Source organism: Streptomyces sp. NPDC048185 (assembly GCF_043202495.1).
Lineage (GTDB): Bacteria > Actinomycetota > Actinomycetes > Streptomycetales > Streptomycetaceae > Streptomyces.
Window position 1 is genome coordinate 1,011,229 of sequence record NZ_JBIDAN010000002.1, and the last position, 40,586, is coordinate 1,051,814.

The window sequence follows — 40,586 nt, forward strand, 5'->3', positions numbered from 1 at the left end:
GCCGGGCCACCGGCACGCCCCGGCCGCGGGTGACGGCCGGGGCGCGGGACCACCGCGGGAGCACGCGGTCAGGCGGTCTCCCCCGAGAGCAGCGCCACCACCCGCCGGGCCGTGGCCGCGTCGCGGGCCGCGGTGAACGGCAGGTCGTTGTCGCCGGTGATGCGGAAGGGCTCGCCGGTGCGGGTCAGGTGGGTGCCGCCCGCCTCCTCGACCAGGAGGAGCCCCGCCGCGTGGTCCCACGCCGCCTCCCAGGAGAACGCCGTGGCGTCGGACTCGCCGCGCGCGACGGCGAGGTACTCGAGCCCCGCGGAGCCGCAGGGACGGGGTGCCACGCCCGGGGTGCGCAGGCCGAGCAGGGCGCGCTTCTGCTCGTCCGTCGTGTAGTCCGGGTGGGAGGTGGCGACCCGCAGGTCGTGCCCGGGCTCGGGCGGCCCGGCGTGGAGCCGCTCGCCGTCCAGGAAGGCGCCCCGGCGCCGGACGGCGGTGGCGAGCTGGTCGTCGACGGGCGCGTAGGTCCAGGAGGCCTGCACCACTCCGCGGTGGGCCAGGGCGACCAGGGTGCAGAAGCCGGAGTCGCCGTGCACGAACTGCCGTGTCCCGTCGACGGGGTCGACGATCCACACCGGCGCCTCGCCCCTGATCGCCTCGTACGAGGCGGGGTTGGCGTGCACCGCCTCCTCGCCGACCACGACGGAGCCGGGCAGCAGGGCGGCCAGCACCTCGGTCAGGTACCGCTCGGCCCTGCGGTCGGCGTCCGTCACCAGGTCGTGCGGGCCGGACTTCTGGTCGACCTCGTGGGCCGCGAGCCGGCGCCAGCGGGGCGTGATCTCCTGGGCGGCCGCCTTGCGGACGGCCTCCGCCACGTCGTCGGCGTGCCGGGCGAGAAACTCGTCGATGGTTTCGTTGTTCTCGATCATGGCTCCATGAGAGCACGCGCCGCTGACAATCCTCACCCGGGTGGTGTACCGCGGGTGGAATCGGCGTGAACACGTGGGCGGCCTCAGCGTCCCACCGCGTACCCCTGCGCGCCGCGCGGGTTCGCCGCCGCGGACAGCACCCCGGTCAGCGGGTCCCGGGCGACGGCGCACAGGCGCCCCTCCGACCAGGGCTCGCCGACGGTGACGTCGTGCCCGCGGCGCCGCAGCCCCTCGACGGCCTCCTCGGGCATCCGGGACTCCACGGTGAGGCTCCCCGCCCGCATGCCGCGCGGGTAGAAGGAGCCGGGGAAGCTGTCGTTGTGCCAGTTCGGGGCGTCGATGGCGCCCTGGAGGTCGAGGCCGCCGCGCACCGGTGCCCGCAGGGCGACCGCCAGGAAGAAGTGCAGCTGCCACTGGTCCTGCTGGTCCCCGCCGGGCGTGCCGAACGCCATGACGGGCACGCCGTCGCGCAGGGCGATGGACGGGGTGAGGGTGGTGCGCGGCCGGCGGCCCGGGGTCAGCGAGTTCGGCAGGCCCTCCTCCAGCCAGGTCATCTGCAGGCGGGTGCCGAGCGGGAAGCCGAGTTCGGGCACGACCGGGTTGGACTGGAGCCAGCCGCCGCTGGGCGTGGCCGAGACCATGTTGCCCCAGCGGTCCACGACGTCGAGGTGACAGGTGTCGCCGCGGGTGCCGCCGTCGGTGTCGACGGCGGGCTCGCCCGGCACCGGGGAGGCCGGGCCCTTGGCGACGGTCGGCTCGCCAACTCCGAGGGCGTCGAGGCCCTCGCCCTCGACGGCCGCCACGCGCGCGTGGGCGCTGAGCCGCGGGGTGCGCCCGCCGGGGCCGCCGGGCCGCAGCTCGTAGGAGGCCTTGTCCCCCACCAGCTCGCGCCGGGCCGCGTTGTACGACGGCGACAGCAGGTCGGCGAGCGGCACGCCGGCCGCGCCGTCGGCGTCCCCGTACCAGGCCTCACGGTCGGCCATGGCGAGCTTGCAGCCCTCGACCAGCAGGTGGACGTAGTCGGCGGAGCCGTACCGGGGCAGCTCGGGCGGGAGCAGCGCCAGCTGCTGGAGCAGGACGGGGCCCTGGCTCCAGGGGCCTGCCTTGCAGACGGTCCAGCCGTTCCAGTCGTACGTCACGGGCGCCTCGTAGGACGCGGACCAGCCGGCGAGGTCGGCGGCAGTGAGGGTGCCGGTGTGGCGCCGGCCGCTGGTGTCCATGGTGGGGCGGGCGGCCTGCCGTACGAACGCCTCGGCGACGAACCCGGTGCGCCAGACCTCACGGGCCGCGTCGATCTCGGCCTTCCGCCCACCCGCCCCGGCGACCTCGCCCAGCAGCCGCTTCCACGTGGCGGCGAGGGCGGGGTTGCGGAACGGCTCGCCGGGGCGGGGCGGCCGTCCGCCGGGCAGGTAGACCTCAGCCGAGGACGTCCACTCCGTCGCGAACAGCTCGCGGACGGTCTCGACGGTCTCCGTGAAGCGCTCCACGGGCGGGTGCCCGTCCTCGGCGTAGCCGATGGCGTACGTGAGGACGTCGGCGAGGTGCTTGGTGCCGTGGTCGCGCAGCAGGATCATCCAGGCGTCGAACGCGCCGGGCACGGCGGCCGCGAGCGGGCCGGTGCCGGGCACGAGGTCCAGGCCCAGCCCCCGGTAGTGGGCGACCGTCGCACCGGCCGGGGCGACGCCCTGGCCGCACAGCACCCGGACCTCACCGCCCGCCGGCGCGAGGAGTATCGGCACCTCTCCGGCGGGCCCGTTGAGGTGGGGTTCGACGACGTGCAGGACGAACGCGCCGGCCACGGCGGCGTCGTAGGCGTTGCCGCCGTCCTCCAGTACCGCCATCGCCGACTGGGACGCCAGCCAGTGGGTGGAGGCCACCATGCCGAAGGTTCCCTGGAGGGTGGGACGAGTGGTGAACATGGGGACCTCTCACCTCGCGGTCGGGCAGCGTAGGGCCAGCAGGCTACCGATCGCCCCGTGTCCCGTCCGCCGCGCCCCTCGCCGTTTCCCACCGCCCCGCTCCCCGCGGCTCACGCGAGCGGGTACGGGGAAGGCGTCTGCTCCGACCAGATGACCTTTCCGGTCTCGGTGTAGCGCGTGCCCCAGCGGTCGGCGAGCTGAGCGACCAGGAACAGGCCGCGGCCTCCCTCGTCGGTGGTGGCCGCGTAGCGCAGGTGCGGCGCGGTGCTGCTGCCGTCGGAGACCTCGCAGATCAGGGTCCGGTCGAACAGCAGCCGCACCCGGACGGGGTCGGTGCCGTAGCGGACCGCGTTGGTGAGCAGTTCGCTGAGGATCAGTTCCGTGACGAAGGCCTCCTCGTCCAGGCCCCACGCGGAGAGCCGGTCGGTGACCTCGCGGCGGACGCGGGAGACGACGGCCGGATCGCGGTCCACGTCCCAGACGGCCACCCGGTCCGGGTCCAGGAGGCGGGTACCGGCCACGAGGAGCGCGACGTCGTCCTCCGGCGGGCGGGCCGGCACCTCCGCCAGGACCCGGGCGCAGGTCTCCTCGGGCGTGTGCCCGGCCCGGGCCAGGCTGAGCCGCAGCATGTCCAGGCCGTCGTCGATGTCCCGGCCACGGGCCTCCACCAGGCCGTCGGTGTACAGCACGAGCCGGCTGCCCTCGGGCACGCGGATCTCGACCGCCTCGAAGGGCAGACCGCTGCCGACGCCGAGCGGCAGACCCACGGGACAGTCCGGGAAGCGCACGGTTCCGTCGGGCAGCACCAGCGCGGGGCCGGGGTGTCCCGCCCGGCTCAGGGAGAAGCTGCCGGCCACCGGATCGTAGATCGCGTAGAGGCAGGTCGCCCCGGCGATCTCGGACCTGTCCGGGGCGCCCTCCTGGTCGAGCCGGGAGACCAGTTCGTCGAGGCGCGCGAGGAGTTCGTCGGCCGGCAGGTCGAGGGCGGCGAAGTTGTGGACGGCGGTGCGCAGCCGTCCCATGGTGGCGGAGGCGTGCAGGCCGTGCCCGACGACGTCGCCGACCACCAGGGCGACCCGGGCCCCCGGCAGCGGGATGACGTCGAACCAGTCCCCGCCCACCCCGGCCTCCGCCGCCAGGTACCGGTAGGCGACGTCCAGGGCGTTCTGCTCGGGGACCTGCCTCGGCAGGAGACTGCGCTGCAGGGCCACGGCCGTCTCGTGCTCCCGGGTGTAACGGCGGGCGTTGTCGATGCTCATCGCCGCCCTGGCCGCCAGTTCCCGGGCGAACGCCTCGTCGTCCTCGTCGAACGGGGCGGGGTTCTGCGAACGCCAGAAGTTGACCGTGCCGAGCACCACGCCCCGTGCGTGCAGGGGGATGCCGAGGACGCTGTGGAAGCCGTAGTCGAGGAGGCGCCGGGCGTGCTCGGGGTCCCTCTCGTACCGGGCGAGCGCGGTCTCCACGTCCGCGTCGGGAAGGGAGTGGCGCTCGCTGCCGCTCAGGGAGCCGGTGCTGGTGGGCACGACGCCGGTCGCCCGGCCCAGGGGACGCAGGGGGTGGTCGTCGCGCAGGCCGGCGACCGCGGCCCGCCGCATCCGTGCGTGCGTGCCGTCGGCCTCGCCCGGCTCGTCCCCCCGGAAGACCGCCTCGGCCAGGTCCACCGTGGCGAAGTCCGAGAACCGCGGGATGACCACCCGGGTCAGTTCCTGCGCGGTCGTGGTCACGTCGAGGGTGGTGCCGATCCGGGTGCCGGCCTCGTAGAGGAGCAGGAGGCGCTCCCGCACGGCCTCGGCCCGCCCGATCACCGCTCGCAGTTCGGTGGTGTCGCGGACGGTGGCGACGACGCCCGGCGGGCCGCCGTTGTCGGCGGTGGTGCGCAGGTTGACCACGAGCAGCCGGTCCGCCACCGGCACCACCTCGTCGGTGACCGGCCCGCCGGACTCGAGGAGGTCGGCGATCCGCGGGGGGAGCGCGGCCTCGGCGACCGGCCGTCCCTCCGCCTCGGGCCGGAGGCCGAGCAGTCTGCGCGCCTCGTCGTTGGCCAGCGACAGCTTTCCGTCCCCGTCGGCGATGAGTACGCCCTCCCGCACCGAGTGGAGCACCGCGTCGTGATGCTCGTACATGCGCGTCATCTCGGCGGGGCCGAGGCCGCGGGTCTGCCGGGACAGCCGCCGGTTCACCAGCGCCGCGCCGCCCAGGGCCAGGAAGAGGGCACCGGCGGCGCTGCCGAGGATGACGGGCAGCTGGCGGGCGGCGGACTGGTCGACGTCGCTGAGCGTGATCTCGACGCCGACGATCCCGGCGATCGAGCCGTCGCTGCGGAAGACGGGCACGGTCGAGTCGACGGCCGGGCCGACGCTGGCGGTGAGTTCCATGGTCACGGGAATGCCGTCCAGCGCCTTCGCGTAGGGGCCGAGGATGTGTTTCCCGATGAGGTTCGGATCGGGGTGCGTGTAGCGGATCCCCTGGGTGTTCGAGACGACGACGAAGGCCACGTCCGCCGCCTTGCGGACGGCCTCGGCCCGGGGCTGGAGCACGGCCGTCGGGTCGGGGCCGTCCAGCGCCTCGGCGGTCCCGGGGGCGTTGGCGAAGGTCTGCGCGACCGACAGGGTCCGTTCCCGGGCCGCCTGGGTGCTGTCCCGCTGGACCTGGAGCACCAGAGCCACCACCGCGGCGACCGCGAGCAGCACGACCAGGACCACCTGCAGCAGGAACACCTGGCCGGCGACGGTCCGGACCTTCGGCCCGCGTCTGGGGGGACCCGGCCGTGTCTTCGGCGCCCGGGGCCCGTGGAAGAGCCCGGAGGCCCACTCTCGCATGACGCGAATTCCGGACATAGACCCATTATGGTCGCGGCACGGCGGCCGTTGACTCCGCGACACCGGCCGCCCGGCGGGCCCACGGGCGGCCCCGCCTCACGCAGGGCGGAGACGGCCGGATCGACGGCAGCCGCCGGACCACCGTCCGGCGGGGGGAACACCGCCGTCCCGCCCACTGTTGCCCCCATGTGCGGAAACGGAGGCATGACGGTGCACGGTGAGTACAAGATCCCCGGCGGCAAGCTGGTCGTGGTGGACGTGGAGGCCGCGGGCGGTGTACTGCGGGGCGTGCGCGTGGCGGGCGACTTCTTCCTCGAGCCGGACGAGGCGCTCGACGCCGTGAACCGTGCGCTGGAGGGCGCCCCGGCCGACACCGACGCCGCCGGACTGGCCGCGCGGATCGACGCGGCCCTGCCGGAGGGCACCGTGATGTACGGGCTGACCTCGGAGGGCGTCGGCATCGCCGTGCGCCGGGCCCTCGCCCACGCCACGGACTGGACGGACTACGACTGGCAGCTGATCCACGAGGCCCCGCAGTCCCCCGCCCTGCACATGGCCCTGGACGAGGTGCTGACCGCCGAGGTCGCGGCGGGCCGGCGTCCGCCGACGCTGCGGGTGTGGGAGTGGGGCTCCCCCGCGGTGATCATCGGCAGCTTCCAGTCGCTGCGCAACGAGGTCGACGCCGAGGCCGCCGAGCGCCACGGCGTCGAGGTGGTGCGCCGGATCTCCGGCGGCGGCGCCATGTTCGTGGAGCCCGGCAACACGATCACCTACTCGCTGTCCGTGCCGGAGGCGCTGGTGCAGGGCCTGTCCTTCCAGGACAGCTACGCGTATCTCGACGACTGGGTGCTCGGCGCCCTCGGCGACCTGGGCATCCGCGCCTGGTACCAGCCGCTGAACGACATCGCCACCGACCAGGGCAAGATCGCGGGCGCCGCGCAGAAGCGGCTCGTGGGGCACGGCGGCGGCCCCGGCGCGGTGCTGCACCACGTGACCATGTCGTACGACATCGACGCCGACAAGATGCTCGAGGTGCTGCGCATCGGCCGGGAGAAGCTCAGCGACAAGGGCATCAAGAGCGCGAAGAAGCGGGTGGACCCGCTGCGCCGGCAGACCGGCCTGACCCGCGAGGCCGTGATCGACCGCATGATCACGTCCTTCGGCGCCCGCTACGGCCTCACCCGGGGCAAGGTCGGCGACGAGGAACTGGCCCGCGCCGGGGAACTGGCCCGTACGAAGTTCTCCTCACCGGCGTGGACGGCCCGGGTGCCGTGAGCGTCCGCGGGCGGGGCTCCGGCCGGGCCGGCTCGCGTCAGACGAAGGCGTCCTCGTCGTCGCCGTCCGCGAGGACCGCGCGCTCGCTCGCCTCGACCTCGTACCGCGCGTCCGGGTCGCCGCCCCGGGCGCGCACGGCGCCGCGGACCAGGGCGAGGTAGAAGAGGGCGGGCGCGCAGGGTGTCCACGCCTCCTCCGGCTGGTCACGCACGAAGCGCAGGACGCTCTCCGGGTCCGCGTCCACGAAGGCGTGGCCGTCGTGCTCCCACTTGTCCTCCACGCCCCGGCTCCAGCGCACCCGCAGATCCTCTTCGGACAGGCCGGTGAGCACCGCCCGGAAGAACGCGGCCCACTGGTTGTTGCGCACGTCGAGCCCGAAGCCGAGCAGTTCGAGGTCCACCTCGTCCGAGTCGAGGACGGCCAGTTCCTCCCGCAGCGCCCGGCGGGCGGCGGCGTGCAGGCTGACCCGCCCGTCGGGAGAGAGGTCGTGGTTGCTGGCCAGGCCCTCGTTGGCGCTGGAGTTCCACTTGGCCTTGTTCGGGCCGGCGACCCGGGCGCTGCGCCGGGAGAACAGCATCTTGCGGTCCTTGCCGGTCTCGACCGCGACGTTGATGCCGAAGCTGCAGAACATGAACGGCGGTACGTCGAGGAGGTCCTTGCCCTCCAGGTACTGCTGACGCAGGGTCAGGCCGTTGCGCTGCCGCCGGTCGAGGTTGATCGACGTCGCGAGGAAGTCGTAGTAGTCGGCGTCGCACAGCGTGAGGGTGGCGACGGGGTCCTCGGTCGTGTGGGTGCGGGAGACCACCAGGCGCCGCACCGCGAACCGGGGGTTGTTCCAGCGGTGCGGTTCCACGGCCGCTTCCCTGCGGTTCTCCTCCGCCTCGATCTCGCGCCGCCACTCCCCCACCTCCTCGGGCAGTTCGACGCGCTCGGGCACGTACTTCACCCGCATGTTCTCCTCGCTGACGGGACGGGTCCCGTCTCCTTCGAAGACATGGCAGTCGGTCTGCCGTCCGACCACGGTGAACCGGTCCCTGAGGGTCATCGACCCGCCCTTTCCTGAAGCTGTGTCGGCGATTTCGGTGACATGGGTCACGGGGATCGATCAGTATAGGGGCGGGAGGGACGACGGGAGTGTCTGCCGACTTCGAGATCAGACGGGACGAACTCCGGTCGACCGGTCTGGTCGGCACGGTGGCCATCGCCGAGTACGGCGAGCGCGGCGGACTGCACGACCGCAAGCACGTCCTGCGCGCCCGCTCCCGCTTCGCGGAGCTGTGCGACCGGCTCGGCTTCGAGCGGGTCGAGAACCTGGAGGGCGACGGCACGCTGGAGAGCGTGGACGAGGGATTACGGCGGTTCGTCTCGGCCGACGCCGCGCGGAAGGTCCTGTACTGGACCGGCCACGGCCACGCCACGGAGCACGACGCGTACGTGCTCGCCTGCCGCGGCAGTTACGAAGCCGGCCGGCCCCATCCGGTCGCCACCCGCGCCATGCCGTTCACGCGTCTCCTGGACCGCCTGTCCGGTGTGCGGAACTCCGAGCTGCTCGTGATCGTGGACGCCTGCGAGTCGCAGCACGCGCTGAGCGGAACCCGTTGGCTCCACGAGGCGTTGCGGCGCCGCCACGACGCCGAGGACGCGCCCCCCGACGGATTCGTGGTCCTCGCCACCGCGGGCGCCGACCGCCCGGTGGAGGAGAGCCTGTGGGTGGACTGGCTCCAGGAGACCCTCGCCGACCGGGACCTGGAACTCGACGGCACGGTGCGGCCGTTCGAGCCGACGGCCCCCTTCCTGCTGGTGCCGGATCTCCTGGAGGCCCTCGACCGGCGCGCTCTCGCGGCCGGTCACGAGGACGCCGCGCTGCGCCCCGCGTACGTGGAGGTCCGTTCCTTGAGCCGCAGGTTCCTGCACAACCCGCACTACGACTCCACCGACACCGCCTACCGTCCCGCCGTACTGCCCCCGGAGCGGGAACCGTGGGTCAGCCCCGAGCGGTTCGGCCCGGTCAACGACGCCCTGCGGCCGCGGCACTTCTCCGGCCGGGTCCGTCCCCTCGGCCGGCTCGTGACCTGGACCGCCACGCAGAGCCGGGGCATGCTCGTGGTCACCGGCCCGGCCGGGACCGGCAAGACCGCGCTCCTGGCCCGGCTCGCCCTGCTGTCCGTGCGCCGCAGGGTGCGGGCCCTGGACCCCCCTCCCCCGCCGGGGACCGTGCCCCGGCCCGGCTCGGTCCACGGCGCCGTCTCCTGCCACGGGGCGTCGCTGCACTCCCTGGCCCGCTCCCTGCTCGAGGCCCTGGTGCCGCTGGGCGCCGAGGTCCCCGACGGGACGGTGATCACCGCTCAGGAGGCCGTCGACCGGATCGGCGCCCTGGTGCCGCGCGCCGGCGGTGTGACACTGCTGGTGGACGGGCTGGACGAGGCCATGCCCGGGCAGGCCCACGAGATCGCCCGCAGGCTCCTGAACCCCCTGTCCCGGTGTTCCGGCGTGAAGCTGATCGTCGGCACGCGCGCCCATCCCCGCCGCACGGTCGACGGCGGTTCCCGGGAGTCCCTGCTCGACGCGCTGGACCGTTCGTCACCGGTCCTGGACCTCGAACACGACCGCGACACCGAGCGCGACATCGCCGCGCTGGTGGCCTCGCTGCTCGCCGAGACGCCCGGCTCCCCCTACGCGGGGCCGGCGAACGAGACGCTGCGGGCGGAGACCGCGGCCCGGGTGGCCCGGGGCTGCGGACGCCGGTTCCTCGTCGCCCACCTGGTCGCCCGCGCGCTCGCCCGGCGGCCCGCGCCGCTCGACGCCGACGCGCTCGCCCGGTTCGTGCGGCGCGGAGGCAGCGAGCTGCGCGAGCGCATGACGGACGAGCTGACCGCACTGGACCCCGGCGACCGGGACCGCTTCGCCGAACTCCTGCTGCCCCTGGCCGTGGTCCAGGGCCCCGGCCTCGCCGACCTCGACCTGTGGCTCCTGCTGGCCAACCGGCTGCGCCGCAGGCGCACTCCCGAGATCACGCGCGGGATGCTCGACACCATGCTCCGCGGACTCAGGGGCGTGCTGATCACCACCGAACGCCGGTCCGGCCTGCCCCCGCTGCACCGTCTCGACCACGCCAGTTACGGCGCGGCCCTGCTGGAGCGTGCCCGGACGACCGAGACGGCGGCGCACCGCCGGGTCTTCGACGCCCTCCACCGGCCCGGCGGCGACTGGGAACGGGCGCACGAGTACACCAGGACGTACCTGGGCGCCCACGCCGCGCAGGTCGTGCTCGGTCCCGAGGACCCCCCGGACGAGCGGCATCCGCTGCAGCGGCTGTTCATGGACCCCGAGTTCCTGGTCCACACGGAGCCGGACGTGATGCTGCCGCTGACCGGGCAGCCGGCCGGTGCCTGCGACGGGGCCTCCCTGTACCGGCGGGTCGGCACCGCGTTCCGGGTCCACACGTCGGCGCGCGAGCGCCGGGCGCTGCTCTGCGCCGAGGCGTTCGCCGGTCACCCCGACGTCCACGAGGTGCTCGACCGCCTTCCGGGCTTCGCCGATCGCGTGTGGCGGGAGGTGTGGACGGACTCGGCCCCGCAGCCGGTGGAGCTGCGGCTGCCCGCTCCGCGCGGCGGTGCCCGGGCCCTGGACTGGAGCCGGGCCGGCGGCGGACGGATCTCGATCGCCGGCCGCGGTGAGATCGTCGGCCGGCACGCGGAGACGGGCGCCTACGTCCACACCCGGCGCGTCCCGGACGGCCGGGGGCGGGAGTCGTCGGTGTTCACGGCGGTCCGCGAGGCGGCCCGGCGGGGCGAGCGCGTCACCGTCTCCCACGACGGCCGGTCGCTGCACCTGTGGTGGGGGGACGAGCGCCACCCGCTGCGGACGTACGGCTGGGGCGGCGGAATCGGCGATCTGGACGCCGCACCCTGCGGCGACGGCATCCAGATCGTGGCGGCGGACGGCCGGCGCGTCTGGGCGTGGCGCTGGGCCGTGGCGTCCGCGGTGGCGCCCGCCGAACGGGACGTGCACCACGACGTGCTGACGGTGCCGGCCGGCCGGGTGGCGCTGCTGAGCCTGCGCAGCCGCTGCTTCCTGCTCACGGCCGCCGATTCGCTGGGCCTGCACGAGCTGCACGGCAAGCTCTACGGCGACCGGCCCCTGGTACGGGCCAGTTGGCCGTTCCCTAGCGTGCGGGACGCGCGGTACGCCGCCGTCGCGGCTCTCGCCGAGGACGCCGATCACGGATGGGTGGCGGTGGCCGAGAGTGGCGCCGACGAGGACGCCGTCGTCGTGTGGCGGGTCTCCGCGGAAGGACACGGCGCCCCGGAGGTCGTCCCCGTGGCGCGGGTCGCCTCCCCGGCGCGGGAGATCGCTCTCGGCAGACTCGGGGCCACACCGCTGCTCGCGCTGCACGAGGGCTCCCGGGTGCGGGTGCGCGGTGTCCTCGACGACACGGTCGACGCGGTGCTGCGCCTGGCCGGCCCGCGCGGCGGCCTGGCGTTCGAGCCCGAGGGCAGCGGCCGGCTGGCCGTCGGGGACGGTGACGAGGTCAGGGTGGTCGACACCGCCGAGCTGATCGCGGCCGGCTCGGCGCCCCGGCCGGGCCACGGCGAGTCCTGGGCGCGGATCGCGGTGGCCGGGGCGCCGGCCGGGACGTGCCTCCTGGTGCGGGCGGCCGGCGAGCGGGTGCTGGCCGGCCTGCACGACCCGGTGCGCGGGCTGACCGGGTCCGTCGTCGGCGTCCCGTGCGGGCGACGGGTCACCTCGGTGGCCGCGCTGTGGCACGACGACGGGTGGACCGTGGCCGCGGCCGCCGGGCGCCGGGTTCGGGTGTGGAGGCTGCGCGAGGACCTCACGGAGCACGCCGAGGACACGACGGTCGAGCTGGGGGGCGACGTCAACGAGGCGGTCCGCGCGCTCGCCCTGGCGGCCGGGCCGGACGGCGGGTGCCTGCTGTTCGTCCCCGACGGCCGGTGCGTGGTCCCCTACCGCCGCACGGGCGGCTCGTGGACGGCGCAGACCGCGATCGAGGCCGCTCAGGTGAAGGTGTGCGACGTGGCGGCGCACACGGCGGGCGGGCAGACCTGGGTCGTCGCCGACTGCGGTGACACGCTGACGCTCTGGCGGAGCACCGGGAGCGGATTCCGCCGCGCGGGACAGCGCGCCGCCGCGCCCGACCCGGGGGTGGGCATCGCCCTGACGGCCCGCTACGACGACGAGTGGTTGCCGGTGCTCGCCTGGCGCGAGTCCGGCGCCGTGCACCTGGCCGAGCACGCCGACGACGAGTGGTGGGCCCGCCGTTTCTCCGGGCCGCACGGCCCGCCGGTCGCGCTCGTCCTCACCGGTACCGCCAGGCAGCCGCTGCTGCTGGCCTTCGGCGGCTCGTCGACCGTCGCCGTGCGGGACGTGGCCCGGGAGGTCTGGCTGGAGGAGCTGACCATTCCGTATCGCGGAGCGCGGGTGCACACGGCGAACGCCGTGCGGAGCCCGCAGGGCCTGACGCTGTTCGTGCAGGCCCGCGACCGGTGCGACCAGGTGAGGATTCCCGACGACCGGCTGACGGGCGCCCTGCGGCGCGTCTGACCGGGGTGGGGCAAAGCGGGCGGGCGTCGTCCGCCGGAGGGAAGAGAGCGGAGAACCACTTCATGAGACACGACCTGGTCGTCTTCGTGCCGGGCATCCTCGGCAGCCGTCTCACCCGCGACGGCACGGACGTGTGGAACCAGTCCAGGCGTGCCCTGCTCAGCCTGCGGAACCCGGGCCGGGCCGTGGAGGGTCTGATGCTCCCGGCGGGCATCCGTGACGAGGCGCCGGAGGGTCCCTGGGCGCTGGAGGCCGATCACCTGCTCAAGAGCCCCGAGGCACTCCCGGGTCTCCTGTCCTGCATGGGGTACCCCGGCGTCCGGGCCGCCCTCGGCCGGCACGACACCGGCCCGGAGGGGCAGGGGCTCCATCCGGATCAGTACCTGGAGTTCCCCTACGACTGGCGCCTGTCGAACCGCCTCACGGCCCGGCGCCTGGCGGCCCGGGCCGGCTCGGCCCTGGCCCGGTGGCGGGAGCTGGCCCCCGGGGTGTACCCGGAGGCGCACGACGATCCGCCGAAGCTCGTCCTGATGTGCCACTCCATGGGGGGCCTGGTCGCCCGCTACTACCTCGAATGCCTCGGCGGACGCGAGGACACCCGGGCCCTGGTGACCCTGGGCACCCCCTTCCGGGGGGCCGCCAAGGCGGTGCGGGTGCTCACCGGTCACGCCGTGGAGCCGGGGAACGCGGCCACCCGGGCGCTGGCACGCGTGCTCTCGGTCAACGAGCGGCTCGCCCTGCTCGCACGGTCCTTCCCGTCCGTCGCCCAGTTGCTGCCCCGGTACGCGGCGGTGCTGCGGGAGGACGGCGACAGGCGGCGCCTGCTGACCCGCGTGCCGGTGCCGGACCTGCCCACCGAACTGGTCGAGGAGGCGTTCGCGTTCCACGAGGACATCGACAGCGCCTGGGAACGCAACCAGGCGGGCCTGACCCGGCCGCCCTACCGGGTGCACTGCTTCGCCGGGCGGGCTCACCCCACCGTGCACGGCGTCGAGGTCGGCGTCGACGGGACGCTGCGCTTCCCGACCCGCTTCGACAACGACCAGGAGTGGAGCGGGGACGGCACGGTGCCCAGCGGTTCGGCCATGGCCTCGTGGGCGCTGGAGCGCGAGGACGACGCCCTGTGGAACGGCGAGCGCCACTCGGGCATGGCCGGTGCCGAGTCCCTGCGCCACCAGCTCGGCGCGATCCGGCACAGCCGGCCCGCACGCCAGATGCTGTCGGGGGACGCCGCCTTCGGCCTCGAGGTGCCCGAACTGGTCTTCGCCGGTGAGCCGTTCACCGTCACGGCGACCGGGCCCACCGTCCTGGAGCGGACGCTGCGGGCGTGGCTGTCGCCGGCGGGCCGGCCGGTCGAGGAGGGTGGTGCGGTGACGCTGGTTCCGGACGGGTCGGGGGGCCTGTCCGCCGAGCTGTCGGCCTCCGAGGGCACCTGGGTCCTGCGGGTCGAGGCGGACCGCCCGTACACGGTCTGCCACGAGGTGGTCACCGTCGGGGAGATGTGACGCCCGCGGGGACAGCGGGACCTCGCCGCGTGCCGCCACCGCGACGGCCCGGTCCCTCCCCGTGAGCGGCCGGGCACGCAGCGAGTTCGCCCTTCCGCCCCACAGGTACTCGTGTGAGACTGGCGTCCCCGTCCGCAGTGCGGACCCCTTCCGCACCGTCCCCCACGAGAAGTGCGCCGTGCGTTCTCTTCCCCTGCCGCTCGCCCTGACCGCGCGCCTGGCCCCGGTCGCCGTGCTCGCCACGGCGGGCTGGGTGCTGTCGTCCGGGCCGGACACGTCGCCGGCCGCCGAGGACAGCACGCCGCCCGACGGCGGGCGTCCGTCCGCCTCGGCCCCGGCGACGCAGGCGTACACCGCCGCCCCGGCGCCCTGCGGGAGCCTGGCCGGGAAGACGATCACGTCGCTCGTCCCGGGAGCCAGAACAGAGGGCAAGGAGATCCCGTCGACGGACACCCACGTGCGCCGCACCTGCTCGTGGAACGCGCTGAAGGGATACGACTACCGCTGGCTGGACGTCTCCTACGAGGTGATGGCCTCGGACGAGGCGGCGCGGAAGTCGTACGAGGAGCGGGTCGCCGACCGCAGCGGCGGGGGTGCCGTCCCGGGCCTCGGCGACGAGGCGTACTCCGTCGTCAACCTCACGACCGAGGACGAGCAGCAGACCCGGGAGGGCACCGTGCTGGTCCGGGCGGCCAACGCCCTGGTGATGATCACGTACAACGGCAGCGACTTCGAGACCAAGAAGGCCCCGGGCACGGACGAGATCAACAAGGGGGCCATCAAGGCGGCCAAGGAGGCGGTGGCCGCCCTGCAGGACGGCAAGGCCGGCTGACCGCCCCGACGGCGTCTCAGCGGGCGGCCCGGTTCCGGGCGCCGGGCAGCATCAGCAGCAGGTACAGCAGCAGCGAGGTGCCGAGGCCCACGGCCCAGCCGTAGTCGGCCAGCGGTTCGAGGAGCGGCACGGGCCGGCCGTCGACCAGGGGGTGGAAGTCGGCGCCGCCGACGGCCAGGACACCGCCGGTGACGAAGGCGACGACCGCCCGCCAGTTCCAGCCGCCGGAGTACCAGTAGCGTCCGCCCGCGCGGTACAGGTCGACGAGGTCGAGGCGGGCGCGGCGCAGGATCCAGTAGTCGGCGACGAGGATGCCGGCGACCGTGCCGAGCAGCCCGCCGACGAGGCCGAGCCAGGTGAAGATGTAGCCCTGCGGGTCGGAGTAGAGCTTCCACGGGAAGATCAGCACGGCGAGGACGCAGGTGATGATCGCGCCGGCCCGGAAACTCACCCTGCGGGGCGCGACGTTGGAGAAGTCGAAGGCCGGCGAGACCAGGTTGGCCGCGATGTTCACGGACAGGGTCGCCACCAGGACGGTGACGAGGGCGAAGAGCAGGCCCACGGCGTTGTCGGTCCGCGCGGCGAGCTGCACCGGGTCCCAGACCGGTTCTCCGTAGACCGCCTGCGAGCCGGAGGTCACCATGACGGACAGGAAGGCGAACAGGGTCATCGTCGTCGGCAGACCGAGGGCCTGGCCGCGGGTCTGGGCCTTCTGGCTCCTGCCGTAGCGGGTGAAGTCGGGGATGTTGAGGGACAGCGTGGACCAGAACCCGATCATGCCCATGAGGGACGGCCAGAACAGCTTCCAGAAGTCGCCGCCCCAGCCCAGCTTCGACGGCTGGTCGAAGAGCGGGCCGAGGCCTCCCGCCTTGTCGGCCATCCACCACAGCATCACGAACGCGCCGACCAGGACGAAGGGCGCCGCCCAGTTCTCGAAGCGGCGGATGGTCTCCATGCCCCGGTAGATGATGGCGACCTGGAGCGCCCAGAAGACCGCGAACGACAGCCACATGGTCCAGGCGTGGCCGCCGACCGTCGCGGCGCCGGTCCAGCCGTCGCCGATCAGCTTGCCCGCCAGGAAGTAGATCGCCTCGCCGCCGATCCAGGTCTGGATGCCGAACCAGCCGCACGCCACCAGCGCCCGCACGACGGCCGGCAGGTTGGCGCCCCGGATGCCGAAGGAAGCGCGGGCGAAGACCGGGAAGGGGATGCCGTACTTGGGTCCCGCGTGCCCGGTGAGCAGCATCGGGACGAGCACGATCAGGTTGGCCAGGGCGATGGTGAACACCGCCTGCTTCCAGTCCATGCCGACGGCGATCAGACCGGACGCCAGCGTCCAGGACGCCGTGTTGTGGGCCATGCCGACCCACAGTGCGGAGAAGTTGTACGTGGTCCAGGTGCGCTTGCCGACGGGGACGGGCAGCAGGTCCTCGTTGGCGTACGGGCCGCTCGGCGGCGGGGAGCCCGGGGCGAGCTCCACGCGCCCGTCGGGGAGCGTGACCTGGGCGGACGGCGGTACGGCGCTGGGCGCGGTGTCGGTCATGGGCAGGCCAATCATGCGGTGGGACGGGAGAGGCCGTGCGGGCGGTGCCGAGGGGGGTGCGCGGGTGCGCCCTGGGCCCCCTGCCCCGGGCGGGGAGGGGGTGTACCGGGGAATCAGCCGTTGACGGCCGGGATGACCTGGGTGCCGTACGCGTCGATGACGGCTTCCTGTGCGTCGTGCATGTCGTACACGGCGAACTGGTCGACGCCGAGGGCGCGCAGCGCGGTCAGCTTCTCGATGTGCTTCTCGACCGGTCCGATCAGGCAGAACCGGTCGACGATCTCGTCGGGCACGAACTGCGTGTCCGGATTGCCGCTGCGTCCGTGATGGGCGTAGTCGTAGCCCTGGCGGGCCTTGATGTAGTCGGTGAGTTCGTCGGGGACGGCGGCGGAGTGCTCGCCGTACTTGGCGACCAGGTCGGCGACGTGGTTGCCGACCATGCCGCCGAACCAGCGGCACTGCTCACGGGCGTGGGCGAGTGCCCCGGGCGAGTCGTCGGCGGTGACGTAGGCCGGGGCGGCGACGCAGACCGTCACCTCGGACGGGTCGCGGCCGACGGCCACCGCGGCGTCCTTGACGGCCCGGACCATGTACTCGGTGAGGTAGGGGTCGGCGAGCTGGAGGATGAAGCCGTCGGCCTCCTCGCCGGTCATCCTCAGGGCCTTGGGTCCGTACGCGGCCATCCACACGGGGAGTTCGGCGCCCGGCCTGATCCAGGGGAACCTGACGACGGTGCCGCCGCCGAGGTCGGCCTCCTCTCCCCTGCCCAGCGCCCGGATGACCCTCATGGCCTCGCTGATGCGGGCCAGGGTGTTGGGCTTGCGGCCGGCGACGCGCATCGCGGAGTCGCCGCGGCCGATGCCGCAGACGGTGCGGTTGCCGTACATGTCGTTGAGGGTGGCGAAGGTGGACGCGGTCACCTCCCAGGTGCGGGTGCCCGGGTTGGTGACCATCGTGCCGACCTTGAGTCTCGTGGTGCGGTCCAGGATCTGGCTGTAGATGACGAAGGGTTCCTGCCAGAGCACGGCGGAGTCGAAGGTCCAGCCGTGCGTGAACCCGTTGCGTTCGGCCCGCTGCATCAGGCTGACGACACGGGAGGCCGGCGGGTCGGTCTGCAGGACGAGTCCGAAGTCCATGGGCACCGCTCCTAGTTCAGGTACTGGCAGGTGGAGCGCGGGGTGTAGACGCCGTGGCCCTTGCGCCCGGTGTACTCCCGCTCGGTGACGACCGGTTCGCCGCGCGAGAGCACCGTCTCCACGCGGCCGGTGATCCGCTTGCCCTCGTACGCCGAGTAGTCGACGTTCATGTGGTGGGTCTCGGCGGACAGGACCTGCTCGGCGTGCGGGTCGTAGACGACGATGTCGGCGTCGGCGCCGGGCGCGATGGTGCCCTTCTTCGGGTACAGGCCGAACATGCGGGCCGGGGTGGCGCAGGCGATCTCGATCCAGCGGCGCCGGCTGATGTGGCCGTCGACGACGGCCTGGTGCAGCAGGTCCATGCGGTTCTCGACGCCCGGCATGCCGTTGGGGATCTTGGAGAAGTCGCCGCGGCCGAGCTCCTTCTGGCCCGTGAAGCAGAAGGGGCAGTGGTCGGTGGAGACCACCTGGAGGTCGTTGGTCCGCAGCCCCTTCCACAGCGCCGCCTGGTGCTCGCGCGGGCGCAACGGCGTGCTGCACACGTACTTGGCGCCCTCGAAGTCCGGCTCGGCGAGGTTGTCGGTGGACAGGAACAGGTACTGCGGGCAGGTCTCGCCGAAGACGTTCAGCCCGTCGTCGCGGGCCCGGGTCAGCTCGGCGACCGCCTCCTGCGCCGACACGTGCACGACGTACAGCGGCGCTCCGGCGACCTGGGCGAGCCGGATGGCGCGGTGGGTGGCCTCGGCCTCCAGCAGGGCCTTGCGCACCTCGCCGTGGTAGCGGGGGTCGGTCTCGCCGCGGGCGAGGGCCTGTTCGACGAGGACGTCGATCGCGATGCCGTTCTCGGCGTGCATCATGATCAGTCCGCCGTTGCCGGCGGCGCGCTGCATGGCCCGCAGGATCTGGCCGTCGTCGGAGTAGAAGACGCCCGGGTAGGCCATGAACTGCTTGAAGGAGGTGACGCCCTCCTCGACCAGCAGGTCCATCTCCTTGAGCGTGTTCTCGTTCACGTCGGAGACGATCATGTGGAAGCCGTAGTCGATGGCGCAGTTGCCCTCCGCCTTGGCGTGCCAGGCGTCGAGGCCCTCGCGCAGGGAGTGCCCGACGCTCTGGATCGCGAAGTCGACGATGGTGGTCGTACCGCCCCAGGCGGCGGCCCTGGTGCCCGTCTCGAAGGTGTCCGCGGCGTAGGTGCCGCCGAAGGGCATCTCCATGTGGGTGTGGCCGTCGACGCCGCCCGGGATGACGTACTTGCCGCTCGCTTCTATGACCCGCTCGGCCGGGAACGCCTCGGCGGCCGGGGTGCCGGACGCGGCGAGGGCGGCGACGCGGCCGTCCTCGATCAGCACGTCGGCGTGGATCTCGTCCGACGCGGTGATGACGAGCCCGCCGCGGATGACGGTACGACTGCTGGTCATGCTGGTCCCTCCTGTCGGGAGCGGTCGTTCAGGGCGCGGTCAGCGGCGTGTACGCGCCCGGCGCCCGGTCGCGGTAGAACTGCCAGCGGTCGCGGACCTCGCGCAGCTTGCCCATGTCGAGGTCGCGGACGACGAGTTCGCTCTCCTTGTCGCTCGCGACCTCGCCGACGAACTGGGCCTCGGGGTCGACGAAGTACGAGGTGCCGTAGAAGTCGTTGTCGCCGTACTCCTCGACGCCGACGCGGTTGATGGCGCCGACGAAGTACTCGTTGGCGACGGCCGCCGCCGGCTGCTCCAGCTGCCACAGGTAGCCGGACAGGCCCCGCGAGGTGGCCGACGGGTTGAAGACGACCTCGGCGCCCTGGAGGCCGAGCGCCCGCCAGCCCTCCGGGAAGTGCCGGTCGTAGCAGATGTAGACGCCGACGCGGCCGACGGCCGTGTCGAAGACGGGCCAGCCGGAGTTGCCGGGACGGAAGTAGAACTTCTCCCAGAAGCCGCGGACCTGGGGGATGTGGGTCTTGCGGTACTTGCCGAGGTAGGAGCCGTCGGCGTCGATCACGGCGGCGGTGTTGTAGAGGACGCCGGGCTGCTCCTCCTCGTACATCGGCAGCACCAGGACGATGCCGTGCTCGCGGGCGAGCCGCCGGAAGCGCTCGACGATCGGGCCGTCGGGGACGCGCTCGGCGTAGGCGTAGAACTCGGGGTCCTGGACCTGGCAGAAGTAGGGCCCGTGAAACAGCTCCTGGAAGCACAGGACTTGGGCCCCCTGGGCGGCGGCGTCGCGGACCGCCTGCTCGTGGACCTGGATCATCGATTCCTTGTCGCCCGTCCAGGCGGTCTGGAAGAGCGCGGCACGGATCACTCGGCTCATCTTCGGCCTCCACTCGCTCGGTGTGCTGCGAGCGTAGGGACGGCGTCCGGCCGCTTCGACGGGCACGGTGTCACGTCTGCGGGTGTCGGGCATTGCACGGTGTCACCCCTGCTGTGCGTCGTGGGCGAGGAGCGCGATGTGCACGGACGCGGCCTGTTCGAAGTCGTCGAGGTCCACGCCGAGCCTGGTCTGTATGGCCTCCAGGCGGCGGTAGAGGGCGGGGCGCGAGACGTGGTGGAGCTGGGCGGTGCGGGACTTGTTGCGCCCGGTGGCGAGGTAGGTGCGCAGGACGGGCAGCAGGGCCTCGTCGGGGCCGCGCAGCAGCCCGTCCAGCTCCCGTTCGGCGAAGGACTGCACGTGCGGGTCGTCGCGCAGCAGCCGGACCAGGCCGCGCAGGTGCACGTCCCGCAGGCGGACGACGGGCGGCAGGTCGAGGGCCGCCGCGGAGTCGGTGACGGCGTCGGCGACGTGCTGCGCCTCGCGCAGGCCGGCCGGCACGTCGTCCCAGAGGGTGCGGGCGTCGGCCGCGGCGACCACGGTGCCGGCGGCGCCGGGCTCCGTGCGCAGCCGGGCCGCGAAGTGGTCGGTCAGTGCCCGGGCGTCCTGATCGCGGGCGAGGCTGAGCAGGACGGCGGTCGTGTCGTCGGTGAGGTGGGCGACGAGGCCCGGCAGGCCCAGCACCCGCAGCACCCGGCCGAGGCGGGCCGGGTCCCCGTCGGGGACGGCCAGCGGGACGAAGACGCGCCGGTTGACCGGCAGCCCCGCCGCCCGGGCCCGCGGCAGCAGGTGCCGCGCCGGTACGGCCCCGCCGGCCAGGTCGGTGAGCAGGCTCCGTGCGGACTGCTCCTCCCAGGAGGGCGTCGCGGGGCCGGCGAGCATGCGGTGCAGGACGAGGGCCTCGGCGGCGCGGTCGGCGAGCAGCCGTCCGGCGGCCCGGTCGCCGCGGTGGCCGCACAGCACGAGCCGCCCCCAGCGCTCCCCGCGGCAGGTCAGCTCGGCGCGGATCCAGCCGTCGGCGGCGCCGGCCCCGGCCTGCCGGGCGATGCGCTCCCAGTCGCGCAGCACGTCGTCGACGGCGGCCCGCTCCCCCGCCGTGGCGAGGACGCGGTGCGCGAGGTTGGTGACGACGACCGGGCAGCCGGCGTGCCGGGCCACCTCGACGAGCAGGCTCTGCACGGGGGCGCCCGCGGTGATCAGGCCGGTCAGTTCGGTGCGCACGGCCTCGGAGAGGCTGACGGCGGCGTACGTGCGCCGCAGCAGCCGGGACTGGACCTCCTCGGTCAGTTCGGCGAAGGGGAAGGGGCGGTGCAGGACGACCATGGGCAGGCCGCACCGCTCGGCCGTCCGGCGCATCACGTCCGGCGGGGCGGGGAAGGCGCGGCCGAGCCCGAGGACGACGGCCGCGGCGTCCGCGCGGTGCAGGGAGCGGATGTACTCGGTCTGCCGGTCCTCGTCCCCGGCGAGCAGCACCCCGGTGGTGAGGACCATCTCGCCGCCGCTGAGCATCACGCCGACGTCGGCGGCCTCGGCTACGTGCACCCAGCGCACCGGGCGGTCGAGCAGGCCGGCGCCGGCCACCACCTCGGGCTGTCCGGCGAGCACCCGCTCCAGGGCGAGGACCTGACGGACCGACAGGGCGGGTTCCCAGGTTTCCCGGGTGGTGGTCATGGCGGCGGTACCTCCGCTCGGTGCACGGCTCAGCGCACGGCCGTCACAGGCTCCGCAGGGCGCGTTCGAGGATCGCGGCGCCCTCCTCGGCCTCCGCGACGGTGAGGGACATCGGCGGCGCGATGCGCAGGGCGCTGGTGTCGTGGCCGCCGCCCTTGCCGATGAGCAGCCCGCCCGCGCGGGCCTCCTCCAGCACGGCCGAGGCGGCCCGGGGGTCGGCCTCGTCGGTGCCGGGCCGGGTCAGTTCGATGCCGAGCATCAGTCCGCGCCCGCGCACCTCCCGGACGTGCGGCACCTGGGCGGCGACGGCCCGCAGCCGTTCGGCGAGCAGTCCGCCGACGCGCCGGGCGTTGCCCTGGAGGTCGTGTTCCAGCAGGTAGGTGAGGTTGGCGAGGCCGGCCGCCATGGTGACCTGGGTGCCGCCGAAGGTGGAGATGCTGTTGGCGTCCAGGCAGTTCATGATCTCGGCGCGGGCGATGACGCCGCCGATCGACATGCCGTTGCCGATGCCCTTGGCGAAGGTCACGATGTCGGGCGGGCCGCTGCGTCCGTGGGCCTGCCAGCCCCAGAAGTGCTCGCCGGTGCGGCCCCAGCCGGTCTGCACCTCGTCGGAGATCCAGAGGATGCCCCGCTCGTGCAGCACCTCGCGGAAGGCGGCGTACAGGCCGTCGGGCGGGGAGGTGAAGCCGCCGACGCCCTGGACGGGTTCGGCGATCAGCGCGGCGGGCGGGCGCGTGTGGCCCAGGAGGTCCTTCAGGTCGGCGACGCAGGCGTCGATGAAGTCGCGGTCGTCCAGGTGGGCGTAGGGCCCGCGGGTGCGCACGCCGCCGTGCACGTACAGCGTCTTCAGCGGGGACAGCGAGGTCGGGGACCAGCCGCGGTTGCCGGTGATGCCGACGGTGCCGAAGGAGCGGCCGTGGTAGCTGTTGCGCATCGCCAGGACGGTGTCGCCGCGCCGGTAGGCGGTGGCGAGGAGCAGGGCGGTGTCGTTGGCCTCGGTGCCGGAGGTGGTGAAGAAGACGCGCGCGTCGGGGATGCCGGACAGCTGGGCGATGCGCTCGGCGAGTTCGACCATGGGCCGGTCGAGGTAGAGCGTCGAGGAGTGGATGATCCGACCGGCCTGCTCGCTCACCGCCTTGGTCACCTCGGGCAGGGCGTGCGCGGTCATCGTGGTGAGGATGCCGCCGAAGAAGTCGAGGTACTTGTTGCCGGAGGAGTCCCAGACGTGCCGGCCCTCGCCGTGCGTGATCTCCAGCGGCTCCTCGTAGTAGAGGGCGAGCCAGTCGGGCAGGACGGCGCGGTGGCGGGCGAACAGGTCCTTGGTCACGGCTGCACCAGCCCTTCGTAGGCGTCGGGGCGGCGGTCGCGGTAGAAGGCCCACTGCTGCCGCACCTGCTCGATGAGGTCGAAGTCCAGGTCGCGGACCACGAGTTCCTCCTTGGTGTCGCTGGCGACGTCGCCGACGAACCGGCCGCGGGGGTCGACGAAGTACGACGTCCCGTAGAAGTCGTTGTCGCCGTACTCCTCCTGCCCGACCCGGTTGATCGCGGCGACGAAGTACTCGTTGGCGACGGCCGCCGCGGGCTGCTCCAGCTGCCACAGGTGGGCGGAGAGGCCGCGGTGGGTTGCGGACGGGTTGTAGACCAGCTGGGCGCCGCCGAGGCCGAGCTGCCGCCAGCCCTCCGGGAAGTGCCGGTCGTAGCAGATGTAGACGCCGACCTTGCCGACGGCCGTGTCGAAGACGGGCCAGCCGAGGTTGCCGGGACGGAAGTAGAACTTCTCCCAGAATCCCTTGACCTGCGGGATGTGGTGCTTGCGGTAGGTGCCGAGGACGGTGCCGTCGGCGTCGATCACGGCCGCGGTGTTGTAGTAGAAGCCGGACTGCTCGATCTCGAAGACGGGGACGACGATCACCATGCCGGTCTCGCGGGCGAGTGCCTGCATCCGGCGGGTGGTCGGCCCGTCGGGCACGGGCTCGGCCCAGCGGTAGTGCTCGGGGTCCTGGACCTGGCAGAAGTAGGGGGCGTTGAAGACTTCCTGGAAACCGATGACCCGGGCGCCCTGCCGGGCCGCCTCGCGGGCGTGCTCCTCGTGCTTCGCCACCATGGACTCGGTGTCGCCGGTCCAGGTGGCCTGGACCAGAGCGGCACGTACGACGTTGGCCATGAGCTGCTCCTTCGACACGACGTCAGAGCCTCTACGCCCGTAGAGCAGGCCGTAGAGGGACGAACGTAAGCCTCTCGGACGGGCTTGCCAAGACCATCGTCGCCAAGCCGGGGTGTCGATCGTGATTCGCACTCCTGCGGGTGATCGGTGGGGCGCACGGGGCCGGTGTGACGCCCCTCGGCCGATCGGCCGGCGACGCGGGGAGCCCGGCCGGCCGTGGCGCGGGCCGGCCGCGCGGGGGGGCTCCGCGGGGGGGTCTCGGAGGCGGAGTCAGACGCCGACGAGGGCGCACTGCCCCACGAGCTCGTCCATGGACACCCCGAGGACGGCGGCCAGCGCGGCCACCGTGAAGAACGCCGGCGTCGGCGCCCGCCCGGTCTCGATCTTGCGCAGGGTCTCCGCGGAGACGCCGGCCTGCGCGGCGACCTCCGTCATGGTGCGGTCGCCGCGGGCCGCGCGGAGCAGCCGCCCGAGCCGCTCGCCGCGTTCGCGTTCTTCCGGGGTCAGAGGGTTGCGCACCATGCCGTCATTCTAATACCGGCGTCCCGCCGTGACCCCAATTAAAATACCGGTATAGTTATTGGCATGGTGGAACTGAAGAGCGACACGTCTATCGATGCCATGTACGCGGCCGGCCAGGTCGTCGCCCGCGCGCTGACCGCCGCGCGGGCGGCCGCGGACGTGGGCGTCTCCCTGCTGGAGCTGGATGCCGTGGCCCGGGAGGTGCTGCGGGAGGCCGGCGCGACCTCGCCCTTCCTCGGCTACCGGCCCTCCTTCGCGCCGACGCCCTTCCCGGCCGTCGTCTGCGCCTCGGTGAACGACGCGATCGTGCACGGCATCCCGGACGGCTACCGGCTGCGCGACGGCGACCTCGTCTCCCTCGACTGCGGGGCGACGCTGGACGGCTGGGCGGGCGATTCGGCGATCAGCTTCACGGTGGGCACCCCGCGCCCGGCGGACACGGCCCTGATCGACACCGCCGAGCGGGCCCTCGCGGCGGGCATCGACGCGGCCGTCGTCGGCAACCGCATCGGGGACATCGCGCACGCGGTCGGCTCGGTGTGCCGGGCCGCGGGTTACGGCGTCCCGGACGGCTTCGGCGGCCACGGCATCGGCCGGCGCATGCACGAGGACCCGGAGGTCCCCAACGAGGGGCGGCCGGGACGCGGGCTCCCGTTGCGCCACGGCATGGTCATCGCCATCGAGCCGATGCTGATCGGCAGCGGCCGGGACGAGTGGCACGCCGCCGCGGACGGCTGGACCCTGCGCACGAACGACGGCTCCCGGGCGGCGCACGTCGAGCACACGGTGGCGATCACGGAGACGGGGCCGCGCGTCCTGACGTCCCGGGAAGCCCTGTAAGACCCCCGGGCCCCCAGCCACGGACCACCCGCCGCCCCCGCCGCGGGCAGTCGTGCCACCCCAGACCACGCACCGCCCCGCCACCCGAGCCGCTGGCCATCGTGCCGCCCCAGGCCCCGCCGCCCCGCCACCCCAGGCCGCCGGCAGTGGTGCCACCCCAGCCGCACACACCCGCCACCCCGGGGCCGCACACACCCCGCCACCCCGGGCCACGCACCGCCCCACCACTCCAATCCCGCACCGCTCCGCCATCCCGGGTCGCGAACCGATCCGCCACCCAGGCCACGGGCAACCCTGCCGCCCCAGCCGCACACCGCCCCGCCACCCCAACCCCACACCGCTCCGCCATCCCAGGTCGCGAACCGCTCCGCCACCCAGGCCGCGGGCAACCCTGCCGCCCCAGCCGCACACCGCCCCGCCACCCCAACCCCACACCGCTCCGCCATCCCAGGTCGCGAACCGATCCGCCAACCAGGCCACGGGCAACCCTGCCGCCCCAGCCGCACACGCCCCGCCACCCCGGGCCGCACACCGCCCCGCCCACCCGGCCGCGGGCAGTCGTGCCGCTGGGGCGGCACGGGTGGGCGCGGCGGCACCCGGGCGGCGCCGGGCCACGCGACCCGCCCCCGCCCGGCGCCCGCACCGGCGCCCCGGAAGCGCCCGCCCGCCCGACGCCCCAGGACATGCCCGGCAGAACAGAACGTGTCATGTTGGGCATGACCGCGCCCCGACCGGGTTACCCGGCCCCGGCACGTCGATCAGCGATGCAGCGGAGGTCCGTACACGATGAGCAGCGGCTTCATGGGCCCGGAGGGCGACCCGTTCGCGGAATTCCTGGCGCGCTTCTTCGGCGGGCCCAGGCCGAGGCAGATCGACATCGGGCGGCTGCTCAGCCAGCCCGCCCGGGAGCTGGTGCGCGGCGCCGCCCAGTACGCCGCCGAGCACGGCAGCCGCGATCTCGACACCGAGCACCTGCTGCGGGCCGCGCTCGCCACCGAACCGACCCGTGGCCTGCTCAGCCGGGCCGGCGCCGACCCCGACGCGCTGGCGTCGCAGATCGACGAGCGGACCGGCCCGGTGCAGCACCCGCCGGGCGAGGTCCCGCCGCCCACGTCGCTCTCACTCACCCCGGCCGTCAAGCGTGCCCTGCTGGACGCGCACGAGCTGGCCCGCTCCACCGGCACCGGATACATCGGCCCCGAGCACGTGCTCAGTGCCCTCGCCGCCAATCCGGACTCGGCGGCCGGACACATCCTGAACGCGGCCCGCTTCGCTCCGTCGGGCCTGCCGACGGAGACACCGGAGGCCGCCAAGACCCGCACGGAGGGCCCCAGGTCCACGAACACGCCGACGCTGGACAAGTACGGCCGCGACCTCACCGACCTGGCCCAGCAGGGCCGGATCGACCCCGTCATCGGGCGCGAGGACGAGATCGAGCAGACCGTCGAGGTGCTCTCCCGGCGCGGCAAGAACAACCCGGTGCTGATCGGTGACGCGGGCGTCGGCAAGACCGCCATCGTGGAGGGCCTCGCCCAGCGCATCACCGACGGCGACGTTCCGGACGTGCTGATCGGGCGCCGGGTGGTCGCGCTGGACCTGACCGGCGTGGTCGCGGGCACCCGCTACCGGGGCGACTTCGAGGAGCGGATGAACAACATCGTGGGTGAGATCCGCGCCCACTCGGAGCAACTGATCATCTTCATCGACGAGCTGCACACGGTCGTCGGCGCCGGTGGCGGCGGTGAGAGCGGTTCGATGGACGCCGGCAACATCCTCAAGCCGGCCCTGGCCCGCGGCGAACTGCACATCGTGGGCGCCACCACGCTGGAGGAGTACCGCCGGATCGAGAAGGACGCGGCTCTCGCCCGCCGCTTCCAGCCGATCCTGGTGCCCGAGCCCACCACGGCGGACGCCATCGAGATCCTGCGCGGACTGCGCGACCGCTACGAGGCCCACCACCAGGTCCGCTACACCGACGAGGCACTGGTCGCGGCCGTGGAGATGTCCGACCGCTACCTCACCGACCGCCGGCTCCCCGACAAGGCCATCGACCTGATCGACCAGGCCGGTGCCCGGGTGCGGCTGCGGGCGCGCACCAAGGGCACGGACGTACGGGCCATGGAGCGCGAGGTCGACCAGCTGATCCGGGACAAGGACCAGGCCGTCGCGGACGAGCAGTACGAGCAGGCCATGCAGTTGCGCGACCGGATCACCGAGCTGAAGCAGCGGATCACCGAGGCCGACGGCGGCGGGGAGGCCGACGAGGGCCTGAGCCTGGTCGTCGGCACCGAGTCCATCGCCGAGGTGGTGTCCCGGCAGACCGGCATCCCCGTCAGCAGCCTCACCCAGGAGGAGAAGGACCGCCTGCTGGGTCTGGAGTCGCACCTGCACGAGCGGGTGGTCGGCCAGGAGGAGGCCGTCCGGGTCGTCTCCGACGCCGTGCTGCGCTCCCGCGCCGGGCTCGCCAGCCCCGACCGGCCCATCGGCTCCTTCCTCTTCCTCGGCCCGACCGGCGTCGGCAAGACCGAGCTGGCCCGGGCCCTGGCGGAGGCCCTGTTCGGCAGCGAGGACCGCATGGTGCGCCTCGACATGAGCGAGTACCAGGAGCGGCACACCGTCAGCCGCCTGGTCGGCGCCCCGCCCGGCTACGTCGGGCACGAGGAGGCCGGCCAGCTCACCGAGGTGGTGCGCCGGCACCCGTACTCGCTGCTGCTGCTGGACGAGGTGGAGAAGGCGCACCCGGACGTCTTCAACATCCTGCTCCAGGTCCTGGACGACGGCCGTCTGACCGACTCGCAGGGCAGGACGGTCGACTTCACGAACGCGGTCGTCGTGATGACCAGCAACCTCGGCTCCGACGTGATCACCCGGCGCGGTGCCGGCATCGGTTTCGGGGCCGGTGGGAGCGAGGCGGACGAGGAGGCCCGGCGCGAGCAGGTGCTGCGTCCGCTGCGCGAGCACTTCCGGCCGGAGTTCCTCAACCGCATCGACGAGATCGTCGTCTTCCGCCAGCTCAGCGGTGAGCAGCTGCGGCAGATCACCAGCCTGCTGCTGGAGCAGACCCGGCGCATGGTGCGGGCGCAGGACATCACCGTCGACTTCACCGACGCGGCCGTGGACTGGATCGCCGAGCGCGGCTACCAGCCCGAGTACGGTGCCCGGCCGCTGCGCCGCACCATCCAGCGCGAGGTGGACAACCAGCTCTCCCGGCTGCTGCTCGACGGCCGCGTCCAGGAGGGCGGCCGGGTCACCGTGGACGTCGAGGACGGGCGGCTGGCGTTCCGCACGCCGGAGCGGCCCGTCCCCGAACTGTGACGGGCGGCGCTACCGCCGCGCGGGCCTGACCACCATGGCCGAGCCGCCGCCGCGCCGGACCTTCTCGGCGGCGGCCAGCCACCTGCCGTCCGGCAGCCGCTGCACACCCGTCGCCGCCCCGATCTCCGGGTTGGGCTTGAAGGAGTGCCCGAGCGCCTCCAGCTCCGCCCGCAGCCCGCTGTCGTACAGGCCGGGTTCGAGTTCCGTCTGCGCCGCGTTGCGCTGGCTGGCGCGCGGTGCGGCGATCGCGTCGACGAGCGGCAGGCCGCGGTCGAGGAAGCCGGTCAGGGTCTGGAGCACGGTGGTGATGATGGTGGCGCCGCCGGGCGAACCGACCGCCACGACCGGCTCGTGGTGCCGGTCCAGCACGATCGTCGGCGCGATCGACGAGCGCGGCCGCTTTCCGGGGCCGGGCAGGTTGGGGTCGTGGACCGCCGGGTTCGCGGGGGCGAAGGAGAAGTCGGTCAGCTCGTTGTTGAGCAGGAAGCCCCGGCCGGGCACGGTGATGCCGCTGCCGCCGGTCTGCTCGATGGTGAGCGTGTAGGCGACGACGTTGCCCCACTTGTCGGCGACCGTGAGGTGCGTGGTGTTCTCGCCCTCGTACGTCGTCGGCGCCGCCGTGCCGCTGCCCGCGCAGGACGCCGGATGCCTCGGGTCGCCGGGCGCGAGGGGGCTGGTGAGCGCCGCGTCGTCCTTGATCAGGCACTCCCGCGAGTCGGCGTACCGCTGCGACAGCAGTTCCTTCGCCGGTACGTCCTCGAAGGCGGGGTCGCCGACCCAGCGCCCGCGGTCGGCGAAGGCGATGCGGCTCGCCTCGATGAAGCGGTGCAGGTAGCGGGCCTTGCTCGCCCGGGAGAGGTCGGTGCGCTCGAGGATGTTGAGTGCCTCGCCGACCGTGGTGCCGCCGGAGGACGAGGGGGCGATGGAGTAGACGTTAAGGCCGCGGTACGTGGTCCTGGTGGGGGCCTGCAGCTTGGCCTCGTAGGCGGCGAGGTCCTTGGCGGACAGGTCGCCGGGGCGGGCGTTCCAGCCGGAGTCCGGGTCCACGGGCGGCTTGTTGACGGTGGCGACGATGTCCTCGCCCAGCTCGCCGTGGTAGATCGCGTCGGTGCCCTTGCGGCCCAGCTCCTTGTAGGTGCGGGCCAGGTCGGGGTTCTTGAAGGTGGAGCCGACGACCGGGAGTTCGCCGCCCGGCAGGAACAGCTCGGCGGTGTCCGGGAAGGAGCGGAAGCGCTGTTCGTTGGCCGCGGTCTGGGAGCGGAAGGTGTCGTCGACGGTGAAGCCGTCGCGGGCCAGGCGTTCGGCCGGTTCGAGCACGGAGGCGAGCTTGCGGCTGCCCCACGTGTCGAGGGCCGTCTGCCAGGTCGCGGGCGTGCCGGGGGTGCCGACGGCGAGGCCGCTGGTGACGGCGTCGGCGAAGGCGAGCGGCTTGCCGTTCTCGGTGAAGAGGGTCTCGTCGGCGGTCAGCGGCGCGGTCTCGCGGCCGTCGATGGTGCGCACCGTGCGGGACTTGGCGTCGTAGTAGACGAAGTAGCCGCCCCCGCCGATGCCGGCGGAGTAGGGCTCGGTGACGCCGAGCGCGGCGGCGGTGGCGACGGCCGCGTCGACGGCGTTGCCGCCCTTGCGCAGCACCTCGATGCCGGCGGCCGAGGCGTCCTGGTCGACGCTGGCGACCGCCCCGCCGTAGCCGACGGCGACCGGGGTCTTCGGGGCGGCCGGTCTGTGCTGCGCGGCGGGTGGCGCCGCCGCCCCCACCGACACCACGGCGGCCGAGACCGCCAGGACCGTCAGATTCCGTGCGACAGGGCGACGCATCCGCACCTCCAGTGAAAGGCCGTTCGGGCAGCTTAAATCATCGTCATGGCCGCGTCAGGGGCCTGTCGGACACCGGTACCCCGGGGACCGCTAGCATGCGCGCCCATGACTGACGACGTACGCAACATCGTCCTGGGTGTGATAGCTGCGGGCATCAGCGCCGCGCTGGGCTGGCTCGCCCGTACGTATCTCTGGAAGCGGAAACTCCGCCGCAAGCAGGCCTTCTTCGGACTGCCGGAGAACGCCGAGTCGCTGCTCGTCGTCAACCGGGACCCGGCCACCTCCGAGCCGGCCGTCCACCGCTTCGACGTGTTCGCACTGCTGGAGCTGTCCGCGCTGATCAAGGACTGCGGCGCGCACGTCCAGGTCGTCACCCAGGACACGGTCCATCAGGGCTTCGGCGAGCGCACGGAGTTCTGTGTGGGCGGTCCCGGGTCGAACCGGCGGATGGTGGCCCACATGGCGGCGATGCTGCCGGGGGTGCGGATCAACGTGGACCCGGAGCCGGGCCCGGACCGGGCCGCCTTCCAGATCGGCGGCGAGCGCTACCGCATGGACCCGGGCGTCACGGAGTACGTCATGCTGGCCCGCCTCACCGCCGGCGACCGGCGTGAGGCCCGCCCGGCGTTCCTGTTCTGCGGTCAGCGCGCGATCACCAACCAGGCCGCCACGCGCTACCTCGCCCGGCACCACGAGCGGCTGGCGCGCAAGCACGGCAAGAACTCCTTCGTGCTGCTGCTGAAGGTGGTCAACTCGCAGGCGTACGGCCCGGACGTCGTCGAACTCGTCGGGGACGTGACCCGGGCGGCGACGAGCCCGCTGCCGGTCCCGGCGCCGGCGTCCCGCACCTCGCACCGGGCCTGACCCCGCGCGCCCGGGAACGGTGCCCGCGGGGCCGGCTGCTAACCCGCCACGATCTTGCGCACGTTCTCCACGCTGCCGCAGTCGGACTCCAGGTACCTTCCGCGGGCCTCCTCGAACGCCCGCCCCAGCTCCGCCCGGCGCTCGTCGGCGACGTTCTCGCGCGCGTCGTTGAGCAGGGTCCGCTCCTCCTCGTCCGCGTGGTGATTGACCGCCGTGACCAGCTCCTCCAGCTTGTCCTCCCACTCCTCGGAAGCGGTGTCCTCCACCTCCAGCAGGGCGAGCAGAGCCTCGTTGCCCTCCTCGTGCTCGTGCACGCTGTGGTCGACGTCGTCGTCGTCGACGTTCTTGTAGCGCCGCAGGGCCGGGTAGACCTTGTCCTCCTCGGCCGAGGCATGGGCGATCAGCAGGTTCGCGAATTCCGCGAGCGCGGCGGCACGGTCGGCCTCCGCGTTGCGCATGGTGCGGAAGAGGTCCTCCATGCGGCGGTGGTCGCGAAGGATGAGCTCGACGACGTCATGGGACGGCACGGTGACTCCTCGTCTGTGAGCGGTGGGCGTTCAGGTCTCGCGATTACCCCCGTTGTCGCGGGTGAGACCTGGCACTTTCCGTCCGCCGCCGCCCGCCCCTCAGGGCACGTCGAGGCCGTGCACGGTGGTCAGGTCGGCCAGCCCCGAGATGTTCAGCACCGGGGCCAGCAGCGGCGTGGCGATGAGTTCGATGCGGTCGGTGTGCGTGAACAGCACGCTCAGACCGGCGCTGTCGAGGTACTCGACGGCCGTGAGGTCGATGACGAGCGGGCCGTCGGTCGTCTCGATGGCCGAGGCCAGGGCGTCGGTGTTGCTCATGTCGATCTCGCCGACGACCGTCAGCAGCGTCGCGCCGTCGGGACGCCGGCTGGGAGTGAGAGTGAGCGGGGTGGTCATCAGGCGATCCTCGTATGCATGTCGACGGTGGTCCCGGCGGCGCCGGAGGTGATGGTGACCTGTTGCATCAGCGCGCGCATCAGGGCCACACCCCGTCCGCGGTGGGTGTTGACGTCGGGCTGGGGTGTCTTCCACCGGCCGGTGTCGGCGACGGTCAGGCGGAGGTCGTCGACGAGGGCCTCGGCCCGCAGCCGGACCGTGTCACCGGGAGCGTCGCGGTGTCCGTGCTCGATGGCGTTGGCGCAGGCTTCTCCCGCGGCCACCAGGACGTTCTGGACGGTGTGCGGCGGCAGCTCGCACTGGTCGAGCCAGCTGCGCAGGGCCTTGCGGACCGGTGCGAGCTGGGACGACTCGGCCGGGAAGGCCACGTCCAGGGGCGCCGGGTGACGGTACAGCAGGAGGGCCACGTCGTCGTCGTAGCCGTTGGTGGGGGCGAGACGGGTCATGACCTGGGTGGCGAGGTCGTCCACGGCGGCGTTGCGGCCGTCCTGGACCGCCTCGCTGGCCTGGTCGATGCCGGCGGTCAGCGGGCGGCGCCGGCGTTCCACGAGGCCGTCGGTGTACAGCAGGAGGGTGGCGCGTGCGGGCACGGTGCAGGATCCTTCGGGGCGGCTCCTGCCCGGTCGCACGGCCAGCGGGACGGAGCGTCCCTCGTCGAGGAGCACGGTGGTGCCGTCGGGGTGGGTGAGGATGCCGGGCGGGTGTCCGGCGCTGGAGTAGGTGAGGTGGCCGGTCTCGGGGTCCAGGACCCCGCAGAAGACGGTGGTGCACATCGCGCCGGGGATGCCGGCGGCGAAGCGGTCGAGAGCCATGAGGGTCTGCGCGGGACTGGCGTCCTGGAGGAGCAGGGCGCGGCAGGCGCTGCGCAGCTGGCCCATGACGGTGGCGGCTTCGAGGCCGCGCCCCACGCAGTCGCCGACGACGATGCCTATGCGTCCGTCCTGGAGCCGGACCGTGTCGTACCAGTCGCCGCCGACCTCCAGGGGCTGGGTGGCGGGCTCGTAGCGGACGGCGAATCCGTCGGGCAGGTTGGACGGGCCGAGGATGGCACGCTGGAGGGCGATGGCCGTCTCGCGCTGCTGGTCGATCTGGTGGGCGCGGGCCAGCCCCTGGGCGAGCTGGCCGGCCAGCAGGGACAGCAGCAGCTGGTCCTCACCGGTGAAGGGACGATGCCCCCCGAGGTCGATCCACACCACCATCGTCCCCTCGGGGTGATTGACGGTGATGCCCGCGCCCGTGTCGTCGTCGACCGGCGTGAGCAGCGGCCGGCCGAGCCAGGCGGTGAGCTTGTCCCGGCGGTCGGCGGGCAGGTCGTGCCAGTTCAGATGCGGGTCGGTCGCGGTGACGGACGGTTCCCGGCCGGCCGCGACGACGGCCGCCACCACGCACTCGGCCCGCCACAGGTGCTTCAGCTCGGACAGCACGCCCGACAGGGCCTCGGGCAGGCTGGTCGCCTGGGTGAGCCGCATGCTGAGGGCGGCCTGGGCGCTCTTGCGCTGGATCGCGTAGTGCTCGGCGGTGACGTCGCGGAAGGTGCCGACGGTGACCTGGCGTCCGGTGTCGGGGTCGTGGGCCTGGTTGAAGGTGGCCGTCACCCACAGCCGGTGGCCGTCGCGGTGGCTGACCGGAATGGTGTACGAGCCCTTGGGATCGCCCAGCAGTTGGCCGAAGGCGTCCTGGACCTGCTGGTGTGCCTCGGGGTCGGTCTCGGCGTCCGGCCACCAGGGGTGGATCGGCTGGTAGGGCAGGCCCTCCGGCTCGAAACCGAGGATGTCGGTGAAGGCCGTGTTGATCTCGGTGACGGCGCCGTCCTCGTCGCAGACGAAGAACGCCTCCTGCAGGGAATCGATCAGGGCGCTGCGCCAGCGGGCCTGGTGGTTGCGCAGCCGCGCCAGTTCCAGGTTGGCCCGCACCCGGGCGAGGAGCTCGGCGGCGGCGAACGGCTTGACGAGATAGTCGTCGGCGCCCGCCCGGAGCCCTTCGATGGACGCTTCCTGTCCGGCCCTGGCCGACAGCAGCAGCACCGGCACGGAGGCGGTCCGGGGGTCGGAGCGCAGCGTCGACACCAGGGCGAGGCCGTCGAGGCCCGGCATCATCACGTCGCTGATCACCAGGTCCGGAGCGTCCGCCCGGACGGCCCGCAGGGCCGCCAGGCCGTCGTCGACGGTGTCGACCCGGTATCCGACGCCGTGCAGGAGACGGGTGAGGTACCCGCGCATGTCGGCGTTGTCGTCGGCGAGCAGGATCCGCGCCGACACGGCCGGACCGGACGTCTGTCCCGACGGCCCGGCCCCCGCCACCGCCGCGGCCGCCCGCTCCTCGGCGTCGGCCGCCCCGTCCGGAAGCCAGCGCAGCGCTTCCACGAGGTAGGGGTCGGCGGCGGACCCCACGCGGCTGTCGTCGGCCGGCACGAGTGCGTCGGAAGGAAGGTGGGCCGAGCCGAAGGGCAGCCGGATCGTGAAGCGGGTGCCCTCGCCCTCGGTGCTCTCGGCGGTGATCGTGCCGCCGTGCAGGGCGACCAGTTCCCTGACCAGTGCGAGCCCGATGCCGCTGCCCTCGGTGGAGCGGGAGCGGGCGGTCTCGATCCGGTGGAACCGCTCGAACAGCCGGGGCATCTCGGCCTCGGCCACGCCGATGCCCGTGTCGGCGACCTCCACGACGGCGCGGGTGTCCTCGCTGCGGACCGTGAGGCGGATCGAGCCGTCGAAGGTGAACTTCAGCGCGTTGCTCAGCAGGTTGAGGATCACCTTCTCCCACATGCCGCGGTCGATGTACACCTCGCCCGTCAGCGGCTCGCAGGCGATGTCGAAGCCGAGGCCGGCCTTGTCGACGGCGGACCGGAACACGCTGGCCAGTTCGGCGGTGACCGCGGCCAGGTCCACCGGTTCGTAGCGTGCCTGCATCCGGCCGGCCTCGATGCGGGAGAAGTCCAGCAGCGAGTTGACGAGCTTGCCCAGCCGCAGCCCGTTGCGGTGGATGGCGTCCAGTTCCTCGCGCACCGGCTCCTCGGCGTCCGCCAGGCGTGCGCGCAGCTCCTCCAGCGGTCCCATGATCAGCGTGAGCGGGGTGCGGAACTCGTGGCTGATGTTGGAGAAGAAGGTGGTCTTGGCCCGGTCCAGCTCGGCCAGTTCCTCCGCCCGCTGTTGCTGCTCCTCGTAGCTGCGGGCACTGGTGATCCCGGACGCGAGGTGGCCCGCGACCAGCTCGACGAATCCCCGGTAGCCCTCGTCCAGCGCGCGGTACCGGTTCAGGCCGGCCACCAGGAATCCGTACGGTGCGCTGCCGGACTGCAGCAGCGGCACCGTCAGCGCCTGCGCGGGCGGCTCCGACCAGCCTCCGGTCGGCAGGCCGGCGAAGACGGGGCCGTCGAGCGGCACCAGCACGGACTCGCCGCGGGCCGACTCCTGGAGCGGCCAGATGCCGCCGGTGCCGGAAGCGGGCAGGGCGTCGGGGGCGGCCGGGTGCCCGGCGGGCATCCCGGTGGTGCCGGCGAGCACCGCGGAGCCGTCGGGCTGGAACAGGTACGTCAGCGTGAACGGCAGATCGTGCGTGTTGCGGCCCAGCTGCTGAGCCACGAAGGCCAGCATCTCCTGTTCGGTGCGGACCACGCTGAGGTCCGACCCGAGGTCGCGCAGGGTCGCCATGCGCCGCTCGCCGAGGACGCGCTCGGTCTCCTCGCTGACCACGCACAGCATGCCGACCACCGTGCCGTCGTCGTCGCGCAACGGGCTGTAGGAGAAGGTGTGGTAGCTCTCCTCCGTGTAGCCGGACCGCTCCAGGAACAGCAGCAGGCCCTGGTCCCAGGTGGCCTGTCCGGTGGTCATCACGGTGTCGATCCGAGGGCCGATGTCGTCCCAGATCTCCGCCCACACCTCACGCGCCGGCCGGCCCAGCGCCCAGGGGTACTTGCGGCCCAGCGTGTCCCGCCGGTAGGCCGCGTTGCAGAAGAACGTCAGCTCCGGGCCCCACGCCATCCACATGGAGAACCGCGACGACAGCAGGATGCTGACCGCCGTCCGCAGACTCTGCGGCCACTGCTGCACCGGACCCAGCGGGGTCGACGCCCAGTCCACCTCGGCGAGGTCCCGGCCGACTTCCGCCTCGGCGGCGAACACGTCCGAACCGGCGGTCGTCGCCGGCTCGTGAACACCGTCTTGCGCATGCGTCACTGGACGCCTCCCACTCTTCCCCCTGCCCACCGCCGCACCGCCTGCCCGTGGTCGCCGCTGCCCGGCTTGCCCAGGAACGCCGACGACTTCGTAGGATAAGCCAGTCCGCCCGGGAGTCCTCCGGCAGGCGGTGTCACGACGTACAGCAGGGAGCGGTAGGGATGACGACGAGTCCGCTGCAGGTCCCCCTGCCACGGGCGTCCGACGAGAGGAGGCGCCTCGACGCGGTCCGGCGCTACCAGATCCTCGACACCCCGCCGGACGGCGCGTTCGACAGGATCGCGGGCCTGGCCGCCCGGATCTTCGACGCGCCCATGGCCACCGTGGCGATCGTGGACACCGACCGGGTGTGGCTCAAGGCCGCCCACGGCCTGACCGGCGTCACCGAGTTGCGGCGCGACCCCGGCCTCTGCTCCTCCGCCATCCTGCACGGCGAGCCGTACGTGGTCACGGACGCCGTGACGGACGCCCGCACGCACGCCAACCCCCTCGTCCAGGGCGACATAGGCGTCCGCTTCTACGCCGCCGCGCCGATCACCACGGCCGACGGACAGCGTCTGGGCACGGTGGACGTCTTCGACACCCGGCCGCGCACGGCGACCGACGCCCAGCTCGACGCCCTGCAGGACCTGGCCGCGCTGGTCATGGACGAACTCGAGCTGCGCCTCTCGGCCATCCGCACGGTCGCCGCCGAACGCGACCGGCGCACCGAGGCCGAACGCCTCGCCCGGACGCTGCAGCGCACCCTGCTGCCCCCGGCCCTGCCGACGGTCCCCGGCCTCCAGGCGGCGGCCGCCTACCACACGGCCTCCCCGCACGAAGTCGGCGGCGACTTCTACGACCTGTTCCCGCTCGACGACGGCCGCTGGGCGTTCTTCCTCGGGGACGTGTGCGGCAAGGGTGCCGAGGCGGCCGCCCTCACCTCGCTGACCCGCTACACCCTGCGCGCCGCCGCCATCTACGACCCCGACCCGTGTGCCGCGCTGTCCAACCTCGACAGCGTCCTCAAGGGCGAGTACCAGGGCAGCGATCCCCGCTACTGCACGGCGGTCTTCGGAGTGCTGCAGCCCCTGGCGGACGGCTCCTTCCGTGTCGACCTCGCGGGCGGCGGGCATCCCTCGGCCCTCGCGGTACGCGCCGACGGCACCGTGGAGCCGATCTCCACCGCCGGCGGCCAGCTCGTGGGCATGCTGCCCGACCCGCAGTTCGTGCAGACCACCACGCGCTTGTCACCGGGCGAGAGCCTGCTGCTGTACACGGACGGTCTCACCGAGGCGCGCAGCCCGGACGGCACCATGCTCGACGAGAGCGGACTCACCCGGTACCTGCTATCCGCGTACGCCCACGCCGAGGACCGCTCCGCCGACGCATTACTGGCCTCCGTCGAGGCGCTCCTGCGCCACCTGGGCGACGGCGTCAGCGACGACACCGCCCTGCTCGCCCTGTCCGTACCCCCGCAGCCCCGCCCCCACCTCCAGGAGAACCGGTGACCGAGCCCGAACGCCTGCTGACCGTCACCCCACACACCACCCAGGCCGGTCCCTACGTCCTCCAGGTGACCGGGGAGCTGGACCACCACAGCTCCCCCATCCTGACGCAGGCCGTCAAGGAGGCCCCCTTCGGCGACGCCGGTGTGATCATCGATCTGTCCGGGCTGACCTACTGCGACTCGACCGGCATCACGGTGCTCATCACCGCCTACCAGCGGTCGCAGGCGACCGGTTCGCCGCTCAGCCTCGTCGGCGTCAGGCCGGACCAGATGCGTGTCTTCCAGGTGGTCGGACTGGATCAGGTCTTCACCTTCCACGCCACCGCCCAGGAGGCCGTCTCCGCCCTGCGGCGCTGAATCGCGCGGGGATCCGCTCGCCGCCGTGTCGCGATGCCCGGGCAGTGGATACAGTGTCGGGTACACGGCTGTCCGGCCGGGCGGGGGGCGACACCGCGAGGGTGTTTCGAGCAGGCCGGTACGACAGGGGAGGGTTGGGGGCCGGGGTGATCACGTACGAGACTGCGAACCGACAGGTCCAGGACATGGATCACGGTGATCACTTGTGTCTGGCGTTCGCCGACGACGACGAGCAACGCCGCGTGGTGACGGAGTATCTGACGTCCGGTCTGGACCGCGGCGAACGCGTCATGTACTTCGCCGACCAGCGCTCTCCCCGGGAGATCCTCGACTGGCTGGCCGCGTCGGGCACGGACCCCCGCCCGGCGCTGGAGAGGGGCCAGCTCGTGGTGACGACGGCGGAGGACAGCTATCTGGCGGCAGGGTCGTTCGACCCCGACGGCATGGTGGCCGCCCTGCAGCAGGAGGTCGGCGACTCCCTGACGGCCGGTTACACCGGGTTCCGCGTCAGCGGCGAGATGGGCTGGGCACTGCGCCCGGTACCCGGTGCCGAGCAGCTCGCCGACTACGAGACCAAGGTCAACGAGGTGTTCGCCGGCCGTCCGGCCTCGGCCGTCTGCCAGTACGACGCCCGCCGCTTCACGCCCGCGCAACTGGACCACCTGCACGGATGCCATCCGGGAGAGGTCGAGGCCGAGCCGCTCCACCAGGACGGCACGCTGCGGCTCGTGCCCTCCTTCCGGCAGGGGCGCCGCAGCCTGCGCGTGGTGGGCAGTGTGGACCACCGCACCACGGGGGCCCTGGTGGCTGCCCTGGAGACGGCGACGGCCTGGCCGGGTGACCTCCAGGTGGACATGCGGGAGCTGGAGTTCATCGACCTGAGCGGCGTGCGGGCCCTGGCCCACGCCGCCGCTCGGCTGGAGGCCGGCCGGCGACTGCACGTGGTGGAACTCGCTCCCCTGCTCTGCCAAGTGATCGGCATGGTCGGTTTCGACGCGACCCCCGCCCTGGTCGTCACCGCCCAGGAGACCCGCGCGTGACCGACAGCCTCACCGCGCCACCACCCCGGCCGCATCGCAACCGGGGCCTGACCCACCAGGGGCTGCTGTACGGCAGCGGCCAGGAGTTCCTGGACACCACGGTGCCCTTCTGTCTGGAAGGGCTGGAGCAACGGGACGCCGTACTGGCGGTGACCGGTGCCGCCAACGCCGCACTGCTGCGCCAGGCGCTCGGAAAGGCGTCCGGGCAGGTCGAGTTCGTCGACGCCGACGAGTGGTACCGGACGCCGGGACGCACCCTGGGTGCCTACTACCGGTACGTCGACCAGCGCACGCGCGAGGGACGGCACCAGCGGGTCCGGGTCATCGGCGAACCGGTCTGGCACGGCAGGGACGCGCTGGAGACGGCCGAGTGGGCCCGCTACGAAGCCGCGCTCAACGTCGCCTTCGCCCACTGCCCGGCCTGGGTCATCTGCCCGTACGACACCCGGGTCCTGCCGGAGAGCATCGTGGCCGGCGCCCTGCGCACCCACCCGCACCTGGCCGTGCCGGCGTCCTCCCGCCCCAGCGACCGCTACGAGGACCCCGCCGCCGGCGACGGCTGGCACCGCCCGCTCGTGCCCGTGGCCGGGGAAGGAGAGAGGACCGTCATGCGCTTCGGAGCCGACCTTTCAGCGGTGCGTTCCACGGTCGCCCAGGCGGCGGCGGGGATGGGCCTGTCCGCCGACGGCACCCAGCGTCTGGTGTTCGTGGTCAACGAGGTCGCCACCAACGCCGTCCAGCACGGCGGGGGCGAGGGGCACATAGCGGTCCGCCGCGCGGGCCGGCGCATCGTGTGCGACGTCACCAGCACCGGCCCCAACAAAACGGACTGGTACCTGGGCTATCTCCCGCCCGACCCGCAGCAGCGGCACGGGCACGGCATGTGGGTGGTACGTCAGCTGTGCGACCTGCTCGAGGTCCACACCGACCAGGACAGCACGACGGTGCGCCTCCACGTCAGCCTCGGCTGAACGGCAGCCCCCGGCGCTCCTCGAGCGCGATGCGCGCGGTGACGCGCTTGCCGGTCTCCTCCTGCTGCACCTCGAGGTCCTGACTCAGCGCCGCGACGATCTCCAGACCGTGCTGGCCGACCCGTCGCGGGTCGGCGGGCCGGCGCTCCGGCAGCGTCGATCCACCGTCCCGGACGGTGACGGACAGGGTGTCCTCGGACAGCACCAGCGTCAGTCCGATGGGCCCGGAACCGTACTTGACCGCGTTGGTGACCAGCTCGCTCACCACCAGCTGCGCCGCCTCCAGGACGCGTGCCGTCAGCGTCGGCTCACCGGCGGTCTGCGCCTCGGCAAGAAACCGGAGCGCGAAATTCCGCGCGTCGGCGACGCGGAAACCGTGCCGCTCGAAGGTCACCGAGGACATCCGCGACCCGTTGCCGGCAGGCACCTGCCACAACCGTGAACCGTTCAGCTCGAACTCACCATCCCGCACAACCGTCGCGTGACTCCCCCGTGGAGCACAGGACGCCGACCCGTCCCTGTGACACAGAACCGACAGGACCGTTCAGTCGCTGGTGAGCATGCCTTCGCGCAGGCGGGTCAGCAGGCGCGAGATCAGCCGGGAGACGTGCATCTGGGAGACGCCGAGGCGTTCGCCGATCTCCTTC

29 protein-coding genes are annotated in these 40,586 nt (G+C 73.2%); 11 read left to right on the top strand and 18 right to left on the bottom strand.

The genetic code is table 11. The annotated features are described in order from the left end of the window. Positions 1-68: 68 nt before the first annotated feature. The 3 genes from ACGF3H_RS10430 to ACGF3H_RS10440 form a co-directional block, all read right to left on the bottom strand. A complete protein-coding gene (locus ACGF3H_RS10430; protein WP_362499179.1) occupies positions 69-917 on the bottom strand; it encodes an inositol monophosphatase family protein in 849 nt (282 codons plus the stop codon). An 83-nt stretch (positions 918-1,000) separates the two neighbouring features. Further along, positions 1,001-2,836 carry a gamma-glutamyltransferase gene (locus ACGF3H_RS10435; protein ID WP_362499176.1) on the bottom strand — a complete coding sequence of 612 codons (1,836 nt, stop codon included), beginning with the start codon at positions 2,834-2,836 and terminating at the stop codon, positions 1,001-1,003. 110 nt (positions 2,837-2,946) lie between these two features. After that, complete coding sequence (locus ACGF3H_RS10440; RefSeq protein WP_393816470.1) at positions 2,947-5,673, bottom strand: SpoIIE family protein phosphatase; 2,727 nt, start codon at positions 5,671-5,673, stop codon at positions 2,947-2,949. A gap of 192 nt (positions 5,674-5,865) precedes the next feature. Here ACGF3H_RS10440 and ACGF3H_RS10445 point away from each other — a divergent pair, with 192 nt between their 5' ends. Then, the gene (locus ACGF3H_RS10445) at positions 5,866-6,930 is read left to right on the top strand and encodes a biotin/lipoate A/B protein ligase family protein (protein WP_362499283.1); all 1,065 of its coding nucleotides are present in this window, start codon (positions 5,866-5,868) and stop codon (positions 6,928-6,930) included. A 37-nt stretch (positions 6,931-6,967) separates the two neighbouring features. On the opposite strand, the gene ACGF3H_RS10450 is transcribed toward ACGF3H_RS10445, so the two are convergent. Continuing rightward, positions 6,968-7,975 (bottom strand): translation initiation factor 2, encoded by a 1,008-nt coding sequence (locus tag ACGF3H_RS10450; protein ID WP_362499170.1) that lies wholly within the window; start codon positions 7,973-7,975, stop codon positions 6,968-6,970. A gap of 89 nt (positions 7,976-8,064) precedes the next feature. Between ACGF3H_RS10450 and ACGF3H_RS10455 the strand changes: the two genes are divergently transcribed. From ACGF3H_RS10455 to ACGF3H_RS10465, 3 genes are all read left to right on the top strand, one after another. Continuing rightward, on the top strand, positions 8,065-12,495 hold the full coding sequence (locus tag ACGF3H_RS10455; RefSeq protein ID WP_362499168.1) for an AAA family ATPase: 4,431 nt from the start codon (positions 8,065-8,067) through the stop codon (positions 12,493-12,495). Between the two features lie 62 nt (positions 12,496-12,557). After that, entirely contained in the window at positions 12,558-14,000 is a 1,443-nt protein-coding gene (locus ACGF3H_RS10460; RefSeq protein WP_362499166.1) for a hypothetical protein, read from the top strand. Positions 14,001-14,178: 178 nt separating this feature from the next. After that, on the top strand, positions 14,179-14,832 hold the full coding sequence (locus ACGF3H_RS10465; RefSeq protein WP_362499163.1) for a hypothetical protein: 654 nt from the start codon (positions 14,179-14,181) through the stop codon (positions 14,830-14,832). A 16-nt stretch (positions 14,833-14,848) separates the two neighbouring features. Here the strand turns inward: ACGF3H_RS10465 and ACGF3H_RS10470 are convergent, their stop codons facing one another. The 8 genes from ACGF3H_RS10470 to ACGF3H_RS10505 form a co-directional block, all read right to left on the bottom strand. Next, a complete protein-coding gene (locus tag ACGF3H_RS10470) occupies positions 14,849-16,375 on the bottom strand; it encodes an NCS1 family nucleobase:cation symporter-1 (protein WP_362499161.1) in 1,527 nt (508 codons plus the stop codon). 113 nt (positions 16,376-16,488) lie between these two features. Next, complete coding sequence (locus ACGF3H_RS10475) at positions 16,489-17,511, bottom strand: TIGR03842 family LLM class F420-dependent oxidoreductase (protein ID WP_362499158.1); 1,023 nt, start codon at positions 17,509-17,511, stop codon at positions 16,489-16,491. Between the two features lie 11 nt (positions 17,512-17,522). Beyond that, positions 17,523-18,929 (bottom strand): dihydropyrimidinase, encoded by a 1,407-nt coding sequence (gene hydA / locus ACGF3H_RS10480; protein WP_362499155.1) that lies wholly within the window; start codon positions 18,927-18,929, stop codon positions 17,523-17,525. 28 nt (positions 18,930-18,957) lie between these two features. Next, positions 18,958-19,800, bottom strand: a complete 843-nt coding sequence (locus ACGF3H_RS10485) for a nitrilase-related carbon-nitrogen hydrolase (RefSeq protein ID WP_362499152.1) — start codon at positions 19,798-19,800, stop codon at positions 18,958-18,960. 102 nt (positions 19,801-19,902) lie between these two features. After that, positions 19,903-21,468 carry a PucR family transcriptional regulator ligand-binding domain-containing protein gene (locus tag ACGF3H_RS10490; RefSeq protein WP_362499149.1) on the bottom strand — a complete coding sequence of 522 codons (1,566 nt, stop codon included), beginning with the start codon at positions 21,466-21,468 and terminating at the stop codon, positions 19,903-19,905. A 43-nt stretch (positions 21,469-21,511) separates the two neighbouring features. Next, entirely contained in the window at positions 21,512-22,795 is a 1,284-nt protein-coding gene (locus ACGF3H_RS10495; protein ID WP_362499146.1) for an aspartate aminotransferase family protein, read from the bottom strand. Then, a complete protein-coding gene (locus ACGF3H_RS10500; protein ID WP_362499143.1) occupies positions 22,792-23,634 on the bottom strand; it encodes a nitrilase-related carbon-nitrogen hydrolase in 843 nt (280 codons plus the stop codon). Before ACGF3H_RS10500 ends, ACGF3H_RS10495 begins: the two co-directional genes overlap by 4 nt. A 270-nt stretch (positions 23,635-23,904) precedes the next feature. Further along, positions 23,905-24,156 carry a helix-turn-helix transcriptional regulator gene (locus ACGF3H_RS10505; protein WP_362499140.1) on the bottom strand — a complete coding sequence of 84 codons (252 nt, stop codon included), beginning with the start codon at positions 24,154-24,156 and terminating at the stop codon, positions 23,905-23,907. A 63-nt stretch (positions 24,157-24,219) separates the two neighbouring features. On the opposite strand from ACGF3H_RS10505, the gene map reads away from it, so the two are divergent. Then, complete coding sequence (gene map, locus ACGF3H_RS10510; protein WP_362499138.1) at positions 24,220-24,996, top strand: type I methionyl aminopeptidase; 777 nt, start codon at positions 24,220-24,222, stop codon at positions 24,994-24,996. A gap of 786 nt (positions 24,997-25,782) precedes the next feature. Continuing rightward, positions 25,783-28,311 (top strand): ATP-dependent Clp protease ATP-binding subunit, encoded by a 2,529-nt coding sequence (locus ACGF3H_RS10515; protein ID WP_362499136.1) that lies wholly within the window; start codon positions 25,783-25,785, stop codon positions 28,309-28,311. A 9-nt stretch (positions 28,312-28,320) separates the two neighbouring features. Here ACGF3H_RS10515 and ggt read toward each other — a convergent pair whose 3' ends face one another. Then, entirely contained in the window at positions 28,321-30,126 is a 1,806-nt protein-coding gene (gene ggt, locus ACGF3H_RS10520) for a gamma-glutamyltransferase (RefSeq protein WP_362499133.1), read from the bottom strand. A gap of 105 nt (positions 30,127-30,231) precedes the next feature. Here ggt and ACGF3H_RS10525 point away from each other — a divergent pair, with 105 nt between their 5' ends. Beyond that, on the top strand, positions 30,232-30,990 hold the full coding sequence (locus tag ACGF3H_RS10525) for a hypothetical protein (protein WP_362499130.1): 759 nt from the start codon (positions 30,232-30,234) through the stop codon (positions 30,988-30,990). A gap of 38 nt (positions 30,991-31,028) precedes the next feature. Here ACGF3H_RS10525 and ACGF3H_RS10530 read toward each other — a convergent pair whose 3' ends face one another. From ACGF3H_RS10530 to ACGF3H_RS10540, 3 genes are all read right to left on the bottom strand, one after another. Further along, positions 31,029-31,517 (bottom strand): hemerythrin domain-containing protein, encoded by a 489-nt coding sequence (locus ACGF3H_RS10530; protein ID WP_362499127.1) that lies wholly within the window; start codon positions 31,515-31,517, stop codon positions 31,029-31,031. 99 nt (positions 31,518-31,616) lie between these two features. Next, on the bottom strand, positions 31,617-31,913 hold the full coding sequence (locus ACGF3H_RS10535; protein ID WP_362499125.1) for an STAS domain-containing protein: 297 nt from the start codon (positions 31,911-31,913) through the stop codon (positions 31,617-31,619). Continuing rightward, a complete protein-coding gene (locus ACGF3H_RS10540; protein ID WP_362499280.1) occupies positions 31,913-35,893 on the bottom strand; it encodes a SpoIIE family protein phosphatase in 3,981 nt (1,326 codons plus the stop codon). The genes ACGF3H_RS10535 and ACGF3H_RS10540 overlap by 1 nt, the downstream gene beginning before the upstream one ends. A 350-nt stretch (positions 35,894-36,243) precedes the next feature. Between ACGF3H_RS10540 and ACGF3H_RS10545 the strand changes: the two genes are divergently transcribed. From ACGF3H_RS10545 to ACGF3H_RS10560, 4 genes are all read left to right on the top strand, one after another. Then, positions 36,244-37,572 (top strand): GAF domain-containing SpoIIE family protein phosphatase, encoded by a 1,329-nt coding sequence (locus ACGF3H_RS10545; protein ID WP_362499122.1) that lies wholly within the window; start codon positions 36,244-36,246, stop codon positions 37,570-37,572. Further along, positions 37,569-37,928, top strand: a complete 360-nt coding sequence (locus ACGF3H_RS10550) for an STAS domain-containing protein (RefSeq protein ID WP_362499120.1) — start codon at positions 37,569-37,571, stop codon at positions 37,926-37,928. The genes ACGF3H_RS10545 and ACGF3H_RS10550 overlap by 4 nt, the downstream gene beginning before the upstream one ends. Positions 37,929-38,113: 185 nt before the next feature. Continuing rightward, positions 38,114-38,968: an MEDS domain-containing protein gene (locus ACGF3H_RS10555; RefSeq protein ID WP_362499117.1), complete on the top strand. Its 855-nt coding sequence runs from the start codon at positions 38,114-38,116 to the stop codon at positions 38,966-38,968. Next, positions 38,965-39,939 carry a sensor histidine kinase gene (locus ACGF3H_RS10560; protein WP_362499115.1) on the top strand — a complete coding sequence of 325 codons (975 nt, stop codon included), beginning with the start codon at positions 38,965-38,967 and terminating at the stop codon, positions 39,937-39,939. The genes ACGF3H_RS10555 and ACGF3H_RS10560 overlap by 4 nt, the downstream gene beginning before the upstream one ends. Here the strand turns inward: ACGF3H_RS10560 and ACGF3H_RS10565 are convergent. Next, positions 39,926-40,366, bottom strand: a complete 441-nt coding sequence (locus ACGF3H_RS10565) for an ATP-binding protein (protein WP_362499112.1) — start codon at positions 40,364-40,366, stop codon at positions 39,926-39,928. The two genes, ACGF3H_RS10560 and ACGF3H_RS10565, sit on opposite strands and share 14 nt — an antisense overlap. A gap of 117 nt (positions 40,367-40,483) precedes the next feature. Then, positions 40,484-40,586, bottom strand: a 103-nt coding sequence (locus ACGF3H_RS10570) for a sigma factor-like helix-turn-helix DNA-binding protein (protein WP_362499277.1), incomplete at its 5' end; no start/stop codon positions are given.

Coding starts and splice junctions, on each gene's coding strand:
- ACGF3H_RS10430 (WP_362499179.1), bottom strand. CDS start 917: ATGATCGAGAACAACGAAACCATCGACGAGTTTCTCGCCCGGCACGCC.
- ACGF3H_RS10435 (WP_362499176.1), bottom strand. CDS start 2,836: ATGTTCACCACTCGTCCCACCCTCCAGGGAACCTTCGGCATGGTGGCC.
- ACGF3H_RS10440 (WP_393816470.1), bottom strand. CDS start 5,673: ATGTCCGGAATTCGCGTCATGCGAGAGTGGGCCTCCGGGCTCTTCCAC.
- ACGF3H_RS10450 (WP_362499170.1), bottom strand. CDS start 7,975: ATGACCCTCAGGGACCGGTTCACCGTGGTCGGACGGCAGACCGACTGC.
- ACGF3H_RS10460 (WP_362499166.1), top strand. CDS start 12,558: ATGAGACACGACCTGGTCGTCTTCGTGCCGGGCATCCTCGGCAGCCGT.
- ACGF3H_RS10470 (WP_362499161.1), bottom strand. CDS start 16,375: ATGACCGACACCGCGCCCAGCGCCGTACCGCCGTCCGCCCAGGTCACG.
- ACGF3H_RS10475 (WP_362499158.1), bottom strand. CDS start 17,511: ATGGACTTCGGACTCGTCCTGCAGACCGACCCGCCGGCCTCCCGTGTC.
- hydA (WP_362499155.1), bottom strand. CDS start 18,929: ATGACCAGCAGTCGTACCGTCATCCGCGGCGGGCTCGTCATCACCGCG.
- ACGF3H_RS10485 (WP_362499152.1), bottom strand. CDS start 19,800: ATGAGCCGAGTGATCCGTGCCGCGCTCTTCCAGACCGCCTGGACGGGC.
- ACGF3H_RS10490 (WP_362499149.1), bottom strand. CDS start 21,468: ATGACCACCACCCGGGAAACCTGGGAACCCGCCCTGTCGGTCCGTCAG.
- ACGF3H_RS10500 (WP_362499143.1), bottom strand. CDS start 23,634: ATGGCCAACGTCGTACGTGCCGCTCTGGTCCAGGCCACCTGGACCGGC.
- ACGF3H_RS10505 (WP_362499140.1), bottom strand. CDS start 24,156: ATGGTGCGCAACCCTCTGACCCCGGAAGAACGCGAACGCGGCGAGCGG.
- map (WP_362499138.1), top strand. CDS start 24,220: ATGGTGGAACTGAAGAGCGACACGTCTATCGATGCCATGTACGCGGCC.
- ACGF3H_RS10515 (WP_362499136.1), top strand. CDS start 25,783: ATGAGCAGCGGCTTCATGGGCCCGGAGGGCGACCCGTTCGCGGAATTC.
- ggt (WP_362499133.1), bottom strand. CDS start 30,126: ATGCGTCGCCCTGTCGCACGGAATCTGACGGTCCTGGCGGTCTCGGCC.
- ACGF3H_RS10525 (WP_362499130.1), top strand. CDS start 30,232: ATGACTGACGACGTACGCAACATCGTCCTGGGTGTGATAGCTGCGGGC.
- ACGF3H_RS10535 (WP_362499125.1), bottom strand. CDS start 31,913: ATGACCACCCCGCTCACTCTCACTCCCAGCCGGCGTCCCGACGGCGCG.
- ACGF3H_RS10540 (WP_362499280.1), bottom strand. CDS start 35,893: ATGTGGATGGCGTGGGGCCCGGAGCTGACGTTCTTCTGCAACGCGGCC.
- ACGF3H_RS10545 (WP_362499122.1), top strand. CDS start 36,244: ATGACGACGAGTCCGCTGCAGGTCCCCCTGCCACGGGCGTCCGACGAG.
- ACGF3H_RS10555 (WP_362499117.1), top strand. CDS start 38,114: ATGGATCACGGTGATCACTTGTGTCTGGCGTTCGCCGACGACGACGAG.